Raw genomic sequence first — 49388 nt, 5'->3', positions numbered from 1 at the left:
GATCTACACCCTGGCCTCTGTCTTTCTTCTTTTATCGCTTAGCTGGGTACGCTTGCGCGACTTTCCGCGCCGCTACCTGATCTGGGGCAGCGTTTTGTTCGTCTGCTATGAGCTGTGCCTGGCTCTGTCCATTGGCTACGCCCACAACAGCCAACAAGCGATTGAGGTAGGGATGGTTAATTATCTGTGGCCCACTTTTACCATCGTGGCCGCTATTTTGTTCAACAAGCAAAGAGCCAACTGGCTGATCGCACCTGGCCTGCTCTTGTCCATGATGGGTATCAGCTGGATTCTGGGCGGTGAGCAAGGTTTGAGTCTGCACAGCATCTGGCTGAATGTGCAGGACAACCCCTTGAGCTACGGCCTGGCCTTTAGTGGCGCACTGATCTGGGCGGGCTACAGCACCATGACTGCACGCATCGGCCAGGGCAAAAATGGCATTACCTTGTTTTTCATGCTGACAGCCACCGTCTTGTGGATGAAATATCTAGGCCAAGGGGCACCTGCAATGACCTTTACCCTTCCAGCACTGATTTACTTGCTGCTGGCGGCCATGGCGATGGGCTTTGGCTATGCGGCCTGGAACGTGGGTATTTTGCACGGCAATGTCACCATACTGGCCGGCGCCTCCTACTTCATTCCAGTATTGTCAGCCGCCCTGTCTACTTTTTTGCTGCAGGCTCCCTTGACGCCAAGCTTCTGGCAAGGCTCGGCCATGGTGTGTTCGGGCGCCTTGTTGTGCTGGCTGGCCATCCGGGTCCGCAAACCCAGGCGAACGAAAAGTGCTACCTGAAAAACCCTATTCATTAATCCGGGCACGGCTGTGCCTGATGAGCAAAAATCAAAATTAAATTCTATTTGCTGCACTGCAATAAAAACAGCATAAAAAAACCGCCCAACCTTGAATTAAGGGGGGCGGTTCTTTTTATCTATTTTGATTAGCCAGCAAATTAAATCAGGCGGTTCCACCTACGGTCAGATTTTCCATCCGCACGGTAGGAATACCGACTCCAACCGGAACGCTTTGACCTTCTTTACCGCAAGTCCCCACTCCTGAATCCAACTGCATGTCATTACCGATCATGCTGATTTGGTTCATGGCATCGGGGCCGCTACCAATCAAAGTGGCGCCTTTGACGGGATACATCAGTTTGCCGTTTTCAATCACCCAGGCTTCCGAGGCCGAGAAAACAAACTTACCGCTAGTAATATCGACCTGGCCGCCACCGAAGTCTACGGCATATAAACCCTTTTTAACCGAGGCAATAATTTCCTGGGGGTCTTTATCGCCACCCAACATAAAGGTGTTGGTCATGCGTGGCAAAGGAAGGCTGGCGTAGGACTCGCGTCGACCGTTGCCCGTAATGGCAGCCCCCATCAGACGCGCATTATGGGTGTCTTGCAAATAGCCTTTCAAAATACCGTCTTCAATCAAGACGGTACGTTGTGTGGCATTGCCCTCATCATCCATATTCAAGGAGCCACGGCGGTTTTCCAGGGTGCCATCGTCAATGACGGTCACGCCCTTGGACGCCACGCGCTGGCCAATACGACCCGAGAACAGGCTGCTGCCACGACGGTTAAAGTCCCCTTCCAAACCGTGGCCCACGGCTTCATGCAGCATGACACCTGGCCAACCTGGGCCCAAAACCACCGTCATCTGACCGGCAGGTGCGGGTTTGGCTTCCAGATTCGTCATGGCCGAACGCACGGCCTTATCCACGTAGCTGCGCAGCATATCGTCGGAGAAGTAGGACAGATCAACCCGTCCACCACCTGCCGCCGAGCCGCGTTCACGGCGGCCATTTTGTTCAACAATGACCGACAAGGACAAATGCACCAAGGGGCGTACATCGGCGGCCAGACGACCATCGCTACCGGCCACCAGCACGACATCGTATTCCGCACCCAGACTGGCCATGACCTGTACCACGCGCGGGTCCGCTGCACGAGCCAAGGCATCCAGTCGCCCCAACAGGGCTACTTTCTCAGGAGCAGGCAGGCTGGCAATAGGGTCTGTGCCCGTATACAAGGTGGGGCGCTGCGTGTCGGCTGGCACCAAAATGCCGCTTTTGCCTGAACCGCCCTGGCGGGCAATCGAGCGCACCACACGGGCCGAAGACAGTAAAGCCTCGGGGCTGAGGGAATCCGAATAGGCAAAGGCGGTTTTCTCGCCACTTAATGCACGCACACCCACGCCCTGCTCAATGGAAAAGCTGCCGCTTTTGACGATTCCTTCGTCCAGCGCCCAGCCTTCGCTGCGGGTGTACTGAAAATACAAGTCGGCATAGTCAGCCTGATGGGTGAAGATCTCACCGAGCGCGCCGGACAAATGGCTTTCATTCAAGCCCCAGGGCTCAAGCAACAGTCCACGGGCGCATTCCAGGGCATTGATAGCCGGATCAACTAACTTCATCGTTTATTCCTACTGACAGATCCCCGGCAAACCCATGGCTGCAAGGGACGAAAATGGGTACCAAAAGACGTGCTGACATCAACTTGGCTTCCGTCCATCTGAGCATTAAAACAGAATGTGCCCCCGTATGCGATGCCGACGTACCGATCGGGCAGTTTCCGGGCTTTCAGAACCATGAATCAGCCTGTTGAACTAATAGGTTCAAAAATTCCAATTACGACATTTTCTGATACGGAATTAAAACTATTTTAAAAACCTCCTAATTAGAAACCCACCTATATGGTTTTGATATAAACCCATTCAAATTCATGATAACCCCTGATTAGATTAAATAATCAAGAGTCATTGAATTGTCTAATGACCTTAAATAATTACAAAAACCAAACACCTTTTTGATTAAGCGTTTATTTTTTACCCAAACCACTTATATTTTCAAGAAAATCAAAGTACACTGTTTTCGCATGATAAACACGAGCTTGTACAGGCAGGGTTTATCAGATAACTACAATCATGAAACAGGAATCCCATATGTCAGTCGAAACTTACAGCTCCGCGAAGCAAAAGATAGAAAAAGAGATTCTGCGTCTGCAAAAGCAGATGAAATCCCTTCGAGTCAAACAGCGTCGTCCTGTCATCGCGTCTATCGTCAAGTCCATGCAAGATAACGAGATCACGATTGAAGAAGTCGCTGAAGCGCTGGAAAATTCCGCCCGCCGCGGTGCTGGTGCTGGTTCCAACGGCCCTAAAACCAGCCTGCCTCCCAAATACCGCCACCCCGGCACCCAGGACACCTGGACGGGCCGTGGCCGCCCACCACGCTGGATTATCGATGCTGAAGCCAATGGTCGCAGCCGTGAAGAGTTCCTTATCAAATAAGTTTTGGGCACCAAACAAAAGAAAGGGACCGCTTGAAAAAGCGGTCCCTTTCTTATTGATATAAATCCCCTACATAATGCCGGGATTCTGGCGACTCAATCCCGAGCTAATGGATATCGGATATCAATCACTTGTCCATTATTACCCGGGAAACCATCAAATATGGCCTGGGACAAAAACGGCATCTGCTGGTCCAGGTTGTCAGAATGGCTATAAGACACGGCGGTGGCGCGATACACTTCTGCGCCCGAGTTTTGATTATCTGTAATGATTACATTTAGATAATTTTTATACACAGTGACAGGAACATTCACTACATTCGGAGAATAAAAGAAACCTCCGCCCCAACCATCATTTGGCGCATAATAGCCGCGCCCGATTCCCCACGCCGATGGACCATAAAAACTATCTGCAAATTGAGGCACCCAGGTTTGTTCTTGCGGATTGCCATAATCCATTTGCACCACAAAACGCGCAGACTTCAGATCCGCTGCTTGCACCAGTCCGGTCACACCAATAGAAGCCCGTACAGAATCTGCAAAAGACTGGTATTGCAGACTACTGCTTTTGTCCGGCGAGGACTTGATGTAATAGGTATCGCCACTGGTCGCCGTGGGCCATTGCTGATAACGCGTCAATTTGGCGGACCAGCTAGGCGCAGCGCAAGCCGTGGTCAAAACCGCCAATACCAGGCTCATCAGGCGTAGGGCGCGCCAGGAAAACCCTTCAGAAAATAACGTCATAGTTTCACCCTTGCTTGTTTTTCGCTTGCACGTTCAAGCCCGATTAATGACAGCGCCGTAGCGCCGACGAACAATTAGTTTACTGCCTGTTTCCGGCGTCCAGTGTGGGCGTTCAAACAACATTACAATAGACCATCTTTTTCGATTGTCGGACCAGGATCACATGCGCACAGACACCTTACCTACGATCTCCCGCCACGATTACCAGCCCTACCCTTATCAAATAGATAAGGTACGGCTGGAATTTGATTTGGCGGCCGAGCAAACCTTGGTTCGTCTGGCTTTTCGAGCCAGCAGCCGGGACGGCCAGATCCGCCCCCTGGTACTGGATGGCGAAGACATTGAACTGCTTGAAGTCAGCCTAAACGGGGTCGCCCTGACCGCACGGGATTACCAGCTTGATGAACAGGGCCTGACGCTCTCGCCCCAGACCGCAGAATGTGATCTGGTGCTGGTAAGCCGTTGCCGCCCCCAAGACAACACCATGCTGATGGGCTTGTATGTCTCGGGCCAGAACCTGTTTACCCAATGTGAAGCCCAGGGCTTTCGTCGTATTACCTTCTTCCCGGACCGTCCTGATGTGATGTCCCGTTATGAAGTGGTCCTGCGCGGCGATGCCAAGCTCTACCCTTATCTGCTGTCCAACGGCAATTTGCTGGAAAGCACCACACTGGACGATGGACGCAGCCAAGCCATTTGGGAAGACCCATTTCCAAAGCCTTCTTATTTATTTGCACTGGTTGCTGGCGACTTTGATGTGCGCGAACGCGAAATCAAAAAAGCCAATGGCCAGCCTGCCCTATTGCAGGTTTATTGCGATCGTGGTGACGGCGATAAAACAGAATGGGCCATGGAATGCCTGGAACATTCAGTACGCTGGGATGAACAACGTTTTGGGCTGGAACTGGATCTGGACCGCTTCATGATTGTGGCCGCTCGCGACTTCAATATGGGCGCGATGGAAAACAAGGGCCTGAACATCTTTAATGCCGCCTACGTGCTGGCCGATGCACAAAGCACTACCGATGCGTCCTTTCACGCCGTGGAAGCAGTTATTGGCCATGAGTACTTCCATAACTGGACCGGCAACCGCGTCACTTGCCGCGACTGGTTCCAGCTATCCCTGAAAGAAGGTCTGACGGTTTTTCGCGATCAGGAGTTTTCGGCTGACATGCTGGCTCAAGGGCTGGACGGCGCTCAAGCCGCCAGCGCCCGCGCCGTCAAACGCATTGATGATGTCAGCGTCCTGCGCGCGGCCCAGTTCCCTGAAGATGCCGGCCCAATGGCTCACCCCATCCGCCCCGAGAGCTATCAGGAAATCAGCAACTTTTACACCGCCACAATTTACGAGAAAGGTGCGGAAGTCATTCGCATGCAGCACACCTTGCTGGGTGAAGAAAACTTCCAGGCTGGTATTCGTGAGTACTTCAAGCGCCATGACGGCCAAGCAGTCACTTGCGACGATTTCGTGGACAGCATGGACAGCGTGTATCGCCAGGTCAAACCCGGCCAGAGCCTGGAACAGTTCCGCCGCTGGTATCAGCAAGCGGGAACACCACGCGTTCAGGTCAGCCTGCAGCACGACCCTGCCACCCAAACCGCCACGCTGACCCTGCGTCAAAGCAATGCGCCCGCCGGGATCGAAAACAAATCCACACCCAAGCCACCTTTGCACATCCCCTTTGCCTTGGGCATGCTGGATCAGCAAGGCGCACCACTGACCCTGCACCTGGATGGTCAGCAAGGCGATACGCTGGTACTGGATTTCACGCAAGCCGAACAAAGCTGGACCTTCACGCAGATTCCTGAGGCGCCCGTCCTATCCTTGTTGCGCAATTTCTCTGCGCCTGTGCGGGTGGACTACTACCGTCCGGATTCCGAGCTGGCTTTGCTGGCCCGTCACGACACGGATCCATTTGCACGTTGGGAAGCGGCTCAACTGCTAGCGACCCGTCTGATCTTGTCCTCGGCATCGGGACGCACACCGTCGGCCGCACAATTGGCGACCGTGGTTCAAACCTGGCATGCGCTGGTACAGGACCCGGCCTTGAGCCCTGCTTACAAGGCGCGCATCCTGTCCCTGCCCAGCGAGCGCGAATTGCTGGAACAAACCAAGCCCATGACCCCGCGCGCCGTGGTTCAGGCCCGTCGTCAGCTGCAACGTGAGCTGGGCCTGGCCCTGACTCCCTACTGGCAGGAACTGTATCAGTACCTGAGCCTGGAACAAGCCCCGTACAGCCCCGACGCCTTGCAGGCTGGCCAGCGCTCCTTGCGCAATCTGGCCCTGAATTACCTGCTGGTTGCCGGTGTGAATACCGGCCCGCAGTTGGCACGCAATCAATACGATCAGGCCACCAATATGACTGATCGCATGGGTGCCTTGAGCGCTCTGGTGAATTACGGTGACCCAGAGGATCGTCAAGACGGCCTGGATGACTTTTTCCAGCGCTGGCAGGACAATCCTCTGGTGCTGGACCGCTGGTTCAGCTTGCAGGCCACCGCCCCCAGCACGCAAGTTGCCCAGGTGCGCGCCCTGATGCTGCATCCCGCTTTCTCGATGCGCAATCCCAACCGCGCCCGCTCTCTGATTTTCCAGTTCTGCATGAATAATATGCAGGCTGTACACACGCCGGAAGGCTATGCCTTCTGGGCTGAGCAAGTCATTGCCCTGGACAAGCTCAACCCGGAAATCTCTGCCCGTCTGGCCCGTGTGTTTGATAACTGGGCCCGCTTTGAACCCGAAGCCCGCGACCTGCTCAAGGCAGCGCTGGAGCGTATTCAGGCCGAACCTGGCCTGTCGGGCAATGTGGCCGAAATCGTACATAAAGCATTAACTCTTTGACCTCGGAGTCTGTCTTGAAGAAAAACCTTACTCAGTATCTGGTGGAGCAACAGCGCCAGAAGAAAACGGTCACCGCCGACGTGCGCCTGCTGCTGGAAACAGTGGCTCGCGCATGCAAGGCCATTGGCCATGCCGTCAGCAAAGGAGCGCTGGGCGGCGTTCTGGGTTCTCTGGACTCCGAGAATGTCCAGGGCGAAGTTCAGAAAAAGCTGGATGTGCTGTCCAACGAAATCCTGCTGGAAGCCAATGAATGGGGCGGTAACCTGGCGGCCATGGCCTCCGAGGAAATGGATACCCTGCACCGCATTCCCGATTACTACCCCAAGGGCGAAAACCTGCTCTTGTTCGATCCGCTGGATGGCTCGTCCAATATTGACGTGAACGTGTCCATCGGCACGATCTTCTCGGTCCTGAGCGTCCCACCTGAAGCACGTGATCGCGTCATCGAAGAGCAAGACTTCCTGCAACCCGGCGTGCGTCAGGTTGCCGCCGGCTATGCCATTTACGGCCCGCAAACCATGCTGGTCCTGACTGTCGGTGACGGCGTCGCCGCCTTCACTCTGGACAAGGAAATGGGCTCCTGGGTGCTGACCACCGAGCGCATCACCATCCCCGAGGACACCTCTGAGTTCGCCATCAATATGTCCAATATGCGTCACTGGGAAGCCCCGGTAAAACGCTATATCGACGACTGCCTGGCTGGCCCGGACGGCCCACTGGGCAAAAACTACAATATGCGCTGGATCGCCTCCATGGTGGCCGATGTACACCGCATCCTGACCCGTGGCGGTATCTTCATGTACCCGCGCGATGCCCGTGCCTCCGGTCGCAAGGGCAAGCTGCGTTTGATGTACGAAGCCAACCCCATGAGCTTCCTGGTCGAGCAGGCCGGTGGCATGTCGATTGACGGTACACAGCGTATTCTGGACGTGCAACCTACCGAGCTGCACCAGCGCATTGGCGTGATTCTGGGTTCGCGCAATGAAGTCGAGCGCGTGCGTCAGTACCACGAGCAAGGCTGATTCCTGTCCGCTGAATCCCAGCGGATGCAGCACTGCTAAATAAAAATGGCCTCCGCTAAGGAGGCCATTTTTTATAAGTAGAACTATTGGGGCTGCGTGCTTATCGGGCTTTCAAAATACCTGACATACAAATCGGGATATCAGGAAAGACAAGCAACACCAGAAGAGTGGATTCCTGACTTGCACCTGTTATCTCAAGCGCAGCGCTGAGCAAGGGCTAGCTGCTCCCCCCTTCTTACCCGATAATCCGCCTTAATCCAGCGTCAACACCGTCGAGCCCGTGGTACGACGCCCTGCCAATTCCTCATGGGCCTTGGCAACCTGATCCAGCGGGAAACGCTGACCGATCAGCGGCTTGATCTTGCCTTGCAGCACCAGCTCGAACATTTCGTCAGCGGCATCTTGCATGGTTTCCTGTGTAGGCACATAAGCCCCCAGCACAGGACGGGTCACATACAAGGAGCCCTTCGATGCCAGCGTCGCCAGATTCACACCGGTTACCGGGCCGGAAGCATTGCCAAAGCTGACCATCAGGCCACGCGGCTGCAAGCAATCCAGCGAGCGCTCCCAGGTATCCTTGCCCACGCCGTCATATACGACAGGTACTTTCTGGCCATTGGTCAGTTCCAGCACGCGCTGCACCACGTCTTCGTGGGAGTAATCAATCACTTCCCACGCACCGTTCTCTTTCGCCAAAGCGGCTTTCTCGGGACTGGACACCGTACCGATCAACTTCACGCCCAAAGCACGTGCCCATTGGCAGGCGTACAAGCCCACGCCACCCGCAGCGGCATGAAACAGAATCGTCTGGCCTTCATGCACGCGATAGGTCTGGCGCAGCAAATACCAGCACGTCAAACCTTTGAGCATCATGGCCGCCGCCTGCTCAAAAGTGACGCCATCAGGAATGCGTACCACACGATCAGCAGGCACATTACGAGCCTCGGCATACGCACCCAGCGGGCTTTGACCGTAGGCAACACGGTCACCCACTTTCAGATTCGTGACACCCGAACCGACTGCTTCCACAATGCCGGACGCTTCAAAACCCAAACCATGCGGCAAGGGATTGCTGTAGAGGCCATTACGGAAATAAATGTCGATAAAGTTCAAGCCCACTGCTTTTTGGCGTATGGTGACTTCCTTCTCCTGCGGAGCGGGCAGCTCTACCGAAGCCCACTGCAATACCTCCGGACCACCATTACGCTCAATCCGTATCGCCTTAACCGTCTGCGTCATTGTTTTACTCCTTTGATGAGGGGCCCGTAGCAATGTCTTAGAATAATGCCTTGCTCTTATTGCCTGCCCGACCCACTAGCCCTATCACTGGCTGATATAAAACACCAGAATAGCCTAAATTGACTCCTTTTTTCTCGGATCGCTTTCCATGACGCATGGACGTGCTCTGGCTGCCATTCATGTGGCCGCCGTACTGTTCGGACTGACCGGCATTTTTGGTGAGCTCATTCAGGTCGGCGCCATGCTGATCACCGCGGGCCGAGCCAGCTTTGCAGTCCTGGCCTTGTTTATCAGCATTCGCTCTCAAGGGCGCGGTTTGGGTCAGGGCATGAAAACAGCGGACTTTCGCACCCTGCTAATGGCCTCCATCATGCTGGCCATTCACTGGGCCACTTTTTTTGTGGCGGTCAAAGTGGGCGGCGTGGCCATTGCCACCTTGGGCTTTGCCAGCTTCCCGGCCTTTATTACCTTGTGTGAATGGGCCGTACTGCGCGAGCGCGTTACCGTATCGGAGTGGATCATTCTGGCCTTGGTCACCGTGGGCTTGTTGCTGGTGACCCCCTCTTTTGATTTCCAGGATCAATCCACCATTGGCCTGGCCTGGGCCATTGCCTCCGGCTTTACTTTCGCCATGTTCACCCTCATCAACCGACGCGCAGCCAAGCACTTGTCGGCACAGCAAGTGGCCTGGTGGGAAAACCTGTTTGTCGCCCTGATGTGCTGGCCTTTTGCCATACCGCTGCTGGGCGACAGCACGCTGGTGGACTGGGTATGGATTGCACTGCTGGGGGTATTTTGTACGGCCTTGTCGCATTACCTGCTGGTCTCTGCGCTAAGCGTTTTGAATGCCCGCAGTGCCGGGATTGTGATCGCCTTGGAGCCTGTCTACGCCATCGCTTTTGCGGCGCTGCTTTTCGCTCAATACCCCAGCAGCCGTGCGCTGCTGGGTGGCGCCATCATGATTGGAGCCATCACTTGGGCAGGCTTGCGCCCACCCAAGTCCAACTGATGGCTCAGGCCATCGCTTCCAACACTTGGGCGATAGCCTCGCCTACTTGTGTTGTGCTGGCCTGACCACCCAAATCAGGGGTACGTGGGCCATTGGCCAGAACCTGCTCAATGGCTTGCACTACTTCGGCGGCTGCCTGGGGGTAGCCCAGGAAATCCAGCATCAAGGCACCACTCCAGATCTGACCGACCGGGTTGGCAATGCCCTTGCCATAAATATCCGGTGCCGAGCCGTGCACGGGCTCAAACAAGGAGGGGAATACGCGTTCGGGGTTCAGGTTGGCCGAGGGTGCAATGCCGATGGTGCCGGTACATGCCGGGCCCAGATCGGACAAGATATCGCCAAACAGGTTGGAAGCTACAACAACATCAAACCAGTCCGGATGTTGCACAAAGTGTGCACACAGAATATCGATGTGATACTTGTCCCATTTCACATCCGGGTATTGCTCGCCCATGGCGGCCACGCGGGAATCCCACCAGGGCATGGAAATCGAAATACCGTTGGACTTGGTCGCAGCAGTAACGTGTTTACCGCGTTTTTTAGCCAGTTCAAAAGCGAACTTCAAGACTCGGTCCGTACCCGTGCGGGTAAAGACACTTTCCTGAATCACCACTTCGCGCTGCGTGCCTTCAAACATGATGCCGCCGCTATTGGAGTATTCACCTTCGGTGTTCTCGCGCACGATAAAGAAATCGATATCACCGGGCTCACGACCTGCCAGTGGCGAACGCACACCAGGCATCAAACGCACAGGACGCAAGTTGATGTATTGATCAAATTCACGACGGAACTTGAACAGAGATTCCCACAGCGAAACGTGGTCGGGAACCAGATCAGGCCAGCCCATGGCGCCAAAGAAAATGGCCTCGGTATCCATTAATTGGGCTTTCCAGTCCGAAGGCATCATGGTGCCGTGCTTCTGGTAGTAGTCCGAGCTCCAGTCCAGAACTTTCCAATCAAAATTTATGGCGTGACGGCGAGCGGCCACTTCCAGAATACGCAGCCCTTCAGGCATGACTTCCTTGCCGATCCCATCTCCCGCGATCACGGCAATACGATGAACTTTACTCATTCCTCTTTCCTTGTGGTTTTACATGGCCTCCACGGCCTTATTCTGAAAAGACGCTGCTCTGTTCACAAAACAGCAATTAGCCTGCCAGCTTCCACGGTGCCGGCAGGCTAGTCCAAATCGGTTAAGGATTAATAGCCCTGACTGTGATTCACCCGACCAGTCGCAGGCTTGCCTTGCTGCAAAAGCTCGATGCGCGAGCCAATTTGCTCCAATGCCAATTCACGAACGGTGATACCCGAAATATGAGGCGTAACCATCACAGAAGGAACACCCCAATACGGATGATCGGCTGGCAACGGCTCCTGGGTAAAGGCATCCAGCAAAGCGCCTGACAGATGACCGCTCTTCAGGGCGTCCAGCACATCGGCATCGACCAAGTGGCCACCGCGAGCGACGTTAATCAAATAGCCACCAGGCTGCAAATTCGACAATACGTCGCGGTTGATCAAACCTTCTGTTTGCGGAGTCAGTGGCAAGGCGTTGACCAGGATACGGCTGGCAGAGACGCACTCTTTCAGGCCCTTTTCACCGGCATAGCAAGGGAAGTCCGCTTCGTGCAGACGACGCGACCAGCCATGTACGGGATAGCCCAGACTGGCGATGACCTTGGCAATCTTGCTGCCAATCGCGCCCAGCCCCAGCACAGCGACTGGCCACTGGCGGCGGTCGATCGGGCGGTAGGCTTTCCACTTTCCCTCACGCGCCTGTTCCTCGTAGGGCTGAAAACGGCCTACCGCACGCAGCACGCCATACAAGGCATATTCGGCCATTTGCTCGGCCATGCCCGCATCTTCCAAGCGGTACAAAGGCATCTCGGCCGGGATGGTCCCTGCGACGGCATCCACGCCCGCCCCCAGATTGAAGGTGGCGCGCAAATGGGGTTCCTGCTTGAACAAGGCCGCATCCGGCTGCCAGACGATGGCGTAAGTCGCCCCGGTGCTGGGCTGACCTGCTACAAACTCATCAACTTTCCAATCAGGATAGACTTTGCGGAATTCATCCGCCCAACGTGCTGTTTCTGATGGCCTTGTGGTGGCAACAATTAAATGAGGCAGTTGCGTGGGCATTAACGTTTCCCTCCAAATAAAGAACCCAATACCCCACGCAGCACTTTGGTGGCAGCCCGTTTGGTCTCGGTTTTGATCATGCTTTGCACCAGGCCGTCCTTCTTGCCACCACGCGGCCCGGTTGATCCAAACAGAAAGTCATTGACGACACCCATCAGGCCTTCGTCCTTGCCTGCCGCCGCTCCCGGCTGCGTGGCACCCGCGGCACCATTGGCAGCCGCATCAGCCGCTTTTTTGGCCAGCACCTCGTAGGCGGATTCGCGGTCAATTGCCTGGTCGTACTTCAAGCCAAACAAGGACGCTTGTCGTACCGTTTGCCGCTCCGCATCGGTAGCGGGGCCAATTCGGCTACCCGGAGCCACCAGCCAGGCACGCTCGGTAGGCGTGGGAATCCCCTTGGCATCCAGCATGGACACCAGGGCCTCGCCAACGCCCAACTCGGTAATGGCCGCTTCAATATCCAGACCAGGATTGGGGCGCATGGTTTGCGCTGCTGTCTTGACGGCTTTCTGATCACGCGGTGTGAAGGCGCGCAAGGCGTGCTGTACTCGGTTACCCAGCTGACCCAGAACGGTATCGGGAATATCCAGCGGGTTTTGTGTCACGAAATAAATACCCACACCTTTGGAGCGGATCAGACGCACAACCTGCTCGACTTTCTCCAGCAAGGCCTTTGGTGCACCTGTAAACAATAAGTGGGCTTCATCAAAGAAGAAAACCAGACGCGGTTTGTCCAGATCGCCCACTTCCGGCAGGCGCTCGTACAGATCGGCCAGCATCCACAGCAGGAAGACCGCGTACAAGCGAGGTGACTGCATCAGCTTGTCGGCTGCCAGCACATGGATCATGCCGCGCCCGGCCGAGTCGGTACGAATCCAGTCCATCACATCCAGCGCTGGCTCACCAAAGAAGCGATCCGCCCCCTGCGTTTCCAGGCGCAGCAAGGCGCGTTGGATTGCCCCCACACTGGCTGCCGCAATATTGCCATACTGATTGCGAAGCTCGGCGGCACGATCCGATACGTCTTGCAGCACGGCGCGCAAATCTTTCAGGTCCAGAATCAACTGGCCCTCGTCGTCTGCCAGACGAAAGACGATATTGAGAATCCCTTCCTGGGTATCGTTCAACTCCAGAATCCGGGACAGCAGCAAAGGCCCCATGTCGGAAATCGTGGCCCGGACCGGATGACCCTGCTCGCCAAAAATATCCCAGAAGGTGACCGGGTTCGCCCCCCAGGCTGGCTCGGGCAGGCCCAGCTTTTGCAGACGCTCCTGCAATTTCGGATTAGGCTGGGCGGCTTGAGAAATTCCACTCAAATCGCCTTTTGCGTCGGCCAGAAAAACCGGTGTTCCCAGGCGGGAAAAGGCTTCGGCCAAAACCTGCAAGGTGACGGTCTTCCCCGTCCCGGTAGCCCCCGTAATACAACCATGCCGATTGGCCAGCGCAGGCAACAGGTAAATGGGAGTATCGCTATTCTGAGCAAGCAAAATTGGATCAGCCATGATTGTTTGTTCTCTTCCGGATAGAATGCCAAGTGCCTAGATTCTAGCGACTTTCGCCCAAGCTCGGGCCTTGTCGCGCAGACAGGTTAAAATAGATCTGTTTTTCTTTGAACGTAGTCTACTGAATTGGTAATACTTTATGGCCGGACATAGTAAATGGGCGAATATTCAGCACCGTAAAGGTCGTCAAGACGCAAAACGGGGCAAACTTTGGACCAAGATCATTCGTGAGGTCACCGTGGCCGCACGTACCGGCGGCCCTGACCCCGAGTCCAACCCACGTTTGCGCATGGCCTGGGACAAGGCAACCGCTGCCAATATGCCCAAAGACAACATTCTGCGCGCCATCCAGCGCGGCGCAGGCGGCGCGGATGATGCCAACTACGAAGAAATTCGCTACGAGGGCTACGGTATTAACGGCGCGGCCGTGATTGTGGACTGCATGACCGACAACCGTCAGCGTACGGTCTCGGATGTGCGTCACGCCTTTACAAAAAATGGCGGCAATCTGGGTCTGGACGGCTCGGTCGTGTTTCAATTCCGCCACTGCGGTCAGTTTCTGTTCGCTCCGGGCACTTCGGAAGACACGATTATGGAAATCGGCCTGGAAGCTGGTGCCGACGATATCGTGACCGACGAAGAAGGCCTGATCGAAGTGCTGTGCGCTCCTACGGACTACCCGGCTGTGCAAGCCGCGTTCCAGGCCGCTGGCCTGACGCCTGAAGTGGAAGGCGTGGTCATGAAAGCCCTGAACGAAACGGAACTGAGCGGCGACGATGCCGTCAAGATGCAAAAACTTCTGGACGCACTGGAAGGCCTGGACGATGTCCAAGAGGTCTACACCACCGCCGTCATGGACGAAGCCGAATAAGCTATTTCTGAAAACTCCTCTTTGCGGGCCCTGCCCGACTCATCACTATGAAGCTACTTGTTGTCGGCAGCGGCGGCCGTGAACACGCCTTGGCATGGCGCCTGGCCCAATCTGCACGCGTGCAGACTGTCTACGTTGCCCCGGGCAATGGCGGTACCGCGCGTGCCGAACGTATTGAAAACCTGGCCATCACCGATATCCAGGAACTGATTGCCTTTGTGAAGCAAGAAAAAATTGCCTTCACTGTCGTCGGCCCGGAAGCACCGCTGGCCGCAGGCATTGTGGACGCCTTCCGTGCGGCCGGTCTGAAAATCTTTGGTCCCACCCAGGCTGCCGCGCAGCTGGAAAGCTCCAAGGACTATGCCAAAGCCTTCATGGTGCGCCACAACATCCCGACGGCGGCCTACGCGACCTTTACCGATCCGGACGCCGCCAAGGATTACATCCGTCAGCAAGGCGCTCCCATTGTGGTCAAGGCCGATGGCCTGGCCGCTGGCAAGGGCGTGATTGTGGCCACCACGCTGGAAGAAGCATTGGGCGCCATTGACGACATTCTGGGTGATGGTCGCTTTGGTGCCGCCGGTGCCCGCGTGGTCGTGGAAGAATGCCTGACCGGCGAAGAAGCCAGTTTCATCGTGATGTGCGACGGCAAGAATGTGCTGCCCATGGCTACCAGCCAGGACCACAAACGCCTGAAAGACGGCGACCAGGGCCCGAACACAGGCGGCATGGGTGCTTACTCCCCCGCCCCTATCGTCAGCCCCACGCTGCATAACCGAATCATGCGCGAAGTCATTCACCCCACCATGCAAGGCATGGCCAAGGAAGGCTTGCCCTACTCCGGCTTTCTGTACGCGGGCGTGATGATTGACGATGGCCCGGATGCCACCCGCCCCATCAAGGTGCTGGAATTCAACTGCCGCATGGGCGACCCTGAAACCCAGCCCATCATGATGCGCATCAAGAGCGATCTGACCGAAACCTTCGAACTGGCTCTGGCTGGCAAGCTGGACGAGGCCACCATCGAATGGGATCGTCGTACCGCGATTGGCGTGGTACTGGCCGCGGCCAATTACCCCGAAGAGCCTCGTACTGGTGATGCCATCACGCAATTTGCGAAAGACACCGACGAGTGCATCACCTTCCATGCAGGCACGCAGATGAAAGACGGCACCGTGGTCACCACGGGTGGTCGTGTATTGTGTGTCACCGCCATGGCCGACTCCATCCGTCGCGCTCAGGAAGCCGCCTACGAGGCCATTTCCCAAACGCATTTCGACGGCAAGCAATTTCGCACCGATATCGGCTGGCGCGCTCTGCCCAGCAGTGAATCCTGATTGTCGCAGCAAGGTCTTTTCATGTCTTTACCCATTGATACCGTCCAGGCTTATTTCCGTCAGTTGCAAAGCCACATCGTGGACACTCTGGAGCAGCTGGATGGCACGCCTTTCGAGTCGGACCAGTGGGATCGTCCAGAAGGCGGTGGCGGTCTGTCCCGCCTGCTGGAGAACGGCCCTGTTTTTGAACGGGCTGCCGTTCTGTTCAGCCATGTCAAAGGCCACACCCTGCCTCCATCGGCCAGCGCCCACCGCCCTGAACTGGCCGGACGCCCTTGGGAGGCCATGGGTGTTTCACTGGTGATTCACCCGCGCAATCCCTTTGTACCCACCACGCACATGAATGTGCGCATGTTTGTGGCCCAGGCCCAGACAGCGGATCAAGAGGATGTGTTCTGGTTTGGTGGCGGTCTGGACTTGACGCCCTACTACCTGCACGAAGACGATGCCCGCCATTTCCACCAGGTGTGCCACGATGCTCTGGCGCCGCACGGTGCGGATTACTACCCGCGCTACAAGCGCTGGTGCGACGAATATTTTTATCTGAAGCACCGCAACGAGACCCGTGGCATTGGCGGCATTTTCTACGACGACCTGAACGAGCCCGGCTTTGAAGCCAGCTTTGCCCTGACCCGCTCCGTGGGCAATTCCTTTACCGATGCCTATGCACCTATCGTGCGTGCCCGCATGGATCAGGAATACACCCAGGCGCATCGAGACTTCCAGGCCATTCGTCGCGGCCGCTATGTCGAATTCAATCTGGTCTTTGACCGTGGCACCCTGTTTGGCCTGCAATCGGGTGGCCGTACGGAATCCATCCTGTTGTCCATGCCACCCCAGGCGAGCTGGCGCTACAACTGGTCGCCCGAACCCGGCACGCCAGAAGCGGCCCTGGCGCAATACCTGGTGCCTCGCGAATGGATTTAAAGCGTGTCGGGCTCCTGGGTGGCAGTTTCGACCCCATCCATAAAGCTCATGTGGCGCTGGCGCTTGCCGCGTTCGACCAGCTGCAGCTGGACCAGGTTCAGTTGCTGCCCGCTGCCCAGCCCTGGCAACGCGACGCCTTGGGTGCCAGCACCCAGGATCGTTTGGTCATGGCCGAGCTGGCCGCCCAAAGCCATCCGGGCTTGCAGGTCAACCCCGTAGAGATCGAGCGCGGTGGCCCAACCTACACCATCGACACGGTGCGCAGCTTGCCCGCCGGGTCGCGCTACTACTGGATTTTAGGCAGCGACCAACTGCATAATTTTTGCAGCTGGAACGACTGGCAAGAAATTCTTGAATACGTCGAACTGGCTGTTGCCCAGCGCCCCGGCAGTCCTTTGGAGACGCCCGTCGCCTTGCAGCAGGAACTGAGTCGACTTCAGCGCCGTTTGCATCAGATTGACTTTCTGCCCATGGACATCTCGGCCACCCAGATTCGGGAGCGAGTGCAGCGCGGTGACAACATCACCGCCCTGGTCCCGGAAGAAGTCGCTCAATACATTGACAAAAAACGGCTCTATCTTTCCCACCCACAGGCGCGCCCTGTATAGTTCTTTTTATGAATATAGAAACACTTCAACGACTCGTCATCGATGCCCTCGAGGACGTCAAAGCTCAAGACATCAAGGTCTTTAGCACTACCCACATGACCGGCCTGTTCGATCGTGTGGTCATTGCCAGTGGTACTTCCAACCGGCAAACCCGCGCTCTGGCCCAGAGCGTGTTTGACAAGGCACGCCAAAACAAGGTCGAAGTCCTGGCCCATGAAGGCGAGGACACCGGCGAATGGGTGTTGCTGGATTTGGGTGACATCGTGGTGCATTGCATGCAGCCGGCCATCCGCCAGTACTACAACCTGGAAGAACTTTGGGGCGAACGCCCTGTCGAAGTGGAACTGCTGCCGCAATCGCGCCAGGTTCCACCGGCTGGCTTTTTCGCCAGCGCCGACGAAGACGAAGACTAAGCCCTTCCACTGTCCTGTCGGCAATACCCGGGCCGCAGCTTACGATGCGGCCTTTTTTCTTTTACGACATTCCATGAAACTCATTGTCATCGCGGTAGGTCAGCGCATGCCCGACTGGGTGGAACAAGGCTGGCAGGAATATGCTCGCCGCATGCCCCAGGACTGCGCCATAGAACTGCGCGAAATCAAGGCCGAACCCCGTACCAGCGGCAAGACGCCTGCCCAGATGATGCAGGCCGAGGCCAAACGCATTGAAGCGGCCATTCCCGCCCAGGCGATGCGCATCGCCCTGGACGAACGCGGCAAGGACCTGACCACCGTCAAGCTGGCTCAGGAGCTGGAGCGTTGGCGCAGCAGCGGTCAGGATATTGCCATTCTGGTCGGTGGCCCGGACGGACTGGATGCGGCACTCAAGCAAAGCTGCCACGGCATGTTGCGTCTGTCCTCCCTGACCCTGCCCCACCCCTTGGTACGTATCTTTCTGGCCGAGCAACTGTATCGCGCCTGGTCCGTCATGACCGGGCATCCTTACCACCGCGCCTGAACCTTCTTTTAGTCCTGGTTTCTTATGCCTTTTCAGCCCATCTATCTGGCCTCAGCCAGTCCACGTCGCCACGATCTGCTCAACAGCATCCAGATCACTCATGAAGTCCTGCATGTGCCCAGCCCTCCGGGCGAGGATGAACCGCGTCTGGAACAGGAAGCGGTGCTGGATTATGTCCGTCGCACGGCTCGCGACAAGCTGCTGCGCGCCCTGGAATGGCGGGCACAGTACAGCAGTCTGGATCAGGAGCGCGCTATTTTGAGTGCCGACACCACGGTCTGCATGGACGAGACCATATTTGGCAAACCTGCTGATCTGGCCGATGCCGCACGTATCTTGCGCGAGCTCTCGGGCCGCCGTCACAAAGTGATGACCGCCTTATCCCTGGGCGTAGGTGGTGTGGAGTTTGAAAGTATCAGCATCAGCGAAGTCAGCTTCAAAACTCTGAACGAACAAGAAATTGCGGAATACTGCGCCAGCGGCGAGCCTATGGGTAAAGCGGGAGCCTATGGCATTCAAGGTCTGGGCGGTGCCTTTATCAGCCACTTGAGTGGCAGCTATACCGGCGTAATGGGCTTGCCTGTTCACGAAACCTACCGCTTGCTGGAACTGGCCAATCTGAAGATCCGCGCTTAAAGACCGGCTAATGCAGAGAAACAACCTGATCAGAGCAGGAATGGGGAACTATCCAGGCAAGGCCTAGTCCCATTCTTTTATTCAATTTTGATCTTAGTATATATTTTCTGGATATATACATTCACCGACTGTTTTGCAGGATTAACCACCATGCCGCTTTCCTCTTTTTCGATCCGTCTTGCCTTGGCCGGTTTACTGTACGTCAGCACCGTCGTCCAAGCCGCCGACCGCCCCGCTGCCCTGAAGGCCCTGGAAGAGCAAGGGCTATCCATTGTGGGCGAATTTGATGCTCCCGGTGGTCTGAAAGCCTGGGGTGCGTATAGCGGGAATCGCGCATTGGCCATCTATAACCTGCCCGACGGGCAGCACATGATGGTGGGCACCATGATCGATGCCAAGGGTGAAGAGGTACGCCCGGCCGGTCTGGACGAACTGGTGCAACCCGCCATTGCCAAGGACATGCTGGGCAAACTGGAAAAATCCCGCTGGATCAAGGATGGCGACGACAAGGCCCCACGCGTGGTCTACGTGTTTACCGACCCGAATTGCCCTTACTGCATGCAGTTCTGGCAAATGGCTCGCCCCTGGGTTGAGTCCGGCAAAGTACAGCTGCGCCACGTCATGGTGGGCATTCTGGCCCCCAGCAGCAGCCTGAAATCGGCTGCCATCCTGGCTGCCAAGGATCCCACAAAGGCCTTGAACGAGCACTCTTTGGCCATGCTGAAAGATCGCAGCGCCGGAGTGAAAGGCCTGGACAGCGTGCCCAGTGATATTGAAGCCGATCTGACCCGCAATGAAGATCTGATGATGGGCTGGGATTTGCGTGCCACCCCCGCCATGGTCTGGCAGGATGAGCAAGGTCGCATTCAAATGCAGACCGGCGCTTCACCCGATATTACCGAACGCGTTTTTGGCCCACGCTAATTTCAAGCAGGACGTTTATTCATGAGCACTCGTGTTCTCTTGCATGCCCCCACCGTTCATGCCCTGGAGCGCGCCCGCAGCAATGCGCGCAACTTGCTCAAGGACATACCGGATGCCCAGATTCGCATCATCGCCAATGCGCAGGCCGTTAAAGCTTGCGTAGAAGGCGCGGAACACGATTGCGACGCCTACACCTACCTGTGCCCCAACACGCTGCGCAATCAGTCCCTCAGTGCGCCAGAACGCTTCCAAACCTTGGAGCAAGGGGCCATCACTGCCCTGGTGAAACTGCAGGCGGAAAACTGGATTTACATTCGAGCCTGATGGGGTGTAGGGCCAGAACAACAGACCATACTGGCCGGTCATGATTCTGCCTGCCCCCACCCAAACCTTGATACGATAGCTAAGCTCGCGACAAGCGGGCCTGTTTTTACCCGTATCACAAGGAATCTGTCATGCCCACCCTCGTCCGTTCTGCTCTGCGTCCCTGCCTTTTACTGGCTTTATGTGCTTTAGGAACCAGCCAGGCACTTGCACAGCAAACTACCGTGGGTGTCGGTGTTGGTTTTGCCCCCAAGTACGAAGGGGCTGACAGCTACGACGGCCGTTTCTACCCTCTGCTCTCGCACCGTAACGGCCATTTTTTCCTGGCCCCCAAAGCAGGCATGCCTGCCATCGGTCTGCAAACCAATCTGACAGACAACTGGACTATCGGTACTTACGCCGCTCTGGCCCGTGCCCGTAAATCCGGTGATGCCGACCGCCTGTACGGAACTGATGATATTGATCGTCACGGCAATCTGGGTGTATTTACTGCTTACCAACTGGGCAATGCCAAGATTGAAGGCAGCTACTACCAGGCACTGAAAAGCGGTTATGGCGCCACGGCCGTTCTGGATTTGAGCTACCGCCTCTGGAATGATCAGGACAGCAGCTTCTCGCTGGGTGCCGAATTGAAATGGTCCAACGAAAAAGCCATGCGCACCTACTTTGGCGTGAAGTCGCATGAAGCCGCTGGCAGCAATGGACAACTGCGCACCTACCGCCCTGACGCGGGTTTGCGCTCTTATGCCTTGTACGGCCAGTACACCCACAAGATCAGCGAAAGCTGGTCCCTGCAAGGTCTGCTGGGCGTGAACACCTTGGGTGAAGAAGCCAAAGACAGCCCGCTGGTCGAGAAGAAAAGCAGCGTCTTTGGTGGCGTAGGCTTGGGCTACAGCTTCTAAATTCCTGTCAGGGTCTGCCGACCCGCTTGACCGTCAAGCCGTTGTGTTCCAGGCGTGCCTGCACAACGGCTCGATGATCGCCCTGAATCTCCAGCGTTCCCTCTTTCAGCGTCCCGCCCGCTCCACAGGCGTTCTTCAGTTCCTTGACCAGCGCCTTGAGCTGCTCCTCGGGCATCACCAGGCCCGTTACCACGGTCACTCCCTTCCCTTTTCGCCCCTTGGTTTCCAGACTCAAGCGCACCGGCCCCTGAGCCTGAGACAGGCTTTGCTCGCGCCGATTCTCCTCGCAACGACATTGCTTTTGTGGCTGCCCGCAATCAGGACACATACGCCCTTGTTCCGTGCTGTACACCAGCCGAGACAGCTGATCCGATAAGCTGGCCATAAAATCTGGCTCCCTTCGCTGATTAAATAAAAAAGGCCCCCCACGCTGCGCCTTCGGCTTGCGCTCCACCCTGGGACGGCCCGACAGTAAAAAAAAGCCCACCGAATTTCGGTGGGCTTTACGCTGGACCAGGCCCAGACGAATTACATCATGCCCATCAGGACCAGACCAAGCAATTGCTCGGAAGTGAAACGCTGACCGTTGATGTCGAACACGCGATCCTTGCCCTCGTACTTGATGGTCGTGGAAATGCCGTTCTCGTCATTCTTGACCATATTGGATTCGGCGTAGGGAGCGACAGCCGCATCCAGAATCATGTCCAGCATGGCAGCATTGCCTTCTTCAGGCGACAGGCCTTCAGCCTTGTCCATCTCGGCAGCCAGGCCACGCAGCATGGGCTTGGAAATCAAAACATCCAGCTGAGCAGCAGGAATGGCTTCGATCCACATTTCAGGGCTGGTTTGCAGCTCTTGCAAGGTCGCATTGGGCTTTTGGAAGTCCATGCGCAGCGTGGCTTTGGACTCGCCAGCGGCGGTGTACCAACGCAGAGGCTCAACACGCAGCACAGGCTTGTGCTCCAGCGCCTGCAGCACCAGTTCCATCATCTTCTGAGCCGTTGGGCCATCTACCGAATCCATATCGTTTTGCAGATTGGAATCGGAAATCAGCTTGGACAGAGCGGAGATTGCAGGTGCGTAAACGCGGTCAAAGTTCATCGACAGCTCAACCGAACCCAGCTTGACCTTGTCTTCAAACACCAGATCAGTCAGCGCGTAAACAACCTTGGTATCACTGACGGAGTCTTTGGTGACCGCATCGGAATTGATGGCGATCTGCTTGAAGGTAATGCCATCGGTCTCGGCAGATTGCATCTTGACGTCATCAACGCTCAGCTTGCCGACCTGGGTGCCGCTGACATTGATGTCACCGTCTTGCTTGAAGTCCACCACGAAGTTGGAGGCCTCAAGCTTCAAGGGATCTGCGCTGATGTCGTCAACAAACAGCTTGGGGAAGCTGCCGGTCACAACAATATCTTTGCTCTTGCCACCGGCTTTGGTGCGCAATTGACCGCCGCTGAAGTCCACTTTGACTTCGTCGCCTTGGTGCTTGATGGCTTCAAAATGCACATTGGAGTCCACGGCACCGTCAAAACCGACCAGGCTGTCCGCCCACAAAGGGGTCTTGTCGCCCGTCAGCTTGTACCAGCCTTCGGTGTCTTTGGTCTTGACCAGAGTGCTGTGCGACAAGGCGGCAACAGGGGTGAAGTTACCCAGAGCCATTGCCGACATAGGCAGCGGGCCATGGCTGATCTTGTCATCAAAAGTCAGCTCCAGAGGCTTCTCTTCAGCGTCGGAAGGCTTGATGGTGATGGTGTAACGAGCAGTAGAGGAAAATACGCCACGTTGGTAGTCCACCACGTTCATGACGACCGACTCGCTCATGCCCATTTGCTGCATCTGCTCGGCAGCCAGGGTGTTGAACTGGGCCACTTTCTCACCCACCAGCGCTTCAGTTTTCTTACCGGTGTACCAGGTCGAACCGCCGTATGCGGCCGCTAACACGACAACCAGTGTGACCAGCCCTGTACTTTTCTTCATGACTTCCCTTTTGTAGACCTACAGTCCCAACTTCAAATAGCCGACATAATACCGAAACTAAGTTTGACTGATGGTAGTTTATTCCCCGTAATTGTAACTATTCACATGCGTAATGCGAGCGACATCGTCTGCGCCCAAGCCCAAACGATGGGCCGCACGATAGGTTTGCTGGGCCGCATGAGCCACCGGCATGCTGGTGTGACTGACACTGGCCAGCTCCGCCACGGTATTCAAATCCTTCAACATGGTATCGACCGACGCTTTTACTTGATTGTCGGGCGTAGTCATGCGCGGCACGAACAATTGCAGCAAAACCGAATCTGCCCAACCGCCCCCCAGGGCCTCACTGATTTTGGAGGCGTCCACGCCATTGTCATTGGCCAGGCTCAAGGCCTCGGCGATAGCGGTCAAGGTGGTGGCCACAATGGTCTGATTGCATAACTTTGTTACTTGGCCGGCCCCTACCGCCCCCATCAAGGTGACGCGCTGCGAATACGCGGCCAGCACCGGACGAACACGATCCAGCTGCGCCGCCTGCCCGCCCACCATGATGGCCAGCGTGCCTTGTTCTGCTCCGCCCACACCACCGGATACCGGAGCATCCAGCCAATGAGCCCCGCAACGTTGCTGCAATTGGGCAGCCATCTCGCGTGTGGCCTGTGGAGGAATCGAGGAATGGTCCACCACAATCCGCAAGGCTCCCTGTATCGACGCCAGGCCCTGCTCGCCCAGGACCGTGTCGTGCACCGCCTGTGCATCGAAGACACACAGGAAAACGGCTTCGCACTGCTCGGCCATTTGCGCCGGGGTATCGCACCAGTGGGCACCGGCTTCGATCAGGGCTTGCCCCTTGTCTTTGGAACGATTCCAGATACGAACCTGATGACCGGCCTTCAACAAGCGGTGCACCATAGGCTGACCCATACGGCCCAAACCACAAAAACCAATATTCATGTCTCGTCCTTTACGCCCCCAACATCATCCAGCCAATTGAAGCGGGGCAAGAAAAACCCGCCTGTCAGGCGGGTGAAGTCTGGTCGGCCCAACAAGGGACCGCCCTTATGCTGATACTCAAGCCGCGTCGGGCTGGCGGTCGGGGGCCGCTTCCTGAAAGGCGGACAGCTCCAGACATTTTTCCTCCACAGCCAAGAGGCGTGGAAATGTGCTGAGATCAATGTCAAAACGACGGGCATTGAACATTTGAGGAATCAGGCAGATTTCGGCAAGACCAGGAGTATCACCAAAAATAAAGTCATGATCCTTTTTGCCATGGCGCTGCACCAAGGCTTCCAGGCCTTCCAACCCTACGCTGACCCAATGGCGATACCATTGATTGCGAGCATCCTCCTGGGCGTGCAGTTCGTTTTTCAAATACTGCAACACGCGCAGATTATTCAGCGGATGAATATCACAAGCCACGGTTTGGGCCATGGAACGTGCCCAAGCCCGCTCTGCCGACGCTTTGGGCAACAAAGGCAGTTCAGGATAGCGTTCGTCCAGATATTCCAGGATGGCCAGGGATTGCGTGATGATCAGACCATCATCATCCAAAGCAGGCAGCAGTTGCACGGGATTGACCTGCACATAATCGGGCTGATGCTGCTGACCACCATCCTTGAGCAGGTGTACAGGCTTGATCTGGTAGTCCAGCCCCTTGAGGTTCAGACCAATCCGCACCCGGTAAGCGGCGGAACTGCGAAAGTAGCTATACAGAATCATCTTGTCTCCTGTCCACCCTGCAAAAATCGTTTTTTATTTGTTCAGGCTTTCAATCTTGCGCGACAGTTCTCGGGGCAGCGGGAAGGCAATGTTTTCTTCCACACCATCCAAGGCCCGCACTTTGCCTACGCCCAGTTCCTGCAAGCGCTGTATCACCTGATTCACCAGAACTTCCGGAGCAGAAGCGCCGGCCGTCACACCCACGCGCTTTTTACCGACCAGCCAGGCCGGATCAATCATTTCCGGTTTATCCAGCAGATAGGCTTCAGCCCCCTTGCGTTCGGCGACTTCGCGCAAACGATTGGAGTTGGAGCTATTGGTACTGCCCACCACCAGGACCAGATCACACTGTGGAGCCATGATCTTGACCGCATCCTGACGGTTCTGTGTGGCATAACAGATATCGCTTTTCTTGGGTTCCACAATATTGGGGAAGCGCTCGCGCAAGGCCTGGGCCACAACTGCCGCATCATCCACGGACAAGGTGGTTTGCGTCACAAAGGCCAGCTTGTCGGGATCGGCCACTTTCAGGTTAGCGACGTCCTCGGGCGTTTCCACCAGGTACATGCCGCCGTCAGCCTGCCCCAGCGTACCCTCGACTTCAGGGTGTCCGACGTGACCAATCATGATGATCTCCCGGCCTTCGGCGCGCATGCGAGAGACCTCGATATGCACTTTGGTCACCAGCGGGCACGTGGCGTCAAAGACTTTCAGACCACGCTTTTCGGCATCGTCACGCACCTGACGCGATACGCCGTGAGCCGAAAAAATAACGATTGCACCCGAGGGAGCCTCGTCCAGCTCTTTAATAAAGATCGCCCCTTTATTGCGCAGGTCTTCCACCACGTAACGGTTATGGACGATTTCATGGCGCACGTAAATGGGTGCGCCGTGCAATTCCAAAGCGCGTTCGACAATATCAATCGCGCGGTCGACCCCAGCACAGAATCCACGGGGCTGGGCCAGAACAACCTCAGCGTTCTGAACGGGAGTAGCTTGACTCATTACAGAATCCCCAAAATATGAACATCCAGGCGCAAAGCCACACCGGCCAAAGGATGATTGAAATCGAACAAGGCAGTCTTGTCGTCGATTTCCTTGAGCACGCCCGAATAGCGACTGCCATTAGGGGCGGCAAACTCCACCATATCACCGGGCACGAATTCCGCGCCTTCGGCGGCGTTGCTGGCCAGCATTTCGCGAGTGATGCGCTGCAAGAGGTCCGGATTACGGGCGCCGTATGCATCCTCGGGAGTAATGTCGAGCTGAAAGCGCTCGTCTTCACGGTGACCCAGCAGTTTCTCTTCCATACCGGGGGCCCACTGACCATTGCCCAGTTGCAAGGTCGCCGGGCGGCCGGTAAAGGTATCCGCAAATACAGAGCCTGCCGCCGGGCCACTGGCCAGCTCTATACGATAGTGCAAAGTCAGGTAGGAATCCTGACGGACAATTCCAAGCTCGGAACTAGCAGAGTTACTCACGATCGCTCACTATAGAAAATCATTCAATTACCGCATTTTAGCGTTTCTTATGGCCACATCCACTTTACGCCGCCAAGGGCCCCGTGAGCGCATGTTGGCGCACGGCCCTGCCTGTCTGAGCACCCCGGAACTGCTAGGCATTGTCCTGCGCACCGGTACACGCGGGCGCAATGCTGTCGAGCTGGGCCAGATGTTGCTGGACCATTTTAACGGACTCAAAGGATTATTATCGGCTGATGCATCTGCCCTGCGCCAACTGGACGGCATCGGGCCGGCCAAATGTGCGGAACTGTTGGTTATCCGGGAACTGCAACGCCGCTGCGCCCTGGAATCACTCACGGACTTGCCGGTGCTGAACCAGGCGGACAAGGTGCGCGAATATTGTCTGGCCCATATTGGACATTTACCCGTGGAGCATTGCCTGGCCCTGTTTCTGGACAATCAGCTGCGACTGATCTGCGCCGAGGAGATCAGCCGGGGCACAGTCAACCAGGCTTCAGTCTACCCACGGGAGATTTTGCGCGCCGCCCTGCGTCACCACAGCTGCGCCATTATTCTGGCGCACAATCACCCTTCCGGTGCCGCCTATCCCAGCGCCTCCGATATCCGGCTGACCCGGCACATTCGCCAGGCACTGGCTTTGGTTGATATACGCTTGCTGGACCACATTATTGTCACGCCCAGCCAGACTGTCTCCATGGCCGAGCGCGGAGATCTATAGACGATTCAGGGCGATGAATGCCACCTTATTTTTGATACAGTTCCATGAGCTTCCCCGTAAAATCCAGAACACACTACAAGAGTACGGAGCGCCATGTCTGATCCCGCCGTCAAGTCCTTTGTTGGACGCGTACGTGACATTCTTCACGATCTATCCCCATCAGAGCGACGTCTGGCGGAATTTGCCCTGGACTTTCCGGGCGACCTGGCCGGCTACACCGCCTCGGAGCTGGCCTCCCTGGCCAATGTGTCCAATGCGACGGTCACCCGCTTTATTCGACGCCTGGGTTACAGCAATTACGAGGCCGCCCGCAAACAAGTGCGCTCCGAAAAGAAAGCAGGTTCACCCCTGTTGCTGGCAGCCACTGAAACGGAAGCCGAGCGCTCGCTGGCCACACACTTGCAGCAAAGTCAGAACAACCTGGCCGCTACCTATAGACGCATCCCCGACTCGTTGCTGAAAGAAATCGCCCAGGCCATTCTGGGTGCGCGCAAAGTATGGGTTCTCGGGTTTCGATCCAGCCATGCCCTGGCCAATTACTTTCGCTGGCAGTTGCTGCAAATCGTCCCTGAGGCTCAACTGATTCCCGGCCCTGGCGAGACCATGGGGGAACATCTGGCAGGCATACACGCTGACGATGTCGTAGTGATTTTTGCCCTGCGTCGCCGGGTGCGCAATATGGATCAACTGATTGGGCAGATGGCGCAGCTGAACCCGAATGTGTTGCACATCACTGACCAGCTCAGCCCGGAGAAAAGTGCTTGTCGCTGGACTCTGCGCTGTGATGTCCAATCGCCTGGTGTGCTGGATAACCACGTGGCGGTGATCGGGCTGTGCCATCTGATCCTGAGCCAGGTGATGGATCAGGCCGGTCCTGCCGGGCGTCGTCATCTAGGCTTGGTGGAGGCTTTCCACGACAGCTTTCTGGAGCTGTAGACCGCTACTCTCGTATTACGGGCCCATATCAGGCACTCCGTAGACAAGCCAGCCCAGAAGTTTCATGGCTGGAATCAGATAAGGATCCTACGCAAACGGCGATGATCCTTTTTTTTATTAAAAATCCTTGTATATCAACGCCCTGCTCAGTCAATCAGTAGACACTGCAAAATCTTTCTCGTTTACCCTAGTTTTGAAAATATTTTTTCATGGCAATAATGATTGAAAAAATAATGCTGGGCTCATACACGCCCTGAAACGAGGAGAAACCATGTCTAGCAAGCAGCAACCCTTGCCAGCCGATACCGGGCAGGCACAGGCCAGTTCTACGGCCAACAATCACACGGTTCAGCAGCAACTGGAAAATTCGCTGGAAACCATAGGCGTCACCAACTCGCACCGCAAAGTGCTGGCCCTGATTTTGCTGGGCGTCCTGTTTGACGTGCTCGAGCAAAATGCCGTGGGCCTGGTCGGCCCGCTGCTACAGGAACACTGGGGGCTGACGCCTCGTGATGTCGGGTTTCTGAACACCTTGACCTTCGCTGCCGCCGCCCTGGGGCGTTTGCTGTCCGGCTATATCGCCGACCACTACGGTCGCCGAGTCATGCTGACCATCAATCTGGCCCTGTTCACGCTGGGCGCCCTGATCTGCGCCCTGGCTCCCAGCTACTGGGTACTGGGCCTGGGTCGCATGATTGTGGGTTTTGGGCTGGGTGGCGAAATCTCGATTGCCGTCACCATGCTGGCCGAGTTCTGCTCCTCACGCTTTCGCGGCACGGCTGTCGGCACGATCAACGTCGCAGGTGGCGGTCTGGGCAATATGCTGGCCCCGGCCTTCGGCTTGCTGGTCTTCACCCTCTTTCCCGGCCCAGAAAGCTGGCGCTGGGTGTTTGGCCTGCTGGTCATGCCTGCCTTCATGGTGCTGTTCTATCGTCGCTACATTCCTGAAACGCCCCGTTTTCTGGTGTCTCAAGGGCGTATCGAGGAGGCCAATCAGGTTTTGAATATTCTGGCCTCGGGCAAGCTGGGCCGTCACGTTGCCAATCCCTATCCTTATTTGCACAGCGGCCCGCAGGCACAAAAAGCAGAACGGGTGCGTTTGAACGAGATTTTTCAAGGCCCGCTGGCCATGCGCACCCTGGTGACCGGCATTGCCGTGTGCATGACTTATGGCGCACAGCTGACGGTTCTGACCCTGATGCCTACCCTGCTGGTGGAGCAAGGCTATTCTTTGGTGAAAAGCTATACCTTCACGATCCTGATGCAGTCGGGCAGCCTGCTGGGTGCCTTGACCGCCTCTTACCTGGGCTCCCGCGTGCCTCGCAAGCGCGTCTTCACCTACGGAGCGTTACTGGCTTGCGCCAGCGGTCTGGCCTTTGGCTTCCTGAGCTTCAATATCTACCTGGTGCTGCTATTCGGTGCAGCTTTCCAGTTCTGCGTGCTGCTGCTCAACACCACGATCTGGATTTTCTCCCCCGAACTGTATCCCACCCGCGTCCGCGCCTTTGGCACCGCCTTCATTCTGGCACTAGGCACCCTGGCGGGCGCATTTATCCCTACGCTTAGCGGCTGGGTGCTGGAAGGCTACGGCGTAGCCGGCATGTTCACCTTGATGGCGGGCATGTACATCACCTTTGCCGCTGTCCTGCAGTTGGCGCCCGAAACCTTTGGTCGCCCCCTGGATACCTGATTCACTTAAAAAGCCGCCTTGCTGCGGCCCTTGTATTTATGTCTCATACCGTACTGCTCATCAACCCCAATACTTCCCGTCCCACCACGGACATGATGGTGGCGCTTGCCCAGGCTTGTTTCCAGAGCCTGCAGCGCCGCGACATCCAGGTCCGGGGACTGACCGCCCCTGAGGGACCGGGCATGTTGACCGAAATGGAAGAGCTGGAGCAGGCCGCCGCCATGGCCAGAGACCCGCAGGTGCTGGCTCAGGTACAGGACGCTGACGGCGTCATCGTCGGCGCTTTTGGAGATCCCGGCCTGCAAGCACTGACTGAACGCCTCACGGTTCCGGTTATCGGCATCGGTCAGGCCTCCATGATGCTGGCTGCCCGAGCAGGCACGCCTTTTGGTATTGCCACCACCACCCCCGGTCTGAAGCAAGCCATTCTGGATCAGGTACAGTGCTATGGCTGGAGCGAACAATTCTCCGGCCTGCGCCTGACCCCTACCGCCCCGCTGGATCTGGCCCAGGCCCCTGATCGTCAGGATCAGGAACTGGCCGATAGTGTCGCGGCGTGTATCGAACAGGACGGTGCCCGCGCCGTCATCATCGGCGGCGGCCCACTGGCCCAAAGCGCCCAGGCCCTGCAAAGCAGGCTGGCTGTGCCGGTGATCAATCCCATCATTGCTGCCTGCGAGCTTATGGCCGAGCGCCTGCCCCCAGATCAGCCATAACACGCTGTACCACACAAGGAGACACCCCATGACAAGCAGCACCCTTGCGCATGGCCTTCATCAGCCTGATTATTGCCGTGTCCGGCACCATGGGTTGCATTCCGGTGTACTGGCAACTGCCTAACGCCGTTCTGGCAGGCTCGGCAGCAGCCATTGGCGTGGCCTTCATCAACTCGGTCGCCAACCTGGCCGGCTTTGGCGCGCCCTTCATGTTGGGTGCCCTGAAAGACGCCAGCGGTAATTTTCAAAGCGGTTTGTGGATTATTGCGGCACTTGAGCTGGCGGTCGGCATCTGGATTCTGTCTTTCCGCAAGCGCAAACAGATCGACTGAAGACCTTATCGACCATCAAGCAAGACGCCCCGAACCCTGACAATCTCCGGGTTTCGGGACCTGACGCCTATCATTAGGCGGCTTCTTGTTGCACTTGTGCCGCGCTTTGATGGAGTTTTCTTTGAAAAGCGGCGGCTCAATGCTAAAATTTCAGGCTTCATCGGATACGTGGCAAAAAGTCTTTAGGCATTATTCAATCGGGCAGGATGTCAAAACCCAAACCCGGTTAAAAAAACAGCCCTCTAGCTTTTTAGTGCCGGTACTTACAAAAGATTGGAAATCTGCCCTGCGCAGCTTTATTTTTGTAAATACGTGCCTTGCTGGCGGTCCTTATTTGTCAAAACAGGAATCATCATGAAAGAAGGCATTCACCCAGAATACCGTGACGTGGTGTTTCTGGACCTGCAAACGGGCAACTCCTTTATCACCCGTTCCACTGTCCAGACTCGCGAAACCACCGAAAAAGACGGTCAGACTTACCCGCTGTTCAAGTGTGACGTGACGTCCGAGTCGCACCCCTTCTACACGGGCGCTCAAACCCGTATCGTGGAAACTGGCCGCGTTGAAAAATTCCGCGCCCGTTTTGCCCGTACGGCTGGTACCGTCAAGAAAGGCGAATAAGCTCTCTTTCTCGGCATACCGCGTTCAGCGCAAAAAAGGCAGCTTCGGCTGCCTTTTTTTTACCGCACATTTCCCGGCCAAGGCGCCCCCTTTGCATTAAGATAGGGCGAATCAACAGACTGTTTTACCCTAGACGTGTCATCCAGCCTCATACCCACCTCCACCCCTGCTCGCCTGACTGCTACCGCTGCCGTCAAACTTCCCCGATTGGTCCTGCTGGTCGTTGGGACTATTTACATTCTTGCGGGTCTGTTTTTCCGCGATCCCTGGAAGGCAGACGATGTCATCGGGCTTGCAACCATGCTTACCGCTTTGTCAGATCCCAGCGGTCAGGCCTTGTTGTTGCCGCAGGTGGGCGATCTGGCACATGCCCAGGACGGGCCGCTGACCACCTGGTTGGGTGCCCTGTTCATTACGCTGTTTGCGCCACTGCTCAAACTCTTTACCTCTGAGCTGAACGCCAATATTGTGGCGTCCCGACTGCCTAACCTGCTGTGGTTCGGCATGTTGGCGGCTTCGGTCTGGCACAGCGCCTACTGGCTGGCTCGACGCCCTGAGGCCCAACCGCTGCGCCTGCCCTTTGGGGGCGAGCCCTCGCCCACGGACTATGGGCGCATGATTGCCGACGCCACCTTGCTGCTGACGGTAGCCACGGTCGGCATCCTCTGGCGTATGCACGAAACCTCGGAAGTACCAGCCATCATTGCCTTCCAGGCTCTGGCTTTGTACAGCCTGGTGCGCATGTTTGACCGTCCCGCTTCCGGTGCGATCATGCTGGGCCTGTCTTTGGGCGCCTGCTTCCTGACCCGTGGCTGGCTGGGCGCTGGCCCCATCATGCTGGCCACCGTTCTGTGCTTCATTCCACGCGGCCCCTTGCGTCAGCACAGCCAATGGCTGGCCCTCAGTGCCGTCCTGACCCTGGCCATCATCATGGCCTGGTGGATTCCCGCCAAACGCGTCAGTGTGTACTGGACTGAACAGTGGCGTCTATGGCATCTAGCCGCCTGGGGCTGGGCGGGTTTCAAGGAACAACTGAATAATTTGCGTGACTTGCTGTGGTTCCTCTGGCCGACCTGGCCTTTGGCACTGCTGGCACTGTGGCAGTGGCGTAGCTGGTTCAAGGCCCCGCATATTTATGTGCCTGCCATCAGCCTGCTGGTCCCGCTGCTGAGCCTGCTGTTTATCCGCGATGCCTTCGAGCCTGAATACGCCCTGCTGGTCGTACCTTGCGCCGTCCTGGCCGCGTTCTCGCTGCCCACCTTGCGGCGTGGCGTGGTCAATACGCTGGATTGGTTTGCCATCATGTGCTTCTCACTGACGGCAACCACGGTCTGGCTGGGCTGGATTGCGCAACAAACCGGCTGGCCACGTCAGATTTCGCACAATATCGCCCGCCAGACTCAAGGTTATGACACCTTTATCTCCTGGCCGGTCATGATTATTGCCGCGCTAGGTACGCTCGCCTGGATCGCCCTGGTACGCTGGCGCCTGTCCACCAACCCGCCAGGGCTGCTGCGCGGCACGGTCTTGTCTGCAGGTGGCCTGATTACGACCTGGCTCCTGCTGGTTACCCTGTGGATGCCCTCGCTGGACTACGTACGTAGTTACCGAGACGTCTCCGGTGAACTGTCCGCCGCCCTGCGCGAACACAGACAGCCCGGCGAATGCCTGCGCTCCTGGGGCCTGGGTTCGGGACAACGAGCCTCCTTCCTGGTGTTTAACAACATCAAGATCAATTTCGACAACCGCTGCTCTTTGGTGCTGGAACAGTTCTCCCTGCGCGACCTGCAAGATGGCAAGGCCCCCATTCCTGACAATGCGGTCCAGCTCTGGCAAGGTAAACGCGGGCCAGATCGTCACGAGGCTTTCCGTCTGCTGCGAGTACAAGCTCAGTAAGTTTCAATCATGTCCTCCGTGTTTCATCACAACTGGAAAGGCCAGGCAGGCCAAATCCTGCGTCAGGCCTGGCCTGTGCTGGTCGGCTCCTGGGCGGGTATCGCCTTTGGGGTGCTGGATACCGTTATGGTCGGCCACAGCAGTCCGGTCGACTTGCAGGCCATGGGCCTGGGCGTATCCATTTACATCACCGTCTTTATCGGCTTGATGGGTGTCATCCACGCCCTGATTCCTATCATTGCGCAGCAATTTGGCGCGCGCCGCCTGACTGAAGTAGGCCGCTGGTGGGGGCAAGGCGTGTGGCTGGCCCTGTTGCTGACCTTGATCGGCACCCTGGCGCTGGCCTTTCCCAATATCTGGCTAAGCTGGTCGGGCGATTTGAGCCCTGAGGTTCACGACCGGGTGACCTGGTATTTGCGCAGCCTGATTCTGGCCCTGCCCGCCTCCCTGGTTTTCCGAACGATTTACTGCCTGGGCACGGCAACCTCTCGCCCCAAAGCCGTCATGCTGATCAATCTGTTCAGCGTGGCCTTCAAGGCCCTGTTCAACTGGATGCTGATTTTCGGGAAGTTTGGTTTGCCAGCCATGGGAGCCGTCGGTTCAGGCCTGGCGACTACCGTGGTTTCCTGGCTAATGCTGGCTGCTGGGCTGTGGCTGCTGCGCGCCGACCGCTTCTACAAGCCCTTTAGCTTGCGACTGGGCCTGCCTAGCTGGACGGCGCAGAAAGAACTGCTGCGCCTGGGCCTGCCCATGGGCGGCTCTTACCTGATCGAGATCTGTGCCTTCAGCTTCATGGCGTTGCTGGTAGCCCGCGAAGGGGTCTTTGCTTCGGGTGCTCACCAGATCATGGCCAATCTGGCCGCTGTCTGCTTTATGGTGCCCATGGCCGTGGGTGTTGCTGCGGCCTCGGTCAGCGCTCAAGCCATTGGAGCCGGGCAATATCATCGTGCCCGCCATGTGGGAATGTTAAGTCTGGGGATTGTGTTGGCCGGGGTCACCTTGACGATCAGCCTGCTGGTTCTGCTGCGCCCTACCTTGGCCCATGCCTATACCGACGATGCCGACGTGGCCCTGCGCGCCCTGCTCTTGCTGCAACTGCTGCCCTTCTTCCACTTTTGCGACGCGTTCCAGTGTCTGATTTCCTATCTGCTGCGCGCCTATAAAGTGGCTTTTGTCCCCATGCTGCTGCAATTTTTTGCCTTGAGCGTGCTGGGCTTGGGTGGTGGCTGGTGGCTGGGCTTCGGGCCTGCCGCCGGATCGCTGGAAGGAGTCATTCAGTGGCTGGCACCGGGAGCGCCTGTAGGGGCAGCCAGCTTGTGGACCATGTCCAGCCTGGGTCTGGGAGCCTCGGCCTTGCTGCTGCTGTTCTGGTACAGCCATATTCTGCGTATCTACAATCCGGCAAGACGCAAGGTGCGGGCGTCCTAACAAGCAAAGCATGAGCTGCCGGCATTCAGGTCCATGGCAGACTCAGACATCCAGCGGCGCTTTGCGCTTTGCTCTTTGCTCTTTGCTCTTTGCTCTTTGCTCTTTGCTCTTTGCTCTTTGCTCTTTGCTCTTTGCTCTTTGCTCTTTGCTCTTTGCTCTTTGCTCAGCAGTAGAAGCCTAAGGCCAAAATAAGCCAAGCCGTGAAAGCACAAACAAAAAAAACGGGGCCAGTTATTCAACGGGTCCCGTTTTCTTTACCGCTTTAGCAAGACAAGGCTAACTCAGGCAGCAGGTTTACTGCCTTCAATGGCTTCCACGATCTTGGCAGTATCGCTCGGAGTCGACTCGGCAGCCGCATCCGGCGACGCTTCAACCGCATCAATAAGCGGGCTGACCAGGTCCACAACCTTGCTGCGCGAGAGCAGGCCCAGGAACTCGTCGTTCTCGCCCGTGACGGCCAAAGGTTCGCTGCTACGCAACAATTGCCCCAGGATTTCATCCAGACCCATGGTGGCGGGAACGGAACTCATCTCGTCCACAAAACCGGAAATATCCCGTGCACCTTGTTGCACCGCCTCTTGAGCACTGGAACGCATCAAGACACCGGCCAAACGCTTGCCATCGAGCACAGGCGCATAACGCACGCCCCGTTCGCTCAAGCGCTCCAGCGCATGAACAGCGCGGGTACGCATGGTGAAGGTCAGCGTCTTGCTGGAATCGCGCACCGCATGAGCAGCGTTCAGCACTTTACTGCGGTTCACATCCTGCAAGAAGGCCTGCACATAATCGCTGGCGGGCGAGAGCAGAATATCCTCGGGCGAGCCTTCCTGGATCAGTTCACCATCTTTAAGAATGGCAATCCGGTTGCCCAGACGCAGCGCTTCGTCCAGATCATGCGTAATAAACACAATGGTCTTGTTCAGACGGGCCTGCAGTTCCAGCAACTGGTCCTGCATTTCACGTCGAATCAGCGGATCCAGCGCAGAGAAGGCTTCGTCCATCAGAAGAATGTCGGCATCGGTGGCCAAGGCACGCGCCAGACCCACACGTTGCTGCATACCGCCAGACAACTGATGCGGATACTGATTCTCGAAGCCTTGCAGCCCTACCTGCTCCAGCCAGTAAGTGGCTTTCTCTTCACGGGCGGCACGTCCTATGCCCTGCACTTGCAGACCATAAGCCGCGTTCTCCAGCACCGTGCGATGCGGGAACAGGCCAAAACGCTGGAAGACCATGCTGATCTTTTGCTGGCGGAACTGCATCAGCGCCTTGCCATCCAGGCTCATCACATCCACATCATCGACCAGAATCTGCCCGGCTGTCGGTTCGATCAGGCGGTTGAAATGGCGGATCAGGGTGGACTTGCCCGAACCGGACAAACCCATGATGACATAAATGCTGCCATGTTCAATGGACAGGCTGATGTCACGTAGCCCCAAGGTGTGGCCGCTTTTGGCCAGTAGCTCGTCCTTGCGGACACCGTTGCGGGCCTCTTCCAGCCAGCGCTCGGGTTGGGAGCCAAAGATCTTGTAGATATTGCGAACTTCAATCTTGCTCATGAGGCCTCCCGTGTCTGAAAGCGGCGGCCAAATTCTTGTGTGATACGGTCAAACAGAATAGCCAGCAGCACAATACCCAAACCGGCCATCAGGCCACGGCCTACTTGCAGGCGGTTGATACCTTGCAGCACTTCGTAGCCCAAACCTCGCACACCAATCATGGAGGCGATCACTACCATGGCCAGCGCCATCATGGTTGTCTGGTTAATACCCGCCATGATGTTGGGCATGGCCAATGGCAATTGCACCCCGTAGAGCTGCTGCCAGCGGTTGGACCCGAAGGAGCGCGAGGCCTCCAGCACTTCGCTGTCGACCAGGCGTATACCCAGATCGGTCAGACGAATTACCGGCGCAATGGCGTAAATAATGGTGGCAATCAGGGCGGCGATCTTGCCCAGGTTGAACAGCATCACTACCGGAATCAGATACACAAAGCTGGGCATGGTTTGCATCACGTCCAGCACCGGCATCATGATGCGGCGCAGCCAGTTGAAGCTGGCCATCAACAGACCTAGCGGTATGCCTATCAGGACAGACAGGAAAACGGCCACGATCATCAGCGCCAGGGTCTGCATGGCAGCATCCCACAGGCCGATCAAACCAATGACGAACAGCATGGCACCCATGGCCACGGAAAACAGGACGCGACGGCTGGCAGCCCAGCCCAGAACGACCACCACCAGCACAACGGCCCACCAGGGACTGCTGCGCAAGATGGACTCCATAAAGACCAGCATGTCCAGCAAAGGCTGGGTCATGGCGCGCAAGGTACTGGAATAATTGGCAACCAGATCACCCACGAACTGATCGATGGGCAAACGTAAGGCGCGCGGATCAATCAACTCAGGAAACATAAAAAACACTCCGTAAAACTCGTGCATGCGGCGCGGGCATATCGCCCGGCCATGAGCCTGCCGGCCACAATGGGACCAGGCAGAAAAGCGAGGTACGGCTCAGTACCCGCACCCACATGGGGTGCAGTCACCGAGGCCGGCCTCGCCCTACAACGACACGAATACTAAAGAGCGGCTTTTACGCGCTGAGCCACTTCCATGGGCACCCACTTGGACCAGGTGTCCTCGTGCTCTTTCAGGAACCAGTGCGCCACATCCTCAGGCTCGCCTTCGGTTTTTTCCATGTGGGCCATGGTGTCGTTCATCAGCTCCAGGGGCATGCTGACATTGGCCAGGAAGGCCGTCAGTTCGGGAGCCTGCTTGGAGAACTCCGTATTCACAGCCGTGAACACCGGATTTTCGGGGTAATCGCTAGGCTCTGGATTGGCACAATCCGGGTCCGTCAGACACCCGTGCTTTTTCTCGTCATAAGCGGGCAGTTCCAGCTTGACCAGATCCATGGAACCCACCAGCGGCGTAGGGTACCAGTAGTAGAACACCACGTTTTCCTTGCGCTGATAAGCAGAGGTCAGAGCCGCTTTCTGCGTGGCACCAGTACCGGGCGAGAACAAGGTGAAGGTATCACCCAGCTTCAAGGCATTGAACAGATTTCCGCTGACCACTTCACAACCCCAACCTGCCGGGCAGCCATAGAAGCGGCCTTTACCGGGTTCTTCAGGGTCCTTGAATTCATCCTTGAACTTGGGCAGGTCCGCTGCGGACTTCAGTTCAGGCAGGCGCTCGGCGGTGTAGCGTGGAATGAACCAGGCTTCGCCACCCATATAAATATCACCAATACGTTTTACGTTTCCCTTGGCTTCAGCCTGTTTCCAGGGATCAGCCACACTGTTGAGCCAGATTTCAGTGTTGACATCCAGGTCGCCTCGCTCCAATGCGGCCAAGGCCGGAAGCGTCTCGACCGAGATGACCTCAGTCTTGCAGCCATAACCCTTGTCAGCGATAAAACGCTCGACTTCAGTCAGGACCAGATTGGATTCCCAATTCATGCCGCCAAAGCGAACCGTGCGGTCCAGTTCGCAGGCAACCGGGGTAGCGGCTTGTGCGGCGGACGACAAACCCAGCAACACGCTGGTCAGCACAGAGGCTTGAATCAGGGGAAAGCGGTGCAAGCGCGACTTGGCACCGGCGTGAGGGAAGTATGAAGACATGATGCTCCTCCTTGAGTTACTGTGGACGCGTCCTGCATGATCAGTCGGCGCCAAGGCTAAAGGGGTGTGCGGAAGACGATGCTCTTATCGCCAATACATACCTACGTATAGAGCGAGTGCCAGGCACTCACGAAAAACCCGGAACAATATTCAGGGCTGAGCCCTTTTTGTACTGTTCGCTGCCTTGACCGAAACAAAACGGCTGGGCCAGGGTTACACCGCGCGGCGCGATGATTTGGTGCGAATAGAACACGCAGTTTCAGGCGGTTCTAGATCGAATTGATGAATCTGGTAAGGAGGCCATTCTACGGGCCTTTGCAATCAAAAACAAATTCTTACCTCGAAAAACCATCAAAATCCTGGAATATGTCAATGGCAAAAACGCAACAAAACCCTTGTTTGGCGTGGTTTTAGCGTTTTTCTAAATTTTTTTTTGTTACCTATTAATTCAGAATTGATGGAGTGGCGTAAAAGCAGCCCCAAAAAAGACAAATGACAAGGCATAAAGCCTTGTCATTTGCCCCTCCAGACCGCGCCCTCTAACGCTGGTACATATAGTCCCGACGCCATGGATACACCAGGTCTGGCGCGTAATCCAGCTCCTGTGCCCGCCCAGCACTTTGCGCCTGAGCCAGAACCTGGTGCAAGGCAATCCAGCCATGCTCAAAGCCCATGGCGCAACCAGCCAGATAAACCCGGTAAGCACGCAAGGATTTTTGACCCTGCTCGGAATCCAGCGTGGCCTTGGCCTTGTCCAACTGACTTTCCAAGGCATCGCTCCAGGCCCACAACGTGCGTGCATAGTGCGGACGCAGATTCTCAATGTCCAGGCCTTCCAGACCACCTTCAGCCAGATGACGCAACACATGGCTGATATGGGTCAGCTCTCCACCGGGGAAAATGTATTTCTCGATAAAGTCGCCCATCCCGGCACCCAGCTGGCTATTGTCCACGCCACCGGCTGTAATGCCGTGATTCAGAATCAAACCACCGGGCTTGACCAAACGGCGCAACTTGTCGAAATAGGCGCTGAGCTGGGCGCGGCCCACGTGCTCGAACATCCCGACCGAGGCCAGCTTGTCATAAGGCTTGAGTTCATCCAGCTCGCGATAATCCAGCAACATCATGCGGGCCCGGCCCGACAGACCTTTCTGCTCGATCAGCCCGTTCACATAGGCATGCTGGTTACGGGACAAGGTGATGCCCGTCACGTCCACATCGTAGTTTTCAGCCGCCCATATCAGCAGCCCGCCCCACCCGGCTCCCACATCCAGAAAGCGCTCGCCCGATTGCAGACGCAGCTTGCGGCAAATGTGGTCCAGCTTGGCTTCCTGAGCCTGCGCCAGCGTCATGTCCGGTTCGCGGTAATAGGCGCAGGAGTAGACCCGACGCGGGTCCAGCCACAAGGCGTAGAAATCATCCGATAAATCGTAGTGAAACTGGATCTGTTTGGCGTCCCTTTCCTGGGAATGGCGCCAGACGGAAGTCAGATGCTTGACGATGGAAGTCAGCCAGCCTGCCTGGGCAGCGTCAACCGGGGAGCCCGGCAAAATATCCGCTGCCAGCTGCATCAGATCCCGCATGGAGCCCTCAAAGTCCATACGCCCTTCCACGTAGGCCTCTCCCAACTGCCCGGATTGCCCGGCGGCCAGCTGCGCCAAGGTGGCATTATCTTTAATGATCAGATGAACCGCTGCATCAGCCGGGCCAACTTGCTCGCCGTTGGGCAAGGTCAGCCGAACCGGAATGCTGAGTTGATCTAATTTGGCCTGGACCATTGATGAAATTGAACTCAACTTCGCCTCCTTGTATGTAAACAAACAAAGATGACAATGTGTCGCCTCTTTCGACACACCGCCCGTAAGCTGTCAATCCTGTAGCCTAATACAATCAGCCCCTGAATCCGTTGCGTCAAAGTCACGAATCATATGCTTTACACCTAAAGCACTTAGACCGGAGTTGAGCTTGCCCCATGCTAAACTGCCTGCCTTTGGCCCATTGCATCGGTTTGCATTGATGCTCGGCACAGGGTAGTGGGTTCAGGCTCTCGGCCAGGATCTGCCCCACCTTAATACTTGGCCCGATGACACGCAACCACTCCCCTGCATTTCCCCCTTGGCTCATCTTGATGGGGCTGCTCACTGCCCTGGGGCCACTGGCCATTGATATGTACCTGCCCGCCTTCCCGGCAATGGCCCAGAGCCTGAACACCTCGGCGGGCATGGTAGAGCGCACGCTGGCGGGTTTCTTGCTGGGTGTGGGCGTGGCTCAATTAGTGTACGGCCCCATGGCCGACCGCTTCGGGCGCAAGCTGCCCTTGCTGCTGGGCGTGCTGATTTTCACCACCGCTTCCTTTTTCTGTGCACGCGCCAGCGATATTGATGAATTGACCGTGTGGCGCATTGTGCAGGCCTTTGGTGGTGCCGCTGGCATGGCTATTCCCCGTGCCGTGATCCGGGATCGTTTCGAGACCCGTGAAGCCGCCCGCGCCCTGTCCATGCTGATGCTGATTATGGGCGTCATGCCTATTCTGGCCCCGCTGATCGGTGGTCAGATCCTGCTGTTTAGCGACTGGCGCGGTATTTTCTACTTCATGGCTGGCTGTGGCGTGCTCTTGTGGCTGCTGACTTTTTTCACCATGAAAGAGTCCCTGCCCCCCGAACGAGTCCTGCCACTGCAACCCAAACTGATTGCCCATAATTACAGTGCCTTGTTACGCGACCGGCCTTTCATGTTTTATTCGCTGGCCGCCGGTTTCAGTTCTGCAGGCATGTTTGCCTATATCGCCGGATCGCCACGCGTCTTTATTGATTTATTTGCAGTCGAGCCGCGCCATTTCGGTTTTTATTTTGGCGCGAATGCCGCCTGTCTGATTGTTTTCTCTCAAGTCAGCGCCCGTTTGCTCAATACGTACAGCCCGCCCACTTTGCTGCGCGTGGCACAGGGACTGCAAGTGATCTTTACCCTGCTGGGTGCCGTTCTGACCCTGCTGGGCGTACTGGACCTGACCTGGCTGATGGTGACGCTGATGGGCTTTATGGCGTGCCAAGGCTTTGTGAACCCCAATTCCGCGGCCCTTGCCCTGTCTGAACAAGGCCATCGCCTGGGAACGGCCTCGGCCCTGATGGGCGCTTTGCAAATGCTTTGTGGTGCGCTGGCCGGTTTTGCGGTCAGCAGCTGGTCCTCTTCCAATGCTTTGCCATTGACCGCCGTATTGGCCAGTTGTGCCGTCTTATCGTGGCTGTTTGGCCGCAACGCAGCAAGGAAAGCACGGTAAAACTTGATCTAAGTGATTTTTCCATATTAGAATAATCTTCTTTGTACCCCAGCACTGGGGTTAACACGATCCTAATTTTACAATCGCCCGCGGCTTTTTTCGTTTAGCGGAGGCTGATTTAGATCTCAAGGGGTATGACCATGGCACGCGTATGCCAAGTGACCGGAAAAGGCCCAATGTCGGGCAACAATGTTTCGCACGCCAACAATAAAACCAAGCGTCGCTTCCTGCCAAACCTGCAGTCCCGTCGTTTCTGGGTTGAAAGTGAAAACCGCTGGGTTCGCCTGCGCGTTTCCGCTAACGCTATCCGCACCATCGACAAGAACGGTATCGACTCCGTTCTGGCCGAAATGCGCTCCCGCGGCGAAAAATACTAAGCTGCGCTTCTTAAACATTTAACCAGGAGCTCATCATGGCTAAAGGTATACGCGAAAAAATCAAACTCGAATCGTCCGCCGGCACCGGTCACTTCTACACCACCACCAAAAACAAGCGCAATATGCCTGAAAAGATGGTGATCAAGAAATTTGACCCCGTCGTTCGCAAGCACGTCGAGTACAAAGAAACCAAGTTGCGTTAATTCGCGCACCGCTCCTGCAGCGGATTGGTTTTCAAAAAAAGCCCCTGCCCTGCAGGGGTTTTTTTTGCCCTTCACAGGCTGCTGTGACAGGCCTGCCTCCTGTCTGCCATTACGCTCATGCACACTGCCCACCTTGCAGCCGTCCACAGCGAGATTTGCCCCGTATAATGGCGGATACTCCTTTACTTTTGTCTAAAACGGTATTGCCACTCATGCAGGAACGTTACAACCCCAGCGAGGTTGAACAACTCGCTCAGCAAAACTGGACCGATCGGGACGCCTATCGCGCCGTCGAAAACGCCACCGCTCCCGATGGCTCGCTCAAACCCAAGTTTTACGCATGCTCCATGCTGCCCTACCCCAGTGGCAAGCTACATATGGGCCACGTGCGCAACTACACCATCAACGACATGATGGCGCGCCAGCTACGCATGCGCGGTTTTAACGTTCTCATGCCCATGGGCTGGGATGCCTTTGGCATGCCCGCTGAAAACGCCGCCATCAAATCGCAGGTTCCGCCCGCCAAGTGGACTTACGACAACATCGCCTACATGAAAAAGCAGATGCAGGCGATGGGTCTGGCCATCGACTGGTCGCGTGAAATGTGTGCCTGCGATCCCGAATACTACAAATGGAACCAGTGGCTGTTCCTGAAGATGCTGGAAAAAGGCATTGCCTACCGCAAGACCCAGACCGTGAACTGGGACCCGGTGGATCAAACCGTTCTGGCCAACGAACAGGTTATTGAAGGCCGAGGTTGGCGCTCGGGCGCGCTGGTTGAAAAGCGTGAAATCCCCGGCTATTACCTGCGCATTACCGACTACGCTGAAGAGCTGCTGGACACCGTGAAAACCGGCCTGCCCGGCTGGCCCGAGCGTGTCCGCCTGATGCAGGAAAACTGGATCGGCAAGAGCCAGGGTGTGCGCTTTGCCTTCCCTCACGATATTCGTGACGAGCAAGGCCAACTGATTCAGGACGGTCGTCTGTATGTGTTCACCACCCGCGTGGACACCATCATGGGTGTTACCTTCTGTGCTGTTGCTCCTGAACACCCGCTGGCCGCCCTGGCTGCCCGCAACAATCCCGAGCTGACTGCCTTTATTGAAGAATGCAAGAAAGGCGGCACCACGGAAGCCGATATGGCCACCCGTGAAAAAGAAGGTCTGCCTACCGGCTTGAGCGTCAAGCACCCACTGACCGGTGCGGACGTTCCTGTCTGGGTCGGTAACTACGTCTTGATGAGCTACGGCGACGGTGCCGTCATGGGCGTGCCTGCTCACGACGAGCGCGACTTCGCCTTTGCCCTGAAATACCAATTGCCTATTCAACAAGTGATTGGCGTTGAAGGCAAAGAGTACGACGCCACTCAATGGCAAGACTGGTACGGCGACAAGCAGCAAGGTCAAACCATCAATTCCGGCAAGTACGACGGCCTGGCGCATGCCGCCGCCGTGGACGCAATTGCGGCAGACCTGAATGCTCAAGAGCTGGGCGAGAAACAAACCACCTACCGTCTGCGCGACTGGGGTATTTCCCGTCAGCGTTACTGGGGCACCCCGATCCCGATCATCCACTGCGAGGATTGCGGCCCGGTTCCTGTTCCGGAAAAAGACCTGCCCGTCGTTCTGCCCGAAGAGCTGATTCCCGATGGCAGCGGCAACCCGTTGAACAAGCACGAAGCCTTCCTGAAGTGCACGTGCCCTTCTTGCGGCAAGCCTGCACGTCGCGAAACGGACACCATGGACACCTTTGTGGACTCGTCCTGGTACTTCCTGCGCTACACCACGCCCAATCTGAACGACTCCATGACCGATCCACGCACCGATTACTGGATGCCCATGGATCAGTACATCGGCGGTATCGAACACGCTGTGCTGCACTTGCTGTATGCCCGCTTCTGGACCAAAGTCATGCGCGACATGGGCCTGGTCAAGATTGACGAGCCCTTCACCCGCCTGCTGTGCCAGGGCATGGTGCTGAACCACAGCTACACCCGCCGCACACCTCAAGGTGGTATCGAGTACTTCTGGCCTGAAACCGTCGAAAACGTCTACGACGAAAAAGGCGCGATTATCGGTGCCCGTTTGAAGAGCGATGGTCAGCCCGTGCAGTACAACGGCATCGGCACCATGTCCAAGTCCAAGAACAACGGCGTGGACCCCCAATCCCTGATCGACACGCTGGGCGCGGATACCGCCCGCCTGTTCATCATGTTTGCCAGCCCGCCAGAGCAAACCCTGGAGTGGTCGGATTCGGGCGTGGATGGCGCCAACCGCTTCCTGCGTCGCCTGTGGGCCTTCTGCTATAACCACGCCGATGCTCTGCGCGCTGGCAACGCCCAACAAGCCACCGACTGGAGCGATCTGGATGCGGCCGCCAAGCGTACCCGTCTGGAAATTCACTCATTGCTCAAGCAAGCCAATTACGACTACGAGCGTATTCAATACAACACCGTGGTTTCGGCTTGCATGAAGATGCTCAACACCCTGGAGCAGACTCAATGGGAAGACACTCCCGCCGCACAACGTGCACTGGCTGAAACCACGTCCATTCTGTTGCGCGTGCTGTACCCTGTCGTCCCTCACATCACCTGGCAGTTGTGGCGTGAACTGGGTTGGGCAGACAGCCTGGGCGATATGCTCGACGCCCAATGGCCTGCTGTGGATGAACAAGCCCTGATTGCCGACGAAGTGGAGCTGATGCTGCAAGTCAATGGCAAGCTGCGCGGTTCATTGGTCGTACCTCAGGGAGCGGAAAAAGCCGCCATTGAACAAGCCGCAGCCGAACACGCTGCCGTGCTCAAGTATCTGGAAGGCCGCCCCGCCAAGCGCATCATTGTGGTGCCTGGCAAACTCGTTAACGTCGTAGGTTAATCATGCACCTAGCCCGCCTGCTTCCTTCCAGCTCCTTGTCTGTTCCTGCACCCAGGTTCTGGGGACTGGCGGGCTTGATGATCCTGCTCAGTGTTGTTCTGACAGCGTGTGGCTTTCACCTGAAAGGGGTGGCCCCGCTGCCGTTCGACACGATTTACACCAACATTACGGACAACAGTGCGTTTGGCGCGAATCTGCGTCGAACCTTGTCGGCCAGTTCACCGCAAACCCGCTTTGTGGAGCGCCCGCAAGACGCTGAAGCCATCTTGCAACAGCTCTCCCACAGCCGTAATCAACGCGAAATCTCCATCAACGCCAAAGGCCAGGTGGAAGAGTACGAACTGCAACTGACATTTGTGTTCGAGTTGCTGGACGCCAAAGGCCGCGTGATCCTGCCGCCCACAACACTGAACGTCATTCGTGAAGTGCCGTACGATGCCGAGGCCGTGCAAGCCAAAGACAGCGAAATCGAGATGATTTTCCGCGATATGGAACAGTCTTTGATCAATCGCATTGTGCGTCGCTTGAGTTCGCCCGACGTGACCAGCGCCTACCATTACATAAGCAGTCAACCAGAGGCCAGCTCCATGGAAGAGATTGAACTGCTGCCCACTCGACAACAGGCTCCGCTGTAAGAATGAGACGCAGGGCCGACCACGACACCTTGCTGCGCGAACTGGCCACGCCAACCGCCGCTTTCCAACCGCTTTATGTGGTGTCCGGTGACGAGCCTCTGTTGCTGGTTGAAGCGGCGGATGCGGTGCGTGCCCGCGCCCGCCAGGACGGCTTTACCGAACGCAGCAGCTTTACCCTGGATGCACGGGCCGACTGGTCGCAGCTGTTTGCTGTAGCCCAGAACATTTCCCTGTTTGGCGATCAAAAACTGGTGGATGTCAATATTCCCAGCGGCAAACCTGGCAAGCCAGGCGGCGACGCCCTGCAAAAGCTGTGCGAGCTGATCAGCGGGGGGCAAATGGATGGCACCAGCTTTCTGATTCAACTTCCCCGGCTGGACAAGGCTACACGCAACAGCAAATGGTGTCAGGCTCTAGAGCAGGTGGCCTATTGGGTTGACATTCAGCCCATCAACCGCAACTCTCTGGCAGGCTGGATTGCCCAGCGCCTGAAAGCCCAGGACCAAAGCCTGGAGAGCAACAGCCTGGAATGGATGGCTGACAAGGTTGAAGGCAACCTGCTGGCCGCCCATCAGGAAATTCAGAAACTGGCCCTGATTTACCCACCAGGCCAGCTTAGTCAGGAAGAACTGGAAAACGCGGTTCTGAACGTAGCTCGCTACAGCGTGTTTGATCTGCGTGACTCCATGCTGGCAGGCCACAGTCAACGCGCCCTGACGGTGCTTGATGGCTTGCAGGCAGAAGGCGAAGCCCTACCCCTGGTCTTGTGGGCTGTAGGCGAAGAAGTGCGTACCTTGGCCCGCTTGTCACAAGCGCGTCAGCAAGGACAGGACCTGTCCAACCTGTTTCGCCAGTACCGCATTTTTGGCCCGCGTGAAAAACTCGTTCGTCAGGCCCTGGACCGTATCCCGCCTCAAAGCTGGCCCGCTTCGGTTCTGCATGCACACGATATAGACCGTTTGATCAAAGGCCTGCACCCTAACGGACGTCAGCAAGACCCGTGGGAAGAAATGCGCCGCCTGACCATGCGTATCGCGGTCGCGACACAAGCGCCCCGCCGCTAAGCGTCCGATACCCCTTAACTTCTTAATTGTTGCGATAATGCTCTCTTGAACCGGAGAGTTACACGGCTATGAACGATATCACCCAGTCCTCTGCCGCCACCCAGGTCGGCGATCTGTCTTCCATGATGCAAGATTTGGGCAAGCGCGCCCAGCTTGCTGCCCGTCGTATGCGCGCGGCCACAGGCAAAGCCAAGGCCGACGCCCTGCGCTATATGGCTGATGCCCTGATTGAGCAAAAAGCCCAGTTGCAAGCAGCCAACGAGCTGGACTTGCAAGCGGCACGTGAACGTCAGATTGCCCCGGCCATGATCGAACGCCTGGTCCTGTCCGACCGCGCCCTGGAGATCATGACCACCGGCCTGCGTCAAATTGCCGATATGGATGATCCGGTTGGCCAGATCAGCGCCTCGCGTACCCGCCCGAATGGCATGCGCGTGGCTCAGATGCGTGTCCCTTTGGGTGTCATCGGCATCATTTACGAGTCGCGCCCCAATGTGACTATTGACGCCGCTGCCCTGTGCCTGAAATCGGGCAACGCCACGATTCTGCGCGGTGGTAGCGAAGCCTTTCATTCCAACCAGGCCCTGGCGCAGATCATCTCCAGCAGCCTGGAACGTGCTGGTTTGCCCAAAGAAGCCGTGCAAGTGGTTCCCACCACGGACCGCGATGCTGTTGGCCTGCTCGTAACCATGAACGACTACGTGGACGTCATTGTCCCGCGTGGTGGCAAGAGCCTGATCCAACGACTGAGCGCCGAAGCCACGGTTCCTCTGATCAAGCACCTGGACGGCAACTGCCACGTCTATGTGGACGAGTTTGCCGATCTGGAAAAAGCGAACCGCATCGTATTCAACGCCAAGACCTACCGCTACGGTATTTGCGGCACCATGGAAACCTTGCTGGTTCACCGCAGCATTGCACCCGCTTTCCTGCCAGAAATGGCCCGCCAATTGCAGGAAAAAGGGGTGGAACTGCGTGGCTGTGAGCAGACCCGTGCCCTGGTTGCCAATGTGGCCCCTGCTACCGAGGAAGACTGGGAAACCGAATTTGCCGCGGCCATTCTGGCAATCCGCATTGTGGACTCCATGGACCAGGCCATGGACCATATTGCCCAGTACAGCTCCGAGCACACCGAATCCATCGTGACGGAAAACCTGAGCCTGGCCGAACGCTTCCAGCGCGAAGTAGACTCCAGCTCCGTCATGGTGAACCTGCCTACCTGTTTTGCCGACGGCTTCGAGTACGGCCTGGGTGCCGAAATCGGTATTTCCACCAACCGTCTTCATGCCCGCGGCCCTGTTGGCCTGGAAGGCCTGACGACCTACAAATGGGTCTTGCACGGCAATGGCCAAATGCGTGGTTAAATCATGCTTTGGCTAAAAACATTCCACATCTTGTTTGTGACCTCCTGGTTTGCAGGGCTGTTCTACTTGCCCCGCATCTATGTCAATCTGGCCCAGGAACAAGATGCCAGGACCTATGAAACGCTTCTGGGCATGGCCCGGCGCCTGTATCGCTTTATGGCTCCTCTGGCCATTTTGACTTTGCTGACAGGCCTGGGATTGTTTTTGTATTACGGCATAGGCAAAGGACAGGGCTGGATGCACGCCAAACTGACCCTGGTCTTGATCCTGTTTGCCTTTCACGGTGTGTGCGGACGCTATCTGCGGCAGTTCCAGCAAGGGCAACAAAGCCGCTCACACGTATTCTTCCGCTGGTTCAATGAAATTCCGGTCATCGTTCTGCTGCTGGTCCTCATCCTGGTGGTTATAAAACCCTTCTAATACCTTATTCATGTCAGACCAATCTGAACGCAAGACACTAAGCCTGAACCCAGGCACTAAAAAGAAAGCCAGCAATGCGGAACCCCGCGTGCGCTCGGGTGCGCGCGCACGAGCAGCCAGCCTGCAGCAAGACCGCCAGGGCGGCCCCAAGCGCGAGACCCGCCCCTACGTAGAGAAACGTGACCAGGACCGCCGCGAGCGCCCTGCTTTCAACCGCGACCGCGCAGATCGTCCTCAATCGGGCGAGCGTCGCGAATTTTCCGGTGAACGCCGTGAGCGTCCCGCATTTAACCGTGACCGCGACAGCCGCCCACAATCAGGCGAGCGTCGTGAGTTCTCCGGTGAACGCCGGGAATTCTCGGGCGAACGCCGTGAACGCCCCGCATTCAACCGTGACCGCGACAGCCGCCCACAATCGGGCGAGCGTCGTGAGTTCTCCGGTGAACGTCGGGAATTCTCGGGCGAACGTCGTGAACGACCCGCATTCAATCGTGACCGCGACAGCCGTCCACAATCGGGTGAGCGTCGTGAGTTCTCCGGTGAACGTCGGGAATTCTCGGGCGAACGTCGTGAACGACCCGCATTCAATCGTGACCGCGACAGCCGCCCACAATCGGGTGAGCGTCGTGAATTCTCCGGTGAACGCCGTGAGCGTCCCGCATTCAACCGTGACCGTGACAGCCGTCCCCAATCGGGCGAACGTCGTGAATTCTCCGGCGAGCGTCGTGAACGTCCTGCATTCAACCGTGACCGT

At 56.8% G+C, this 49388-nt stretch carries 48 protein-coding genes and 1 pseudogene; 33 read left to right on the top strand and 16 right to left on the bottom strand.

Annotated elements, in window-relative coordinates:
• A partial coding sequence (gene yddG / locus N879_RS07965; protein ID WP_022983312.1) for an aromatic amino acid DMT transporter YddG occupies positions 1-793 on the top strand: 793 nt, incomplete at its 5' end.
• A gap of 162 nt (positions 794-955) precedes the next feature.
• On the opposite strand, the gene tldD is transcribed toward yddG, so the two are convergent.
• The gene (tldD, locus tag N879_RS07960) at positions 956-2416 is read right to left on the bottom strand and encodes a metalloprotease TldD (RefSeq protein ID WP_009456184.1); all 1461 of its coding nucleotides are present in this window, start codon (positions 2414-2416) and stop codon (positions 956-958) included.
• A gap of 528 nt (positions 2417-2944) precedes the next feature.
• Between tldD and N879_RS07955 the strand changes: the two genes are divergently transcribed.
• A complete protein-coding gene (locus tag N879_RS07955; protein ID WP_009456182.1) occupies positions 2945-3292 on the top strand; it encodes an H-NS histone family protein in 348 nt (115 codons plus the stop codon).
• 95 nt (positions 3293-3387) lie between these two features.
• Here the strand turns inward: N879_RS07955 and N879_RS07950 are convergent, their stop codons facing one another.
• The gene (locus tag N879_RS07950; RefSeq protein WP_009456180.1) at positions 3388-4035 is read right to left on the bottom strand and encodes a DUF4136 domain-containing protein; all 648 of its coding nucleotides are present in this window, start codon (positions 4033-4035) and stop codon (positions 3388-3390) included.
• Positions 4036-4198: 163 nt separating this feature from the next.
• Here N879_RS07950 and pepN point away from each other — a divergent pair, with 163 nt between their 5' ends.
• Both pepN and N879_RS07940 read left to right on the top strand, forming a co-directional pair.
• Complete coding sequence (gene pepN / locus N879_RS07945; RefSeq protein ID WP_009456178.1) at positions 4199-6877, top strand: aminopeptidase N; 2679 nt, start codon at positions 4199-4201, stop codon at positions 6875-6877.
• Positions 6874-7899 carry a class 1 fructose-bisphosphatase gene (locus N879_RS07940; protein WP_009456167.1) on the top strand — a complete coding sequence of 342 codons (1026 nt, stop codon included), beginning with the start codon at positions 6874-6876 and terminating at the stop codon, positions 7897-7899. The genes pepN and N879_RS07940 overlap by 4 nt, the downstream gene beginning before the upstream one ends.
• A 252-nt stretch (positions 7900-8151) precedes the next feature.
• Here N879_RS07940 and N879_RS07935 read toward each other — a convergent pair whose 3' ends face one another.
• On the bottom strand, positions 8152-9138 hold the full coding sequence (locus tag N879_RS07935; RefSeq protein ID WP_022983311.1) for a quinone oxidoreductase family protein: 987 nt from the start codon (positions 9136-9138) through the stop codon (positions 8152-8154).
• A gap of 148 nt (positions 9139-9286) precedes the next feature.
• Between N879_RS07935 and N879_RS07930 the strand changes: the two genes are divergently transcribed.
• Positions 9287-10147: a DMT family transporter gene (locus N879_RS07930; RefSeq protein ID WP_009456164.1), complete on the top strand. Its 861-nt coding sequence runs from the start codon at positions 9287-9289 to the stop codon at positions 10145-10147.
• Between the two features lie 4 nt (positions 10148-10151).
• Here the strand turns inward: N879_RS07930 and N879_RS07925 are convergent, their stop codons facing one another.
• The 3 genes from N879_RS07925 to N879_RS07915 all read right to left on the bottom strand — a co-directional run bounded on the left by N879_RS07925 (position 10152) and on the right by N879_RS07915 (position 13791).
• Complete coding sequence (locus N879_RS07925) at positions 10152-11222, bottom strand: tartrate dehydrogenase (RefSeq protein ID WP_009456162.1); 1071 nt, start codon at positions 11220-11222, stop codon at positions 10152-10154.
• Between the two features lie 128 nt (positions 11223-11350).
• A complete protein-coding gene (locus N879_RS07920) occupies positions 11351-12289 on the bottom strand; it encodes a 2-hydroxyacid dehydrogenase (protein ID WP_022983310.1) in 939 nt (312 codons plus the stop codon).
• Positions 12289-13791 carry a helicase HerA-like domain-containing protein gene (locus N879_RS07915; protein ID WP_009456157.1) on the bottom strand — a complete coding sequence of 501 codons (1503 nt, stop codon included), beginning with the start codon at positions 13789-13791 and terminating at the stop codon, positions 12289-12291. Before N879_RS07915 ends, N879_RS07920 begins: the two co-directional genes overlap by 1 nt.
• Positions 13792-13930: 139 nt before the next feature.
• Between N879_RS07915 and N879_RS07910 the strand changes: the two genes are divergently transcribed.
• The 10 genes from N879_RS07910 to N879_RS07865 all read left to right on the top strand — a co-directional run bounded on the left by N879_RS07910 (position 13931) and on the right by N879_RS07865 (position 21277).
• Positions 13931-14662: a YebC/PmpR family DNA-binding transcriptional regulator gene (locus N879_RS07910; RefSeq protein WP_009456155.1), complete on the top strand. Its 732-nt coding sequence runs from the start codon at positions 13931-13933 to the stop codon at positions 14660-14662.
• A 47-nt stretch (positions 14663-14709) separates the two neighbouring features.
• Positions 14710-15999 carry a phosphoribosylamine--glycine ligase gene (gene purD / locus N879_RS07905; protein WP_022983309.1) on the top strand — a complete coding sequence of 430 codons (1290 nt, stop codon included), beginning with the start codon at positions 14710-14712 and terminating at the stop codon, positions 15997-15999.
• Positions 16000-16020: 21 nt separating this feature from the next.
• Positions 16021-16926, top strand: coding sequence for an oxygen-dependent coproporphyrinogen oxidase (hemF, locus tag N879_RS07900; RefSeq protein WP_022983308.1), 906 nt, complete (start codon positions 16021-16023; stop codon positions 16924-16926).
• Positions 16917-17534: a nicotinate (nicotinamide) nucleotide adenylyltransferase gene (gene nadD, locus N879_RS07895; RefSeq protein ID WP_009456143.1), complete on the top strand. Its 618-nt coding sequence runs from the start codon at positions 16917-16919 to the stop codon at positions 17532-17534. The genes hemF and nadD overlap by 10 nt, the downstream gene beginning before the upstream one ends.
• 8 nt (positions 17535-17542) lie before the next feature.
• Positions 17543-17947 carry a ribosome silencing factor gene (gene rsfS / locus N879_RS07890; RefSeq protein WP_009456142.1) on the top strand — a complete coding sequence of 135 codons (405 nt, stop codon included), beginning with the start codon at positions 17543-17545 and terminating at the stop codon, positions 17945-17947.
• A gap of 73 nt (positions 17948-18020) precedes the next feature.
• Positions 18021-18491 (top strand): 23S rRNA (pseudouridine(1915)-N(3))-methyltransferase RlmH, encoded by a 471-nt coding sequence (rlmH, locus tag N879_RS07885; protein ID WP_009456141.1) that lies wholly within the window; start codon positions 18021-18023, stop codon positions 18489-18491.
• Positions 18492-18515: 24 nt separating this feature from the next.
• A complete protein-coding gene (locus tag N879_RS07880; RefSeq protein ID WP_009456357.1) occupies positions 18516-19127 on the top strand; it encodes a Maf family protein in 612 nt (203 codons plus the stop codon).
• A gap of 150 nt (positions 19128-19277) precedes the next feature.
• Positions 19278-20051: a thiol:disulfide interchange protein DsbG gene (gene dsbG / locus N879_RS07875; protein WP_009456359.1), complete on the top strand. Its 774-nt coding sequence runs from the start codon at positions 19278-19280 to the stop codon at positions 20049-20051.
• 21 nt (positions 20052-20072) lie between these two features.
• Positions 20073-20375, top strand: a complete 303-nt coding sequence (locus N879_RS07870) for a DsrE family protein (RefSeq protein ID WP_009456361.1) — start codon at positions 20073-20075, stop codon at positions 20373-20375.
• A gap of 131 nt (positions 20376-20506) precedes the next feature.
• Positions 20507-21277, top strand: a complete 771-nt coding sequence (locus N879_RS07865; RefSeq protein ID WP_009456452.1) for a MipA/OmpV family protein — start codon at positions 20507-20509, stop codon at positions 21275-21277.
• A gap of 7 nt (positions 21278-21284) precedes the next feature.
• Here the strand turns inward: N879_RS07865 and N879_RS07860 are convergent, their stop codons facing one another.
• From N879_RS07860 to N879_RS07835, 6 genes are all read right to left on the bottom strand, one after another.
• On the bottom strand, positions 21285-21662 hold the full coding sequence (locus tag N879_RS07860) for a hypothetical protein (protein WP_009456454.1): 378 nt from the start codon (positions 21660-21662) through the stop codon (positions 21285-21287).
• A gap of 143 nt (positions 21663-21805) precedes the next feature.
• The gene (locus N879_RS07855) at positions 21806-23260 is read right to left on the bottom strand and encodes a YdgA family protein (RefSeq protein WP_009456455.1); all 1455 of its coding nucleotides are present in this window, start codon (positions 23258-23260) and stop codon (positions 21806-21808) included.
• A gap of 78 nt (positions 23261-23338) precedes the next feature.
• The gene (locus N879_RS07850; protein ID WP_009456457.1) at positions 23339-24214 is read right to left on the bottom strand and encodes an NAD(P)-dependent oxidoreductase; all 876 of its coding nucleotides are present in this window, start codon (positions 24212-24214) and stop codon (positions 23339-23341) included.
• Positions 24215-24331: 117 nt separating this feature from the next.
• Positions 24332-24979 carry a maleylacetoacetate isomerase gene (gene maiA / locus N879_RS07845; protein WP_009456458.1) on the bottom strand — a complete coding sequence of 216 codons (648 nt, stop codon included), beginning with the start codon at positions 24977-24979 and terminating at the stop codon, positions 24332-24334.
• Between the two features lie 33 nt (positions 24980-25012).
• The gene (ispH, locus tag N879_RS07840) at positions 25013-25984 is read right to left on the bottom strand and encodes a 4-hydroxy-3-methylbut-2-enyl diphosphate reductase (protein WP_009456459.1); all 972 of its coding nucleotides are present in this window, start codon (positions 25982-25984) and stop codon (positions 25013-25015) included.
• A complete protein-coding gene (locus N879_RS07835; RefSeq protein ID WP_230940668.1) occupies positions 25984-26460 on the bottom strand; it encodes an FKBP-type peptidyl-prolyl cis-trans isomerase in 477 nt (158 codons plus the stop codon). Before N879_RS07835 ends, ispH begins: the two co-directional genes overlap by 1 nt.
• Positions 26461-26509: 49 nt before the next feature.
• Between N879_RS07835 and radC the strand changes: the two genes are divergently transcribed.
• The 9 genes from radC (at position 26510) to N879_RS07795 (ending at position 34800) form a co-directional block, all read left to right on the top strand.
• Positions 26510-27181, top strand: a complete 672-nt coding sequence (gene radC, locus N879_RS07830; RefSeq protein WP_022983307.1) for a RadC family protein — start codon at positions 26510-26512, stop codon at positions 27179-27181.
• A 93-nt stretch (positions 27182-27274) separates the two neighbouring features.
• Positions 27275-28117 (top strand): MurR/RpiR family transcriptional regulator, encoded by an 843-nt coding sequence (locus tag N879_RS07825; RefSeq protein ID WP_009456462.1) that lies wholly within the window; start codon positions 27275-27277, stop codon positions 28115-28117.
• 271 nt (positions 28118-28388) lie between these two features.
• On the top strand, positions 28389-29807 hold the full coding sequence (locus N879_RS07820; protein WP_022983306.1) for an MFS transporter: 1419 nt from the start codon (positions 28389-28391) through the stop codon (positions 29805-29807).
• Between the two features lie 38 nt (positions 29808-29845).
• Entirely contained in the window at positions 29846-30523 is a 678-nt protein-coding gene (locus N879_RS07815) for an aspartate/glutamate racemase family protein (protein ID WP_009456463.1), read from the top strand.
• 50 nt (positions 30524-30573) lie between these two features.
• Positions 30574-30855, top strand: a complete 282-nt coding sequence (locus N879_RS07810) for a hypothetical protein (protein ID WP_009456465.1) — start codon at positions 30574-30576, stop codon at positions 30853-30855.
• Between the two features lie 121 nt (positions 30856-30976).
• Complete coding sequence (locus tag N879_RS20390; protein ID WP_128831610.1) at positions 30977-31213, top strand: hypothetical protein; 237 nt, start codon at positions 30977-30979, stop codon at positions 31211-31213.
• Entirely contained in the window at positions 31210-31476 is a 267-nt protein-coding gene (locus tag N879_RS07805; protein WP_009456467.1) for a type B 50S ribosomal protein L31, read from the top strand. The genes N879_RS20390 and N879_RS07805 overlap by 4 nt, the downstream gene beginning before the upstream one ends.
• Before the next feature lie 300 nt (positions 31477-31776).
• Positions 31777-33372 carry an ArnT family glycosyltransferase gene (locus N879_RS07800; RefSeq protein ID WP_022983305.1) on the top strand — a complete coding sequence of 532 codons (1596 nt, stop codon included), beginning with the start codon at positions 31777-31779 and terminating at the stop codon, positions 33370-33372.
• A 9-nt stretch (positions 33373-33381) separates the two neighbouring features.
• Entirely contained in the window at positions 33382-34800 is a 1419-nt protein-coding gene (locus tag N879_RS07795; RefSeq protein ID WP_009456469.1) for an MATE family efflux transporter, read from the top strand.
• Between the two features lie 281 nt (positions 34801-35081).
• On the opposite strand, the gene N879_RS07790 is transcribed toward N879_RS07795, so the two are convergent.
• From N879_RS07790 to N879_RS07775, 4 genes are all read right to left on the bottom strand, one after another.
• Positions 35082-36359 (bottom strand): quaternary amine ABC transporter ATP-binding protein, encoded by a 1278-nt coding sequence (locus N879_RS07790; protein ID WP_009456471.1) that lies wholly within the window; start codon positions 36357-36359, stop codon positions 35082-35084.
• Positions 36356-37213: an ABC transporter permease gene (locus tag N879_RS07785; protein WP_009456478.1), complete on the bottom strand. Its 858-nt coding sequence runs from the start codon at positions 37211-37213 to the stop codon at positions 36356-36358. The genes N879_RS07790 and N879_RS07785 overlap by 4 nt, the downstream gene beginning before the upstream one ends.
• Positions 37214-37377: 164 nt before the next feature.
• Positions 37378-38421 carry an ABC transporter substrate-binding protein gene (locus tag N879_RS07780; RefSeq protein WP_009456480.1) on the bottom strand — a complete coding sequence of 348 codons (1044 nt, stop codon included), beginning with the start codon at positions 38419-38421 and terminating at the stop codon, positions 37378-37380.
• Between the two features lie 539 nt (positions 38422-38960).
• Complete coding sequence (locus N879_RS07775; protein ID WP_009456482.1) at positions 38961-40199, bottom strand: class I SAM-dependent methyltransferase; 1239 nt, start codon at positions 40197-40199, stop codon at positions 38961-38963.
• Between the two features lie 350 nt (positions 40200-40549).
• Here N879_RS07775 and N879_RS07770 point away from each other — a divergent pair, with 350 nt between their 5' ends.
• The 9 genes and pseudogenes from N879_RS07770 to N879_RS07730 all read left to right on the top strand — a co-directional run.
• Positions 40550-41698, top strand: coding sequence for a Bcr/CflA family multidrug efflux MFS transporter (locus tag N879_RS07770; protein WP_009456484.1), 1149 nt, complete (start codon positions 40550-40552; stop codon positions 41696-41698).
• 140 nt (positions 41699-41838) lie between these two features.
• Positions 41839-42075: a 50S ribosomal protein L28 gene (gene rpmB, locus N879_RS07765; RefSeq protein ID WP_003802782.1), complete on the top strand. Its 237-nt coding sequence runs from the start codon at positions 41839-41841 to the stop codon at positions 42073-42075.
• A 35-nt stretch (positions 42076-42110) separates the two neighbouring features.
• Positions 42111-42278 (top strand): 50S ribosomal protein L33, encoded by a 168-nt coding sequence (rpmG, locus tag N879_RS07760; RefSeq protein WP_003802781.1) that lies wholly within the window; start codon positions 42111-42113, stop codon positions 42276-42278.
• Between the two features lie 212 nt (positions 42279-42490).
• Positions 42491-45151 carry a leucine--tRNA ligase gene (leuS, locus tag N879_RS07755; protein WP_009456487.1) on the top strand — a complete coding sequence of 887 codons (2661 nt, stop codon included), beginning with the start codon at positions 42491-42493 and terminating at the stop codon, positions 45149-45151.
• A gap of 2 nt (positions 45152-45153) precedes the next feature.
• The gene (locus tag N879_RS07750) at positions 45154-45786 is read left to right on the top strand and encodes an LPS-assembly lipoprotein LptE (RefSeq protein WP_031232509.1); all 633 of its coding nucleotides are present in this window, start codon (positions 45154-45156) and stop codon (positions 45784-45786) included.
• Between the two features lie 2 nt (positions 45787-45788).
• The gene (gene holA / locus N879_RS07745; RefSeq protein ID WP_009456491.1) at positions 45789-46850 is read left to right on the top strand and encodes a DNA polymerase III subunit delta; all 1062 of its coding nucleotides are present in this window, start codon (positions 45789-45791) and stop codon (positions 46848-46850) included.
• 68 nt (positions 46851-46918) lie between these two features.
• Positions 46919-48214 carry a glutamate-5-semialdehyde dehydrogenase gene (locus N879_RS07740; protein WP_022983301.1) on the top strand — a complete coding sequence of 432 codons (1296 nt, stop codon included), beginning with the start codon at positions 46919-46921 and terminating at the stop codon, positions 48212-48214.
• Between the two features lie 3 nt (positions 48215-48217).
• Positions 48218-48634 (top strand): CopD family protein, encoded by a 417-nt coding sequence (locus tag N879_RS07735; protein WP_009456497.1) that lies wholly within the window; start codon positions 48218-48220, stop codon positions 48632-48634.
• A gap of 10 nt (positions 48635-48644) precedes the next feature.
• Positions 48645-49388: pseudogene (locus N879_RS07730) on the top strand (DNA methyltransferase); the annotation flags it as partial.

It is taken from the genome of Alcaligenes sp. EGD-AK7 (genome assembly GCF_000465875.3).
Classification (GTDB): Bacteria; Pseudomonadota; Gammaproteobacteria; order Burkholderiales; family Burkholderiaceae_B; genus Alcaligenes; species Alcaligenes phenolicus.
This window is presented reverse-complemented; position numbering and strand designations above follow the sequence as displayed.

Bases quoted from the DNA above. Each gene is read 5' to 3' on its own strand.
- tldD (WP_009456184.1), bottom strand. From the start codon at position 2,416: ATGAAGTTAGTTGATCCGGCTATCAATGCCCTGGAATGCGCCCGTGGA.
- N879_RS07955 (WP_009456182.1), top strand. From the start codon at position 2,945: ATGTCAGTCGAAACTTACAGCTCCGCGAAGCAAAAGATAGAAAAAGAG.
- N879_RS07950 (WP_009456180.1), bottom strand. From the start codon at position 4,035: ATGACGTTATTTTCTGAAGGGTTTTCCTGGCGCGCCCTACGCCTGATG.
- pepN (WP_009456178.1), top strand. From the start codon at position 4,199: ATGCGCACAGACACCTTACCTACGATCTCCCGCCACGATTACCAGCCC.
- N879_RS07935 (WP_022983311.1), bottom strand. From the start codon at position 9,138: ATGACGCAGACGGTTAAGGCGATACGGATTGAGCGTAATGGTGGTCCG.
- N879_RS07930 (WP_009456164.1), top strand. From the start codon at position 9,287: ATGACGCATGGACGTGCTCTGGCTGCCATTCATGTGGCCGCCGTACTG.
- N879_RS07925 (WP_009456162.1), bottom strand. From the start codon at position 11,222: ATGAGTAAAGTTCATCGTATTGCCGTGATCGCGGGAGATGGGATCGGC.
- N879_RS07920 (WP_022983310.1), bottom strand. From the start codon at position 12,289: ATGCCCACGCAACTGCCTCATTTAATTGTTGCCACCACAAGGCCATCA.
- N879_RS07915 (WP_009456157.1), bottom strand. From the start codon at position 13,791: ATGGCTGATCCAATTTTGCTTGCTCAGAATAGCGATACTCCCATTTAC.
- N879_RS07910 (WP_009456155.1), top strand. From the start codon at position 13,931: ATGGCCGGACATAGTAAATGGGCGAATATTCAGCACCGTAAAGGTCGT.
- purD (WP_022983309.1), top strand. From the start codon at position 14,710: ATGAAGCTACTTGTTGTCGGCAGCGGCGGCCGTGAACACGCCTTGGCA.
- hemF (WP_022983308.1), top strand. From the start codon at position 16,021: ATGTCTTTACCCATTGATACCGTCCAGGCTTATTTCCGTCAGTTGCAA.
- nadD (WP_009456143.1), top strand. From the start codon at position 16,917: ATGGATTTAAAGCGTGTCGGGCTCCTGGGTGGCAGTTTCGACCCCATC.
- rsfS (WP_009456142.1), top strand. From the start codon at position 17,543: ATGAATATAGAAACACTTCAACGACTCGTCATCGATGCCCTCGAGGAC.
- rlmH (WP_009456141.1), top strand. From the start codon at position 18,021: ATGAAACTCATTGTCATCGCGGTAGGTCAGCGCATGCCCGACTGGGTG.
- N879_RS07880 (WP_009456357.1), top strand. From the start codon at position 18,516: ATGCCTTTTCAGCCCATCTATCTGGCCTCAGCCAGTCCACGTCGCCAC.
- dsbG (WP_009456359.1), top strand. From the start codon at position 19,278: ATGCCGCTTTCCTCTTTTTCGATCCGTCTTGCCTTGGCCGGTTTACTG.
- N879_RS07870 (WP_009456361.1), top strand. From the start codon at position 20,073: ATGAGCACTCGTGTTCTCTTGCATGCCCCCACCGTTCATGCCCTGGAG.
- N879_RS07865 (WP_009456452.1), top strand. From the start codon at position 20,507: ATGCCCACCCTCGTCCGTTCTGCTCTGCGTCCCTGCCTTTTACTGGCT.
- N879_RS07860 (WP_009456454.1), bottom strand. From the start codon at position 21,662: ATGGCCAGCTTATCGGATCAGCTGTCTCGGCTGGTGTACAGCACGGAA.
- N879_RS07855 (WP_009456455.1), bottom strand. From the start codon at position 23,260: ATGAAGAAAAGTACAGGGCTGGTCACACTGGTTGTCGTGTTAGCGGCC.
- N879_RS07850 (WP_009456457.1), bottom strand. From the start codon at position 24,214: ATGAATATTGGTTTTTGTGGTTTGGGCCGTATGGGTCAGCCTATGGTG.
- maiA (WP_009456458.1), bottom strand. From the start codon at position 24,979: ATGATTCTGTATAGCTACTTTCGCAGTTCCGCCGCTTACCGGGTGCGG.
- ispH (WP_009456459.1), bottom strand. From the start codon at position 25,984: ATGAGTCAAGCTACTCCCGTTCAGAACGCTGAGGTTGTTCTGGCCCAG.
- radC (WP_022983307.1), top strand. From the start codon at position 26,510: ATGGCCACATCCACTTTACGCCGCCAAGGGCCCCGTGAGCGCATGTTG.
- N879_RS07825 (WP_009456462.1), top strand. From the start codon at position 27,275: ATGTCTGATCCCGCCGTCAAGTCCTTTGTTGGACGCGTACGTGACATT.
- N879_RS07820 (WP_022983306.1), top strand. From the start codon at position 28,389: ATGTCTAGCAAGCAGCAACCCTTGCCAGCCGATACCGGGCAGGCACAG.
- N879_RS07815 (WP_009456463.1), top strand. From the start codon at position 29,846: ATGTCTCATACCGTACTGCTCATCAACCCCAATACTTCCCGTCCCACC.
- N879_RS07810 (WP_009456465.1), top strand. From the start codon at position 30,574: ATGGCCTTCATCAGCCTGATTATTGCCGTGTCCGGCACCATGGGTTGC.
- N879_RS07805 (WP_009456467.1), top strand. From the start codon at position 31,210: ATGAAAGAAGGCATTCACCCAGAATACCGTGACGTGGTGTTTCTGGAC.
- N879_RS07800 (WP_022983305.1), top strand. From the start codon at position 31,777: ATGCTTACCGCTTTGTCAGATCCCAGCGGTCAGGCCTTGTTGTTGCCG.
- N879_RS07795 (WP_009456469.1), top strand. From the start codon at position 33,382: ATGTCCTCCGTGTTTCATCACAACTGGAAAGGCCAGGCAGGCCAAATC.
- N879_RS07790 (WP_009456471.1), bottom strand. From the start codon at position 36,359: ATGAGCAAGATTGAAGTTCGCAATATCTACAAGATCTTTGGCTCCCAA.
- N879_RS07785 (WP_009456478.1), bottom strand. From the start codon at position 37,213: ATGTTTCCTGAGTTGATTGATCCGCGCGCCTTACGTTTGCCCATCGAT.
- N879_RS07780 (WP_009456480.1), bottom strand. From the start codon at position 38,421: ATGTCTTCATACTTCCCTCACGCCGGTGCCAAGTCGCGCTTGCACCGC.
- N879_RS07775 (WP_009456482.1), bottom strand. From the start codon at position 40,199: ATGGTCCAGGCCAAATTAGATCAACTCAGCATTCCGGTTCGGCTGACC.
- N879_RS07770 (WP_009456484.1), top strand. From the start codon at position 40,550: ATGGGGCTGCTCACTGCCCTGGGGCCACTGGCCATTGATATGTACCTG.
- rpmB (WP_003802782.1), top strand. From the start codon at position 41,839: ATGGCACGCGTATGCCAAGTGACCGGAAAAGGCCCAATGTCGGGCAAC.
- rpmG (WP_003802781.1), top strand. From the start codon at position 42,111: ATGGCTAAAGGTATACGCGAAAAAATCAAACTCGAATCGTCCGCCGGC.
- leuS (WP_009456487.1), top strand. From the start codon at position 42,491: ATGCAGGAACGTTACAACCCCAGCGAGGTTGAACAACTCGCTCAGCAA.
- N879_RS07750 (WP_031232509.1), top strand. From the start codon at position 45,154: ATGCACCTAGCCCGCCTGCTTCCTTCCAGCTCCTTGTCTGTTCCTGCA.
- holA (WP_009456491.1), top strand. From the start codon at position 45,789: ATGAGACGCAGGGCCGACCACGACACCTTGCTGCGCGAACTGGCCACG.
- N879_RS07740 (WP_022983301.1), top strand. From the start codon at position 46,919: ATGAACGATATCACCCAGTCCTCTGCCGCCACCCAGGTCGGCGATCTG.
- N879_RS07735 (WP_009456497.1), top strand. From the start codon at position 48,218: ATGCTTTGGCTAAAAACATTCCACATCTTGTTTGTGACCTCCTGGTTT.